We start from the raw sequence: 57398 nt of genomic DNA on the forward strand, positions 1-57398 counted from the left end.
AATGTATATTTGATAAAATTTCAATAAGGTCCTTAATCTTGCATGAAGCATGATAAAAATCATTAAAAAGTCTTTTTTTTGAATCAGCTGAAGTAAGTTTAATAAAATAATCACTTGTAAATGATATGTTTGTAAACGAAGAATGTAGTATTGCTGAATCCTCAAAGTTCATTCCTACTGATTTTATTAACGCTTTTGTTGATTGATATTTATGTACTGCACTCTTAAAAATAGTTTGATTCTTATCACGCTTAATGGTCACCAGTGATTTGGCAATCCATTCCTCAATGTGTTCGAAACTAAATTTAAATTCTTTTACTTTTTCAGAATCTAATTCATTTATTAATTTCTTAAAGGCTTCTGAATTATAGTCAAAGTTTTCTACTTCATTATAAAATACACTGTAGATTTTAAAGTCTTTAACTCTATATTTAGTTATTGAAAAACCAGGATATGATAAATATACCATCGGTTCTCCATAAGTGTTTAAAATTAAAATATTGCCATCACTAGTGAATCCATATATTTTTTCCAAATGCTTGCCAAGATTAAAAGAAATACCTAGGTCCTCTTCAAATTCGCCAAATAATTCTAATACAATTTCTCTTGAAGAATAATGTAAAATACCGCTCAAATTATTCTTACTATTGAAATTATCTGGACATTCTGAAAAATAACCTTTTATATCAAACTCTTTGTCCCAAGTATAATCTTTAAATTTCATAATGCTCCTTTTATTTTTTTAAACGTTTTTCTGAGTTTCTAAATTTAAAAAATCAAATACATAGCTTCAAGAAATTACAATACAAAAAATCTTTTATCTATCAATAATGATATTATACTCCAAGAATACTTAGTATTTCTAGAAAAAATAGTTCACCCATTCGAGGTAGAATACTAACTAATATATAGATATAATCTGGCATTAACTGAACTTCGATTATTTAAACGCCTTTATAATGATATATTTTATTCACAACGCTAGAGAAAGAATTGAACATAAAGTCACCAATAAAAAAGATGGAAGTTTTAGTTTCCATCTTTTTACTTTTAAATCAATTATTCTATTTCCCCAACAAGTCTGTTCGAACTTCCTTACGCAAGTCTTCAAGTGTTGTGATACCGTACTTGTCCATGACTTCAGGGAGGCGATCGATGATTTTAGGGCAGGCATAGGGATCTGCGAAGTTGGCTGTTCCGACACCGATGGCTGAGGCACCAGCGATGAACATTTCGATAGCTGCTTCGGCACTGTCGACTCCCCCCATACCGATGATTGGAAGGTCTGAAGCTAGAGCAACTTGGCGGATAAGTTTAAGGGCTACTGGAAAGACGGCTGGCCCAGACATACCACCTTGACCGTTGGCAATGATAGGTTTGCGAGTAGCCAAGTCATAGCGTGTTCCGACCAAGGTGTTAATCATGGTGAAACCAGTCGCACCGGCATCTTCGACTGCTTTGGCGACACTTGTGATATCAGCCACGCTCGGTGTCAGTTTGACATAGACGGGCACATCAGAGTGAGAGACGCTGGCTTTTACTGCCGCATAGGCAAGCTCTGGGACTTGTCCGATGAGTAGGCCGTTATTGCCATGGTCCACGTTTGGACACGAGATGTTGAGCTCGATCGCCTTGACGTTGCTGGCTTTGGAAATCTTATGAGACACTTCTGCATATTCTTCGTTTGAAAATCCAGCTACATTGGCAATGATTGGAAGCTCAGGATAATGCTCCTGCAACCAAGGGAGTTTTTCAGACAAGACAGCATCAACACCAGGGTTTTGCAAGCCAATGGCATTGAGCATGCCTGATGGTGTTTCCGCCACACGGGGTGTTGGATTACCAAAACGAGGGTTGGCGGTAGTAGCCTTAATCATGATTGACCCTAGTTTATCCAAATCATAATACTTGGCATACTCTTGACCAAAACCAAAGCAACCTGAGGCTGGAATAATAGGATTTTTCAAGTCGAGCCCTGGAAGGCTAATAGCTAAACGATTTTTTGAATTCATCTCTGACATAGTAACCTCCTAGACGATGACTTTTCCAGTAGGGAAAACTGGCCCTTCTTCACAAACACGAAGATTTTTGGCGTCCGACTCTCCTTTAACGTGAACCACACAGGCATAGCAAGCGCCCATACCACAAGCCATGCGGGCTTCCATAGAAACATAGGCGTGAGGGTGATTTTCAAACTTGCTATCGACATATTTAAGCATGCCTGGGGCTCCGCAACTATACACGGCATCTGGTGTCCAGTCGAAACCATCAATAACTGTCGAAACGTAACCCTTGATACCGTATGAACCGTCATCAGTCGTCACGTAGACTTCACCACAAGCTCTGAGTTTATCCTCCAAAATGACAGCATCCTTATTGGCAAAACCAATGACTGATACAACTTCCACTCCCTTAGCCTTCAACTGTTTAGCTGTCTCAACCAAAGGTGGCACACCAATACCTCCACCAACTAGGAGGGCTTTCTGCCCAGCCTCAATAACTGAAATATCAAAACCATTTCCCTGAGGGCCCATGGTATCGATGGTTTGCCCAGCTACCATCTTAGACAGAATAGCTGTTCCCTCGCGTTCCACTCGATAGACAATGGTTGCCTCTTTCTTGTCATAGTCAATCTCTGAAATGGAAATCGGACGACGAAGGAGTTTGCTTGGGTCTGGCACTTTGAGATGGACGAACTGTCCAACCTGCATATCTGCAACCATCTCTCCCTTAAGCACCATCTCGAAAATACGAGGTGCAATCTCACGCTGACTCACAATGGTTAAATCTTCAACTAAAATCATGACAACCCTTTCTAAACTGCAAAATGTCATCAAAAAAACCTCGCCACATGGCAAGGTCGCACAAAAAATCACAGGAGAGCCCTGCTGTTTCACTCTGTCCGACCTTTTAAGCCTCTCTGGACTCATTTAAAGGTTATTTTGTGATTATTATAACCGTTTTCAAGACGGATGTCAAAGGAGAAAAGAAAAACCAAAGCTCTAAAAACTAAGCTAAAGTCTCTCCAGCCTATAACTAGGCCCTCTGTTTGATACGTTCTCAATCATCTCATAGGGTAACATAAATTATCAATATTCCTAACAATAGGTGTTAAGAATATTGGATAACCGTCTTAAAATAAGATTATTGGAACAATCTGTCGTAAACCATAGTATGAGCCAACTGTTGACCATCGCCACCCAACAAATCAACCAAGGCATAGGCAAAGGCTAGGGCTGTTCCGGCACCACGGCTAGTGACAATATTGCCATCAACAACCACCAAGTCAGTTTGATGCTCGCCAGATGCAATTTGTTCTTCAACACCTGGGAAACATGTGAATTTGCGACCTTCAAGAAGACCAGCACGTTCGAGAACAATTGGTGCTGCACAAATGGCAACAACGTATTTTCCAGCTTTTGAAGCTTCTTGAAGAGAGGCAATCAAGGCTTGGTTGTCGCGTAGATTAGTTGAGCCAGGCATACCTCCAGGAAGGACCACCAAGTCATAATCCGCAAAATTACCATCAAATACACCATCCATAGCGACTTGAATTCCATGTGAGCCAGTCACTGACGTACTTTCAAGTCCTATCATGCTACAGTCAAATCCTGCTCGGCGGAAGACATCCACTGGGCTCAAGGCTTCGATTTCTTCAAATCCTTCCGCAAATACTACTGCTACTTTTGTCATGATATACCTCCAATTGACTTATCACTTGATTCTATTACGCCTTAAATTATAGCAGTTTTAGAAGCAGGAAACAAACCATAAAAATTGACTTTGAACATGAAAAAAGACAGCACAAGGACTGTCTTTGTCATTTTATCTAAACAAACTTGCTAGGATCCACAAGAGATAAATATGGGCTGGATAGAAAATATAGAAGAAATTCTTGTTACCACTACCACGTTCACCATTATAGAAATACATAGGAATTGCCGCAAAGATCATCATCCACTGAACGCCTGTCGGGTCAAAAAGATGGGCAATCACTGAAATAACAACTAAAACAATGATTTGAGCCATACGATTGGTACGGAAAATATAGAATAGCAACCCCAAAATAACCATTACAAAGCCACCCTCAACCATGATAATACTTGGCACAAGTGACAAGATAAAGGCAACAATCTGCACAACGATTGGGTTTGCATGTGGCGTTTCAAATATGCCTGCAAGAATCACAACTGGAATAGATGAAAGAATCGGCAAGAGAAAAACACCAATCCCTTGAATCAACTCCTTGTTTGATTTATCGCGAAGCCCCTTAGCCAACAAATCCCAAGAACAAATAAAAATCCCAGTAATAAAGAAGGTTGAAAAGGCATTGTTGGTTAAACTGATACTACCATTATGAAAAATACTACCAATGATGGCGTTGCCAATGATCATAAACCAACTCATGTAAAGCAGACGCCTGAGAAAAGCCATACGATCATGAGTGTAGTGAAAACTATCAGCAGCAAGAAAGAGGAAAATTGGGAAAGACAGACGTCCCAACATCGTCAACCATATAGGTGCCCCCATACTCCCGAACATCTGATAGATTTGGTCCAAAAACATAAGTGCAACAGCTAGGTATTTTAAATTAGTCGCATTGCATATCTTTTTTATATCGTTCATTTAATGCTCCTTTAATTTTCAGCATATTAAATGATACCACAAGTCAGATATAAATTCAAAGGTATTCAGGGAAATAAAAGACATAACTTTTTAACTATTTTAGCGGAACAATTTTTGTAATAAAGAATGGTTCATAATAATAACAAACTCAATTTCGACTACCCATCCAAAGCATTTTTACTCTCTTTGTGCTATAATAGTTAGGCAATATTTACGTTCATAACGTATGCAAATTATTTAAAAAAACTAACAAAGCCCATAAACTCTGCAAGTTTTTGAAATATCTTTTTTTGCGAGCAGAGCGAGCAATTAACTGAGACTTTCCGCTGTGTTAAAAGCGCCTGAAACTAGAAGGTTTCAGGCGCTCGGAATTTTTGAGACGTTAGGTAGGCTCAAAAATTAGTCATGGAACTTTGTAAAAGTTCGCTGACGTCCGCCAACACCTAAGGAAAGTCTCACAGAAAATTTTATTTTTAAAATAAAACAATTATTATCAATAACAAGAAAGGAAGTACATCATGTCTTTTGACGGCTTTTTTCTTCATCATATGACGACTGAGTTGCGTGAGCAAGTGCTTTACGGGCGTATCCAGAAGGTTAATCAGCCCTTTGAGCGTGAGTTGGTCCTGACCATTCGTAACAATCGTCAGAATTACAAGCTTCTGCTTTCGGCTCATCCTGTCTTTGGGCGTATTCAGACGACCAAGGCTGACTTGCCAAATCCGCAGAATCCAAATACCTATACCATGATTATGCGGAAATACCTTCAGGGAGCGGTTATCGAGGATATCCAGCAACTGGAAAACGACCGTGTCCTTGAGATTTCCGTCTCTAATAAAAACGAAATCGGTGACAGCGTCAAGGTTACTCTAGTTATGGAAATCATGGGGAAACACTCCAACATTATCCTGATTGACAAAAACGAGAGCAAAATCATCGAATCTATCAAGCATGTTGGTTTTTCACAAAATAGCTATCGTACGATTCTACCGGGGTCAACCTATATTGCCCCACCAAAGACGGATGCCACGAATCCTTTCGATATTCCAGACGAAAAGCTCTTTGAAATCTTGCAGACGGAGGATTTATCAGCTAGAAACCTTCAAAAACTTTTCCAAGGTTTGGGGCGTGACACGGCCAATGAATTATCAACCTTACTTGAGACTGATAAGCTCAAGAATTTCCGTGCCTTCTTCAATCGTGAAGTAGAGCCAAACTTAACGGCTAAGGCATTTTCAGCTGTAAGATTCTCTGATAGTCAGGACCAACCGGAGTTTGAAACCTTGTCAGCCCTTTTGGACTACTACTACTTGGACAAGGCGGCGCGTGACCGTGTGGCTCAACAAGCGAGTGATTTGATCCACCGAGTGCAAAATGAGCTGGAAAAAAACAAGAAGAAACTTGTCAAACAGGAAAAAGAGCTTGCGGAGACTGAAAATGCCGAGGAGTTCCGTCAAAAAGGTGAACTTTTGACCACCTACCTCAGCATGGTGCCAAACGACAAGGACAGTGTCGAGCTAGACAACTACTACACTGGTGAAAAGATTACCATTCCACTAAATGTAGCTCTAACACCTAACCAAAATGCTCAGCGTTACTTCAAGAAATACCAGAAACTCAAGGAAGCTGTTAAGCACTTGACTGGTTTGATTGAGGAAACCAAGCAGACTATTGATTATTTGGAGAGTGTGGAGTTTAGTCTTTCTCAAGCCAACATGGATGAAATCGAAGATATTCGTGAGGAGCTTGTTCAGGCTGGCTTTATGAAGCGTCGTTCAACTGACAAGCGCCACAAACGTAAGAAACCTGAACAGTATCTGGCTTCTGATGGTAAGACCATTATCATGGTTGGTCGTAACAACCTGCAAAATGAGGAGTTGACCTTCAAGATGGCTAAAAAGGGGGAGCTCTGGTTCCACGCCAAGGATATCCCAGGTAGTCACGTGGTTATCAAGGACAATCTTAACCCAACTGATGAAGTCAAAACAGATGCGGCTGAATTGGCAGCCTACTACTCTAAGGCACGTCTGTCAAACTTGGTTCAAGTCGATATGATTGATGTTAAGAAACTCAACAAACCAACAGCCGGTAAGCCTGGATTTGTAACTTATACGGGACAGAAGACCTTACGTGTCACACCGACTGAAGAAAAAATTGATAGTATGCGGATGAAATAGTCTGCTTTACAAAATCAACCTCTCTTGTTTTAGAAACGAGAGAGGTTTTCTATGTCTTCATTAGAGCAATTTCTTTCGTTGATGAATGAGATTTTCTTCTTGTTTTCATTACATTTTTCCGACGACTGTGCTAAACTATAAGGGTAATTACCTATATTAAAGGAGACTTTCAGCATGAAGGCTCTTATGTCATATACGAGTTCTGTTTTAGAATGGTTAGGGCGCTATGTTGGCCTTTTAGTCTTTGGGCTATTATTTGTGACTGCTTTGTTCATTCGCACGACCATGATGACGGGATACTTTGAATGGGCAGAGATTAGTAGCGTTCCTTGGTATGTTTATGTTTCAGGTGGGGCCATTCTGCTTTTGACCCTTCTCTGGCCTAAAATCTTAAAGGAACTGACAACAAAGCAGATTTTCATCTTTTTTTCCGTTTGCTTTGTGAGTTTTGGCCTACTTTTGATTTTTCTGACCAGTTTTGCTGGTCGAGACGATGCAGGTACTGTCTTTAAAGGGGCGGTCCAGTTCAATGCTGGCGACTTCTCCTTAATAAAACCAGGAGCCTACTTCTACCGCTATCCGCATCAGTTGGGGTTGCTCAGTTTTGAACGCTTGGTTCTCTATCTGATTCCTTTACCAGTTATCTCTGTTTTCTATGTATTGAATCTTGGCATGGTCATTGGTATGAACTATTCTACATGGAAAATCACGGATGAACTGTTTACGAGGCCTTTAGTTAGTCGTTTGGCTGTCATCATGAGCTTTGGTTTCTTGCCTCTAGTATTTAACATTATGTTTGCCTATGGACTTATGTATGGGTTGTTCTTTTCTAGTTTTGCCATTCTCTTCTTTCTACGTTACTTAAGACGTGGTAAGGCTAGGAATGCGATTATTTCGGTGGCCATGCTATCTTTAGCCTACTGGGTAAGGAGCAACAACATCATTCTCATTATTGCTCTATCTGGTATTTTGATACTATTGACTCTGAGAGAGAAACGTTACCGCTATTTGCTTTTGGTTTTGGCTTTCTTTGCATTTCCTATGAGCTTGCATAAGGCGACGACCAGTTACTATGAGATTACCACCCATCAAAAAATTCCTGGAACACCTCAGATTGCTTGGCTGGCCATGGGCTTACAGGACAAACCCGATTCTAAACGCATGCCAGGATGGTATACCGGCTATGTCCGTGACATATACGCCAAGAAAAAGGGCAATATCGAAAAGATTGAAAAAAGTGCCAATCACCTTTTTGATAAGCGTGTTCAATATCTCCTAGCACATCCTGATGAAGCCAGTTGGTTCTTCAGTACAAAGTTTATCAGTTCTTGGACAGAGGGAAGCTTCCAGTCCATCTGGAATGGCCCAAGTAAAGACAAGTTTCAGCCCTTGTGGAATAGGTTTGCGACTTCTATCTATCACGATGGGACCCTGCATCTCTTTTTTGTAACCTATATGCAAGGCTATCTCCTAGTCCTATATCTTGGTGGTGTGTTCTACTACGCTTTCACTTATAAACGAATGGGAGACGGAGCAATCCTAGGCCTCTATGCCTTCCTCTATCTCTTTGGAGGTATCCTCTTCCACCTCATATCAGAGACTAAGAGCCAGTACACTTTACCTTATATTTACTTACAGATTCCAATGATTGCGGCGGGCTACAACCATATGACACAAATACTTAGTCGCTATCTAAAAAATAGGCGAAAGTCATCCTAGGATGGCTTTTTGTCATTGTTTCACAATTACAATCTTGTTATAATAGTTCTATGAAAAATTCATCGGTTGATCTTTTACGAGGCCCTATTTTGCGGTCTCTTTTAATCTTTGCTCTACCAATTCTGATATCCAATATTTTCCAGCAACTCTACAATACAGCCGATGTCATGATTGTGGGACGCTTTCTAGGGCCAGATGCCTTGGCTGCTGTAGGAGCTTCTTCTGCTATTTTTGACTTGGTTATCGGATTTGCATTAGGTGTTGGAAATGGTATGGGCGTTGTTATCGCACGTTACTACGGTGCTCAAGACTATAGGAAACTTCGTCAGTCTGTGGCGGCCACAGTTGTCATAGGCCTGGGCTTAAGCGCCTTGGTTATGATTCTAGGACATTTCGGGCTCTATCCTTTGCTACGATTTTTAGGAACTCCTGCTTCTATCATCGGGCAATCTTACCAGTATATTTCTATGGTTGTCTCCTGTGTTGGGGTTACTTTGGGTTATAATCTGTGTGCTGGTCTCCTCAGAGCAGTTGGTGATAGTCTGACAGCCCTCTATTTTCTGATTTTTTCAGCTCTGGTCAATATCATTTTAGACCTTTTCTTTATTACACAACTCCATCTTGGTGTTCAATCAGCAGGCTTGGCAACGATTATTTCTCAAGGACTTTCGGCAATTCTCTGTCTTTACTATATTAAGAAAAAAGTGACCTTCCTTCTACCAAGCAAGTCAGACTTTGTTCTTGATTCAAGTCTTTATTTGGACCTTTTTGGACAAGGAATGGCCATGGGACTCATGAATTCCATTGTTTCTATCGGTACCGTGACCTTACAGTATGCCATTAACGGCTTTGGTCCTCTCATCATTAGTGCTCAAGTGGCGGCAAGACGGATTATGTCCTTTGCTGTTCTCCCTTTGACTTCACTTGCTGCTGGGGTGACGACCTTCACCTCTCAGAACTTCGGGGCCAAACAGTTTAAACGCATAGTAGCTGGGTTAAAGCAATCTTGTCTTGTTTCTATAACTTGGTCTGTCATTGCTTGTGCCCTCCTCTATGTAGCAAGCCCCTTCTTGGCTGGTCTTATCTCTGGTTCAGATAATGCTGTGATTATTGATAATGCCAGTCGTTACCTCCGTATCAGTTCTCTCTTTTATCCTATTTTAGGAATGCTCTTCATCTTTAGAAATAGCCTGCAGGGTCTAGGTAAGAAACTGACACCTTTAACCTCTAGTTTCATTGAGCTTTTTGGAAAAATTCTCTTTGTTCTTTTGGTCATTCCTTCTATGGGTTACCTTGGCGTTATCCTATGCGAGCCCTTGATTTGGATTCCCATGACTATTCAGCTCTATTTTGCCTTGAGAAAGCATGTTAAACGCTTGTTTGTCAGTTAAACTTTTTTTGAACATAGAAAAACGACCGTCATGGTCGTTTTTAGTTTAGTTTAATCCCCATTCATCAGAAATCTGTTTCATAATAGCTTCTTGGTAGACAATCCCAAAGCCCAGCATGTAGGTTGAGTAATCAGCATAGATGACCTTGTTATTTTGAACAGCCTTAAGGCTAGTCCAGACAGGGCTATTTTTAAGTTTGTTATCTAGGAGTTCTTGAGAATCTGCTTGAACAATCAAGAGGTCCGGATTAAGATCTTTAAGCTTATCGATATCAATAACTTGGTACATATCCTCTGGATTAAAGGTTTGAGCACGATTGAACTTGTAAGTGTCATAGAGATAACCAAAATGTCCATAAGCATAATAACGAATGTCATTGTCCGTCACGCGCAGATACATGAGTTTTTGGTCACCAAACTTAGCCTTAACATTTTCGGCAAAAACAGCTTCCTTGGCGTCCATTCTATCAAGAGCATCTTTCATTTCATCACGCTTGTCAAATATTTCGGCAACCTTGAGCGAGGTTTCATGGTAATCCCAATTTTCATCTGTGTTTATGCGATAACCAACGGTTGGGGCAATCTCAGACAAATCCTCGTAAAGGTCTTCTTGCTCTACTGTCATAAGGATAAGATCTGGCTTGAGCTCTTTGATTTTTTCCAGGTCAGGAGTCTTTTGCCAGCCGACAGAGACCACATCTGCATCCTTGTAGTGTTTCTTAAAGAGAGTGGAAAACTCTTGACTCCCTTCCTGCTCTGTTGTGGCACCTACAGGTGTGAGGTCAAGTGGTTCTAGGATTTCACCGTATAGGTTGTCAAGGATAACAATACGCTTTGGCGCTTTTTTCAACTCAGTTGTTCCAAAATCATGAACAATAGTCTTAGCCTTAAAAGTATGACTGCTCTTACTATCATGAGCACTTTGGACAAGGTTCATACTCGGCAAGTAGTATAAAAAAAGACCTGAAATAATAGCTAGAATAGCTACTAAATAGAGAAGATTTGTTTTTTTCATTTAAACTCCTTAAATGTAATCAGGACTATCAGTTACCTTTAACGTTATCTTAAAATTTCTTTAATGTCAATGGCTAATATCTTGATTTAGAAGGCTATTTTTGATTTAGCTCCACTACAGAAGTTAACAGTAAACAATTTAGGGATTTACTAGTATTAACAAGGGCAAGTTAGGTCCTGAATCTATGTTATAATAATAAGTAACACTGGAGGGAAATTATGTTACATGAGCTTTCATTTAAGGGACAATGGCGACAGTATCAAAAGCGCATTCTTGCCAAGAGTGATACTTACATGTCTGATGGCAAAATCCACTTAGTAGCTGCACCTGGATCAGGGAAGACGACTTTGGGAATTGAATTTATAAGACGTTTTTGAAATCCTAGCTTAATTCTTGTTCCGACCGTCACCATCAGGCAGCAATGGGTTGATAGTATTAAACAGGCATTTTTAAATGATGTTAGTCAATCTAACCAACTAATATCTCAGGACTTGAAGCAACCCAAGATCATTACCGTTGCAACCTACCAAGCACTGCATAGTGCTATGAATCAACTTGAGGGAGATGCCCTATCTGAAGATACGGACGATACTGCTGACCAAGAACATTATGATTTTCAAGGCTTTGACCTTATAAAGACCTTTAAGGAGTTGGCTTTAGGAACACTCTGTTTAGATGAGTGTCACCACTTACGTAATGAGTGGTGGAAGAGTTTAGAGATCTTTCGTAAGTCATTTCCAAATCTCAAAGTGGTCTCCTTGACTGCGACACCTCCCTACGAAGGGGAGCCAGCCCTTTGGGAGCGTTACATCAGCATGTGCGGTGTTATTGACGAAGAAATCACAGTCCCTGAACTGGTTAAGGAAGGAACACTCTGCCCTCATCAAGACTACGTTTATTTTGCCTTTCCAACTAGGGAAGAACAGAAACACCTAGATCAGTTTGAAAAGCAGAAACACGACTGTTTAAATAGACTCTCGGCGGATGAAAACTCCTCTAGGACCATTCAATCTAGCTTGGCACTGACAAGTCAGATTACTGACGACGACTTATTAACCAATCCCAAATACCTTTCTGCTCTACTGATTTTCTTACGTTTTAAGGGTCTGCCTCTCCCTCAATATTTTCAAGAGCTACTTGGTGCCAAGTATGTTTGAAAGACGAAAGGATGATGCAACCGCCTTTCTTGAACGTATTCAAAAGAGCGTTGGTAAGTATGATCTGATTTATATTCGAAGTGCACAAGGACGTCCTATTCTTCTTGAAGCTCGTATCAAGGCACTTGGAAATAAGCAAGAACGTACGATTACACGTAAAAAAGTCATGTCCAGCTTGGAATGACGATTAGCTCAAAACTTACTATGACATTCTATCATGATATAATAAACAAACAACATTGTATTGGAGAATCATATGACATTTACACACATTTTCTTCGACCTTGATGGTACTCTTGTAGATAGTTCCGAGGGCATCCACAATGGTTTTGTCCAAACCTTTGAAAGACTGGGCCTACCTGTTCCTAGCGACCAAAAAATTCAAAGCTTCATGGGCCCTCCTCTCGAAGTTACCTTTAAAGAAGAAATTAGCGAGGAAGGTGCTGAACAAGCTGTTCAACTATATCGTGATTACTACGGCACTAAAGGACAGTTTGAAGCTCGCCTCTACGACGGTATAAAAGATGTCCTCGAAAAGCTGAGTCAAGATCCAAATAAGAAAATCTATATCACGACTTCCAAAAATGAGCCTACCGCTCTGGAAATGTGCGAGTACCTTGGCATCACTGAGTTTTTTGACGGCATCTATGGGGCCACACCTGCTGCTTTCCACAAGGCTGACGTCTTGCAGCGTGCTATTGCTGAAAATAATGCGAATAAGGACCAGTCTGTCATTGTTGGCGACACCAAGTATGACATGATTGGCGGAAAAACGGTTGGTGTCAAGACCTTGGCTGTTACCTGGGGATTTGGGACAAACGAAACCCTCTTGGCAGAAAATCCTGATTTTGTAGCTGATACTGTCCAAGAACTCTGGGATATTTTGAAATAATAACTAATACATGAAAAGAGCATGACCATACAAGCATGCTCTTTTTGTCGCTGGTCAACAGGGACAATCTCCTGTTGAGTTTTTTAATTCCCTCACCATCGCTTATCAAACTAAATCCCTAATCGGTCGGTTATGTTAAGATAGAAGTAGCTCATAGTTTTTCCTCGGATTCTGTTTGTGTGGTTACTTACAGTTTACACCAATGAAACGCTATGAGTTTTTTATTGCACTTATATTGTATATTCAAGAGATAAAAAATCACCAACATACAATGTATGACTACCTCATTACATATAAAGGATAAGACAAAGGTGGTAAAATGAAAGCGTAATTTTATGGTGATGTACGATTTTTGTGTAAAACATTCTACAGTACAATGAGAATATTTTGGAAAATTTGAACTCAACAAGTCTGATTTTGTGTTCGAAAGGTGGCTATTGTTTTTTAATGTATAGAGTAACAGTCATTATGCACCATACTCAATCACAATTGTATCAAGGTATTGAGAGATTTTAAAAGATTTTCTTTTTTTTTACAAGAAATCTTGTGCAGAAAAGGCAGATTTCTCAAAATTTAGAATCTGTCTTTCTTTTCTTAATATACTGTTCGTGTATGGACCCGCCCGTTTGGAGCTTCAAATTCGTATTCTAAGTAATCCTGATAGGTCCCTGGTGCAATCACTCCACGCACATCTAATACAGCCGTTCCCGCCTGTCCCACAATGGAATCTGCTAACAGGCAGCAATTCGTAGACAGAACAAAGTAAGATTTAAAACGCGAAGAAGTAAATTTATATAGCTCAGCCCCTAAATCATATTTCAATTTGTAAGCGTAGGTCGGCTGACCGTCTTCCAGTAACCTACTAGGTGGATCCCAAGGTTCTAACAACTGATCAATTTCAGCTAGACGCTTCTCTACTGCCTGATTCTCTTCTTCGGTAAGGGATAGGCTGTAGCCAAACAGCGTCTTTTGACTCTCTTTTTTACATAGTTCGATGTATGGTTCCTTATCCACTTTAAACAGTACGCCATCCCCAATCGTCCCAAATAGACGCTCTGAAAAGGGATCGTAACTTCCGTAAGAAATGACCTTCCCCTGATAACAAATATCTACATGCCCAATCGCTCCAAATAAGTTGCTGTCAGAAGTATGAACCAAAATTTCTAATTCCCTTGCCTCTTCTTCTTTTTTCACCAATCGATAAGGGCCTGTGTGTCCCGCCGAGCTCCCTTTTTGAAGAAACTGGTTAAACCGTTTTAACTCCTTAGCAGGGATAAAGGCTGCAAAGATAACCGGTAGGCTAATACGAAAGCGACGTTTTAACTCTTGGCCTTGTTGGTCTTTGTCAAATAAAATACCATCTCGAATATTAGAAATCCCCAACAAGACCAGATAAGCCCCCAAGAGGATAAATTGGAAGTGCCCATCTGAACCAGGTTCCAAGACAGTTGCTAGACCAATCCCACCGTTTAAAAGCGCATCCCATAAATAGAACCAGCCTCCTTTTACCCGATTGGCCTTATAAAGCCAAAATGTGATCCCATAGACAATGGCACTCCCCAACTGATATGCCCCTAAACAAATCACAACTAAGTTTACGGGCAGACTACTCAGTCGATTCAACCAGATCAACGCAAGTGAAAGAAAAATAAACCAAATAGAGTGGCTATAGGAAATAGACTTGCGACGCAACATAAAGCGCAGAAGAAAGCTTCCTAGTCCATCGACTAAAAAATAAACAGCTAATAGATCCAAGGAAAACTTGGTGAAGCCAACACCGTTTCGAAAAATGAGAATTCCAAAAATGACAGCAAGAAACCCAAACAATAAGGTCCGCCTTCTTGCAACTTCTTCAACAGATAATTTTTTCACCATGGCACCCTCCTTCATAGATCAAAGGCCTTAGACAAATACTATTTTATCAAGTATAACAGCAGAAATCATCTACTAGAATTTTTCTCATTAGTCAATCACAATCATAGATTTAATAGACTTGCGTTCATCCATATCTTTATAGGCTTGATTAATATCTTCCAATTTATAACTTGTCGTAAAGACTCGGCCTGGATTGATGTCACCATCAAGAACAGCTTTTAACAAAACTTGTTTATCATAGGTTGTGACAGAGGCTGGTCCGCCACCAATCATTGTATTTTGTCCAAAGGTTGATCCAATGGCACGATTTTCATAGTGTGGAACACCAACAAATCCCATACGGCCACCATTATGAAGGACTCCAAGAGCTTGATCTACTGCCGCTTCTGTACCGACACATTCGAGAGCTGCATCTGCTCCTCCCCCGAGGATTTCACGGACTTTGGCAATACCTTTTTCGCCACGTTCAGCAACAACTGCTGTCGCTCCTGACTCCAAAGCCATTTTTTGACGATCTTCGTGACGACTCATAAGGACAATTTGTGAAGCACCACGCATCTTAGCCGCGATGACAGCACATTGACCAACAGCCCCATCTCCGATAACGACCACCTTGTCACCTTTTTGCACATTAGCCACACGCGCCGCATGGTAACCCGTCGGCATGACATCAGCCAGTGTCAAAAGGGACTTGAGCATGCCTTCACTATAATCTGAAGGTTGCCCAGGAATTTTGACTAGGGCCCAGTTGGCAAAGTGGAAACGGATATACTCAGCCTGCACGCCCCCAGACCAGTTATTACCTGGGTGGTTGTCACAAGAGCCGTCAAAACCAGAACGACAGGCATCACACTGTCCACAACCATGTGTGAAAGGGGCAATGACAAAGTCACCTGGTTTTACTGTAGTAACTTCCTCACCAACTTCTTCGACAATTCCGATAGCCTCATGACCGCTATTTCTATGTCCTTCTTCCATTTCCGGATTACGGTAACTCCAAAGGTCCGATCCACAAACGCAAGTACGTACTATCTTGATAATGGCATCATCTGCTGCCACGATTTGCGGGCGATTAATTTCTGCTAGACCAACCTGCCCAGCTTTGGTATAAACTGCTGATCTCATTTAATAACCTCTATTCTTTCGCTACTGATAGTATATACTTTTTAACAAGAAATCGCTCACATCAAACACTCCCTATTACGGTCATATTTAGTTACTTAATCATATTTTTTCCCATACTTCTTTTCAAGCATTTTCTTAACTAGATATGGCATCTTGACATTCTCTCGACCTTTTTTAGCAATCAATTTTTTGACGAAATCAGGCATCTGAATATCTTCTTCCTCTTCTAAAATCTGTCCTATGTTTGAAGGAGCTTCCAACTCATCAAAAGTCTCTAGTTGAGGATGATAGTAACGATAGTCACCGTCTATATGAGACTGAATGGTTGAAAGAAGGGCTTTAATCAAACGAGTATCGCTATTTGGCATAGGAGGACGGTGATAGGTCACACCAAGCTCATGACAAAGCTCCTTACACTCCACATCATTATCAAAAAGAACCTCAATATGCTCACTAATAAAAGCTATCGGGACAAAAATATAGTGGTCAGGGTGCTCCTTCTCATCATGAAGGTATTCTAAGACATCAGGTTTAATCCAAGGGATACCAATATCACTTTCACTCTGCCATGTATTGTTATACTGGTCTTCTTCAAGGCCTAAAATTTCCACAATCAAGCGAGTATTGTCATAAATCTGATCTATATAAGGATCACCAAAATCAAGGGCCAAAACTGGGACACTATGAGCTGAAAAAATCACCTTATAGCTGTCATCTCTAATTTGATCTAAAATATTTCGAATCTCATCAGCCCAATAGTAGAGTAGGTCGTGTTCACGGTACCAGTCCTTGATAATTTGAAACCTAATCTGCTCACTTTCTAAAAATTTCTCATATCCCATGACAGAATAGTAAGAATAATGAGGCTCTAAAATCAAGCACAAACATTCTTCAATTCCGTCATTCTCCATCTCTTTGATTACATCAGTGATAAAAGGGCGGGAAAATTTATTAGCAAAGTATACTGATGCGTGTTCTCCAAGAGCAGAAGCAACCAGATCCACTTCTTCTCTAGTTATCCTTTGAAGTGGAGTTCCGCCAATTCGTACGTAATTGTCATATAAAGTCTGAATTTCATGTGGTTCAGGACGAACACCACGTCGGATATTCGTGAAAAATTCCGCTACTCCTTCATAGGTAATCTCTTCTGGTGACCCAAAGGTCATCATCAACACAGCTCTCTTACTCATAAATACTCCTTGTTTCACGTTTATTCTATTTTAGCATGAAAAGGCTTACTTTAGGGAACTTAGTATCAAAATAACTCTTAAAGGTAGACTTTAAGAGTTTAAAAACAAACCTTAATGATGGTTTTGCTGCTCACTTTCTGCTTCCAGCTCTTCGATATTTCGCTTGTGGGCGCGGTGAGTTGCTAGGTCTTCATCCACTTCGATGGTGACATTTTGAAAGCCACAGTCTTTAAGCAAGGTGCGGATAGACTCTTTACAGACCTCCATATGCTTGACATGCTCCAGACAAACATGGACAATAGCATTCTTCTCTAAGCCGTCCATGGTCCAGAGATTGAGCTGATTGATACTAGCGACATTGTCCAATTCAGCCAAATCCGTCTTTATCTTCTGGATGTTCACCCCTTCTGGTACAGCATCCAGGAAAATCTTGAGCGTGCTCCAAAAACGTGGAATGGCTTTTGATAGAATAAAGAAGGAAATGGCAAGGGACAGGAGCGGATCCAGGATATACCAGTCAGTAAATCGGAGAACAATGGCCATCAAGATGACGGCCAACCAACCCAAGGTGTCTTCCAAAAAGTGCAGGCTGAGAATGGATTCATTCTTGGTTTGCCCCTTGCGAATGACCAGACTCGCCAGCACATTGACACTGATGGCAATGATTCCAAGCCAGAGAAGACCTTCTTCATTGACGGGTTGTGGGTGGAAAAGCTTGCTTACATTTTCTAAAATCACCATGCCAGACCCTGTCATCAGAATCACAGCGGTCACCATGGCACCTAAAAGGCTAAAACGCTTGTAGCCCAAGGTGTAATGGCTGTCTTCTTTCCGATTGGAAATGCTCTCTAGAAAAGCTGAGATGCCAATGGCGATTGCATCTCCAAAGTCATGGACCGAATCAGCGAGAACTGCACTAGAACCAAAAATTCCACCCGCAATAAATTCAACAATGGCAAAGCTTAGATTTAATAAAAAAGCCAACCAAACCGCATATTTTGTCTTCATTATATTACTTCCTTTGTTATAATAGATTCATGAACATCATGTTCATTATCTATTATCCAATACTATCAACAGAAAGGATAGGGGCAAACCGTTCGCTGTGTACGTTACTGAACAGTTTGTTCATAGTGTCCATATGACTGCACAAGATCGTCGCATTACCAAGACTAGAAAAGCTATCTATCAAGCTTTCTTGCACTTACTTAACCAAAACGATTATGAGGCCATCACCGTTCAGGAGATTATTGACCTGGCTGATGTAGGGCGTTCGACCTTTTACAGCCATTATGAGAGCAAAGAGTTACTACTGGATGAGCTCTGCCAAAAGCTCTTTCACCATTTGTTTGAGCGCGCTCAATACCTCTCTCCACAAGACTACTTGGCCCATATATTTCAGCATTTCAAGAAAAATCAAGACCATGTAACCAGTCTCTTGCTTTCAAAAAACGATTATTTTATCCGGCAGCTGCGAAAAGAACTGGAACATGACGTCTATCCAATGGTAGCCGACGAACTGATTCAATCACACCCCAACATTCCTCACTCCTATCTCAAGCATCTGGTCGTCAGCCATTTCATTGAAACCCTCAGCTGGTGGTTGAAAAAAGGCAAGTCCTATAGCGAGCAGGAAGTTGTCCAGTTTTATTTGGAGATACTGAAAGTTGGTTCAAACTAGAAAGAAGTTTTTTTATGACCCTCACTCAATTTTATTTTCTCTTTCCAGCCTTATTCATGCTTCACGAACTTGAGGAAATCATATGGATGCCCTCCTTTGTCAAAAAACTATCAGCACAGTTTCCAGATATTCGATTCCTTTCTTATTACACTCCTTTTACTTTCAATGCCATTGTCTTGGAGCAGTTTCTGATCCTGCTTCTATCACTTTTTCTTAGCTACCAGTTTAGCAACTATACTATTTACGCAACCATTGTAATTGCTTATATCTACCATATTTTCGGACATCTGATTCAGACAATTGTCCTTCGAAAATATGTTCCTGGCTTGTTAACGGGCATTTTTACGAGCTTGTTCTCCATCGCATTTCTAAAAATTGAAATTTCAGTCAAACTCTATGGTTACTCTTTTTTGACTTTACTGGTTATCGTTTTAAATCTTCTAGTATCATTTATGATTCTTAATAAAATCAGTCATAAAAAATAGCACTCAGACAATCATATCTTAGAAAGGAAACATCTATGTCGCTTTATCTCATCTTTAGCATCATCACAGTCTTCTTAGCCCTTGATTTTGTCCTGATTCATCTTGCTGCAGCTGTATCAGCTATTCTAAAAGGCAAAAAAGTTTAGGAACTGGATTTATCATAATTGGTGCCATTCTTGGTATCTTAGCCCTTCTCCATGTTATGGTTAATCGTACCTTAGCATTTTATATATGGCTATTTGCTAGCTCGACAATTTGCGGGGGCGCCCTCCTGAATGGTCAAAATAACAAAAATTTCAACAAATCACACCACCAAATTCGTTTTGTGATTGACTTGATTATTACTTTTTTGCTATATGTTTGGCTCTATCTATTCCAATAACATGTAATTCTCATTTCTATAATACAATACAAAAAGGCCTAGAGTACCAATCTAGGTCTTTTTAAGGATTTAGGTAAACGTACATTACTATCTTTATTCTAAATGTGATAAGCATCGTCACTAGCTTCTACATAAGAGAAATAAACTCAAAAAGAGGACCCTACTGGATCCTCTTATTAATTGATAAACATAAGTACTAAGCTTTCTTAGCTGCCTTACTCCATTGGTACCAACCAACGAGACTGTTGATAAGGTAAATGAAACCAAAGGTTAACCACCAAAGTATACTAATTGATAGGTACTTGGTCCATCCAACCGTATCCAATTTACGAGCAACAAATTCCTGCTGTTCTTTTTTGAATTGGGCTTGATAAATCCAAACCAAGAGACCAATCGGCTGCATGATGGTGAAATAGAGAGTTGTCAAAACCTCACCGTAGAAGCCTTTTTGAAGGGCAAGCACAAGATAAATGACGGAATTGATCAAACCAAAGAGATAGTTACTGGCACGACCTTCAGCTTCTCAAAGAGCAGAAAAAAGGTTAGTAAGGCTTGAGAGATGAATCATTTTAAAGGCAAACAATTCCAACAAGACGTCATCATTGTCGCTGTTGGTTATTACCTACGTTACAATCTGAGCTATCGTGAAGTTCAGGAATTGCTTTATGACCGTGGAATAAATGTTTGTCACACTACGATTTATCGGTGGGTTCAAGAATACAGTATAATCCTCTATCATCTCTGGAAAAAGAAAAATAAACAGTCCTTCTATTCGTGGAAAATGGATGAAACCTATATCAAAATTAAGGGGCGTTGGCATTATCTCTATCGAGCGATTGATGCGGACGGTTTAACATTGGATATCTGGTTACAAAAGAAACGAGATACTCAGGCGGCGTATGCTTTCTTAAAGCGACTCCATAAACAATTTGGACAACCTAGAGTCATCGTAACAGATAAAGCACCCCCTATAGGATCTGCATTTAGAAAGTTACAGAGAAACGGATTATACACCAAAACAGAAAATCGAACTGTGAAGTATCTGAACAATTTAATAGAACAAGATCATAGGCCAATTAAGCGACGGAATAAATTTTATCGAAGTCTCCGGACTGCCTCATCCACGATTAAGGGGATGGAGACCATTCGAGGAATATATAAAAAGAACCGAAGAAATGGTATATGATTATGACCATGAAACAAAGTAAAATCAAACCGAGTGATCTGAGGAAGCACCCGATGATCATGAAACGTTATTAAACACAAAAGTCACCCATGTGAGTTCTTGCCAGAAGCTGAAGTTAATCCTTCAACCTGGAAAACCCGCAGAGGTGACTTTTTCTATACATCTCGATTTTTCTGGCAATAATCATTAACCGATAAATATGTCTGTGAATCACCCAGCGACTCCGCTATGTCCATAATCCGCGGTGGTAGTAATCCCACTCGCTGGACAAGTTCGTGATCGCTGAACAATTCCCGTGGACTGCCGGCGAAGCCAAACTTCCCGTGTTCCATAACATACACCGACTCAAACTCGGCGGCGACCCAATCCATGTCATGGGTGATGGTCACAACTTGGTGGCCCGAATCAGCCAACTGATGGAAAATTGCGGTCAACTTGCGCCGGCTTTCCCAATCAAGCGACATCATCGGCTCATCAAATAAATAAATCGCCGGATCCACTGCCAAAACTGTGGCAACGCTCAACAGCTTGCGTTCCGACAATGACAGGTCATATGGACTTTCAGCTGTTTTATCATCCAAGCCAACTCTTTTTAGAGCAGCTAAAGCCCGCCTCGTAATCGTGTCGTGGTCATCCATGACCTGCGCGACACTCCACTCCACCTCTCGTTGAACGGTCGGGTTGAAAAGCTGATCGTCAGGATTCTGAAAAGTAATCCCAACCTTCAGTAACTTTTCGACTGGTTTAAGATCATTAAAATTTTCTCCATCGATCTTAATCACACCGGTTTGTGGTGTCAGCAAGCCCGTCAACAATTTGAAGAGCGTTGATTTGCCGGCACCATTTTGGCCGACAATCGCCACCATCGGATCGGCGAAGTGTTTGTCTTCAACATCCAAGCTAAAGGACCGTTCCGGATAAGTGAACGTCAGGTGGTTCAGTTCAATTGTGGGCATAAAAAACCTCCTTCAGTTCAGCGTCATTCACCGGATACCGGCCATCAGCCAAGTGCCAATCCATTTTTTGAGCAAGTTGCTGGATTGTCGGGGCTGGAATCTGCCAGTCAGCTGCCAAATGATTAAACACCTCACCCGGCCTGCCCTGGGCTACCATTTGACCCTCGTGCAGCACCCACACAACGTCGGCGACTTCGCACAAATCGTCAATTTCACTGGTGACAATGAAGACAGTCGTCTCTTTGACTTGGGCCAGCCATTGGAAAAATTGTCGGCGGCCAAGGGGATCCATCTGACTGGTCGGATCATCCATAATCAAAACAGCCGGGTTAGCCGCAATCGCCGTGGCAATTGCCAACCGCTGGCTCTGACCACCGGAAAGGCTCTCGGGACGCAAATTCAGCTGTTCAATCAGCCCCATTTGCGTGGCAACTTCTTCAACCCGTTTTTGAATCAGTCCTTCAGCCATTCCCTGATTAATCAAGTCAAAGGCGATTTCATCGGCAACCGTGTCTGCCAACCCGCTTAGTTGGCCAGCTGGATTTTGCAGTACAACTCCATTCATGGCATTATAAACGGGCCAATTGTCGGACACTCGCTGGCCAAACATGTGCCAGTCGCCCTCAATCTCAGCAGACATAATTTTGGGAATGACCCCTGCTAGCACATGGCACAAAGTCGATTTGCCGGAGTGGCTATTCCCGATAATCCCAACCACCTGGCCGGTATGAACCTCCGCGTTAATCTGACGCAGTTGTGGTTGCTCAGTACCCGGATAACGGGTAGTCAAATTTTCAATTACAATCCGTTTATCTTCGTCCATATCTTCCACCCAATCAATAAAATTGCCAATCCAGTCAGACCAATGTGCAGCGTCCGCGACAGGCGATACACGCGCTGGGAGGTTCTGACAGTCCGGTTGAGATTATCAAAACCTCTCAGTTGGAGAGAAATCGACCGCGTCATCGATTGATCCAAGGTCTTAATCACCAATGGAATTAGAACCGGCAGGACTGACTTTAATTTCTGAATCAACGTTTTTTGCGGATTGGTTCCGCGAACTTTTTGAGCCTGCTGGATTTTCCGCATATTTCGCATCATTTCCGGTAAAATATAACACACCGACATCAGAACGTAGACGGTTTTATAAGACAATCCGGACATTTCCAAATAGGCCGCGTTTTCTGAAATACTCGTGGTCACCATAAAAAAGCCACTGGTCAAAATAATCACCAATACTCGACAACCCAGAGTGGTGGCGTAAATCAGGCCTTCTTTGTAGAACGACACCCCAAGCACAGAAAACAGCACAGTTTGATTCCGACTGTAAAATAACCCTTGGATGATCAGCATGGTGCAAATCAGAAACAGGCTGAATCCCAGCGCCTTAAAGATGGTAGAACTCAATTTGGAAAATAACAATAGCAATGTTGCGACAAGAATTAATCCGGCCTGAAGCAATAAATTCATACTGGTAAAGCTCAACAACGTCATGTCCAAGATGAACAAGAGCTTAGTAATCGGATCGATCACCTGGTACCACTTGAGCTTGACCCGTGGCGCTCCAGAAATCAATGTTTGATCAGTCATCATTTATCACCACTAAAGAAGTGCACCATCCGCTTCGGCAGCTGACGATAGATGAAGAATGCCAGGTAGGCCACGCAGACTTTATCCAAAATATCCAAGACAAACTCATCGGTAAATGAGGCCAGCCACACTGGTGCATGATTGGCGACCATTACCGCAAACAATGAGTCACCCCAAGCGATACCGGTCTGACCACCCCAAAAGATGACGTTGAGTGGCGTTGAAATGACAGCTGAAACGAAGGCAATAATAATAGCAGAAACAAATACTCGTCGCGCTGACGAGAACCACCCATTGGCGTGCAAAACTCCGACAGCAATCCCAATTCCGATGCTGGTAATCGCATACACGGTTGAAATTGGCGATAAGGTAAGCCCATAGATCACGTTGTTGATGAAACCACTGATGGCACCGGCAACCGGCCCAGCCAACATGCTGGCAAGAAAGGTTCCCAAAGACCCCAGCCAAACGGGTAACTTTAACCCCTCCGCCAAGGCTTTGGCAACATAGTTAATCCCCACGGCAGCGGGAATCAAAGTCATGGTGGCAGCACTTAACTTAAATTTCCACATACTGGTACGATGAATCGGTTCTGTTTTCATAATCTTCTCCTTTTGTTTTTAAAGAGCCGTGTCAGGAATGACTTTCGGACGCAACGCTCTATATAATAGTTATTAGAACCATATAGTCACTTTACCATACCATCCGTAGTCGACATGAGTTAATATAGTAAAATTACTATTTTTAAAAGTTCATAGTCTTATAATACGCTTATTTTCAAAATTGTCAAGTCTTTTCTGAAAATTCTTCAAAAAAATTTGGAAAATTTAAAATGCCTAGCTCAGCTAGACATCTTTTGTTTCTATAATGACTTTAATCGTTATTGCTTATACTTCCTTTTTTAACAAGACAACATCTAGTCTGTCACATAAATCTCGCCACGGCTATAGAGGGCAGCTTTTCCTGCAAGGTAAATCCTGTCTCCTTCAAGACGACAAATAAGATGACCACTTCTCTTAGAGGCTTGATAAGCTCTAAATTCTGCTTGTCCTAACTTTTTAGCCCATAATGGAATGACATGACAATGCCCAGAACCACAAACTGGATCCTCCATGACTGATATTTTTGGTGCAAAACTACGTGTAACGGTATCATAGTTTTTACCTTTAGCTGTGATATTTAGGAGTAAGCCATCTAATGCTTTAACTTTATCGAAATCTGGAGTCGCAGCAATAACATCATTTTCATGAGGGAGGATACACACTAGATCTCTTCCAAGCCACGCTTCAAGAGGACGGACACCGATTGCTTCTTCCATCTCACTTGTTACTGGAACTTGGTGCATCGAGTAAACTGGGAAATTCAGCTCATATAAGTCCCCTCTTTTGGTTACCAAAAGCTCCCCACTCTGAGTTGTAAAGGTTAGACTATCAACATCCACTTCTATAAATTGAAAGAGAACGAAGGCAGTTGCTAAAGTAGCATGACCACACAAATCGATTTCTCCACCGGGAGTAAACCAACGTAAATCGTAATAGCCGTTCTTTTTAACAGTAAAAGCTGCCTCAGAGAGATTGTTTTCCTTGGCAATATTCTGTAAGGTATTATCCGACAACCATTCGTCCAGAAGACAAACAGCAGCCGGGTTTCCTTTAAAAACAGTATCTGTAAAAGCATCAACGATAAATTGTGAAATCGTATATTGACTAATTGGCATGAAGGGCTCCTTAATTTGTTATCTTTATTATATCTGAAAATAGGATAGAAAACAGACAAATAGTAACTAGAAAAGTTAATTGAAAAAGTTACTTTTTGTGCAAATTTTTCATTATTTCTTGATAACACCTTCTTTTACCAAGAAATCATGTGCGACTTGGGCAGCCGGTTTACCTTCTACTCCCACTTGGTAGTTCATCTGGCTCATTTGCTCTGCTGTGATTTTACCAGCTAACTTGTTTAGAATGCCTTCCAATTCTGGATGTTTCTTAAGAAGAGCTTCTTTCATGAGGGGAGCTCCTTGATAAGGTGGGAAGAGTTGTTTGTCATCCTCTAGGGTCACAAGGTCATAGCGAGCAAGCTCGGCATCCGTTGAGTAGGCATCTGTTATCTGGATTTCACCAGACTGGATCGCCTGGTAGCGAAGGGCTGGCTCCATGGTGGAGACTTGTAGATTAAGACCATAGACTTTCTGCAAGCCCTTGTTCCCATCCTCTCGATCATTAAACTCTAGCGTAAATCCCGCCTTGAGTTGTCCTTCCACCTTTTTCAAATCTGAAATGGTCTTAAGTCCATACTCTTTGGCAATTTTCTTAGGCACCGCGACAGCATAGGTATTCTGATAAGCCATGGGTTTGAGCAAGGCCAGGTTGTCTTGTTTCTTGATCCCATCTCGAGCCGCTTGATAGACTGCTTCTGGATCATGGTCGACTTGCGGCGCCGGCTTGAGGAGACTTTCGGTCACGGTCCCTGTAAACTCTGGATAGATCTCAATATCCCCTTTTTTCAGAGCTTCATAGAGGAAAGTGGTCTTGCCAAAATTTGGTTTAACAGTCACTGTCATGTCCGTGTTTTCTTCGATCAAAATCTTGTACATATTGGCTAGAATTTCCGGTTCAGGACCCAACTTCCCAGCGATGACCAGATTTTCTTTTTCAGGTTTAGGAAGAAGACTTGGCGTATAAGATACTCCCAATCCGATAACCATTACCGCAAAAGCTACAAAGATGGTCCGCAATTTGGCCTTTTCCATCCATTTGAGAAGAAGGTTAAAGGCGATGGCTAAGAAGGCTGAAGACAGGGCACCGATCAAAATCAGACTGGCATTATTGCGGTCAATCCCCAGAAGGATAAAGGAACCGAGTCCCCCAGCTCCAATCAAAGCAGCTAGAGTAGCCGTCCCGATAATCATCACAGCTGCTGTCCGAATCCCAGACATGATGACGGGCATGGCCAAGGGAATCTCAAACTTCTTCAAGCGCTCCCACTTGGTCATCCCAAAGGCGATTCCCGCTTCTTCAAGGCTTGGGTCAATCCCTTGTAAACCGGTGATGGTATTTTGAAGGATGGGGAAAATAGCATAGATGACGAGAGCTGTCAAGGCCGGAAGTGTTCCAATTCCCATGATGGGAATGAAGAGCCCCAAAAGGGCCATGGAAGGAATGGTCTGGAAGATCCCAGCTACCTGTAAAACCCAGTTGCTGGCTCTCTTACGTGTACTTAAATAAATAGCCAGAGGGACCGCTAGAAAAATAGCAAGGAGCAAGGTCAGTAACGACAGTTGCAAGTGTTGGCCAAGGGCTGTGAGCCAGTCTCCAAAACGCTCTTGAAAGGTTGTAAGTAGTTTAGACATGGTGAGCACCTCCAAACAAATCTGCCACAAAGTCGTTGGCTGGTTGGGCTAGAATGGTATCAGAATCCGCCACCTGCACAATCTCTCCTTCTTGCAACACTGCAATCCGGTCCCCTAATTTTAAGGCTTCGTCTGTGTCATGGGTCACGAAAATAGTCGTCATACCAAATTCTTTGTGCAAGCCTTTGGTGAGAGCCTGTAGCTGTTTGCGAGAAATGGCATCCAAGGCTGAAAAGGGCTCGTCCATCAATAGAATCTTTGGTTCTCCAATGATGGCACGCACAATTCCAATCCGTTGTTGCTCCCCACCAGATAACTCACTTGGCTTGCGATTTGCATACTCTGCAGCAGGCAGACCTACCTTGTCCAAGAGTTCTTCTGTTTTAGAGGCTATTTGGCTTTTAGTCCACCCTTTCATCTCTGGAATTAAAGCAATATTCTCAGCGACAGTTAGATTTGGAAAGAGAGCAATGGCCTGCAAAACATAACCAGTAGAAAGACGTAACTCTCGCTCATCATAGTCCTTGATGCGTTTTCCGTCCATATAAATATTGCCATCTGTCGGCTCCAAAAGACGATTGATCATCTTGAGCATGGTGGTTTTTCCAGATCCTGAAGGTCCCACAAGGACCATAAATTCTCCATCTTCAATACGGAGATTGACATCTTTTAAAATATCTGTATCCGTGTAGCGCAGGACTACATTTTTATATTCAATCATATTATTCCTCAATTTTCACAATTACTTTCCCGAAGGACTGGCTACTTTCAAGATAGGTGTGCGCTTCTTGTATCTCTTCTAGCCTATAAACCTTCTCAGGCCGGACATCCACTTGATACAATTCCACAAAATCGATCAACTCTTGGAGCTTTTCATTTGAAACATTCCCCGAATAAAAGGTCGTTAAATAAACATTCTTCGACAATTCAACAATTGGATCAAAATCAGCCAAGGTCCACTGGCCACCTAATTGACCACAAGAGCAGATAATTCCTCCTTCACTTAAGTGATGGATACTATCTTTGATATGGCGAGGTCCCACTAGATCTAGAATTTTTGTGAAAGACTCCTCACTTTGCAAGACGCCATCCTTCTCCAAAATCACCTGATCAAATCCGACCGCCTTCAATTGGTCTTCCTTAGCTAAATTTCGGCTAGTTCCTACCAAGTGAATCTCAGGAAATTTTCCTTTAAGCAGTCTAGCAAAGGCAATTCCTACACCACTAGTTGCCCCGCGAACTAACACGCAATCTTTCTCCTCAATTTTGAGATTAAGAAAAGAGCCAAAAGCTGTGTAATAGGTCTCAGGAAGGGCAATCAAGCTTTCCAAATCAAGTTCTGTCTTGATTGGATAAATTTGCTCATTTGGGAGAAGTGTATACTCTGCATAACCTCCATCAAAAGCTCGCCCCATCTCCCCCATAATAGAAATGATTTGCTGTCCAAACTTCAAATCCGGTCGTGTCGTTTCTTCCACAAGACCGACACATTCAATCCCCAAAACTCGTGGAAATTGAACTGACGTCGATAGCCCCTGACGGGTAAAAATTTCACTGTGATTGATACCAAATCCTTGAATTTTCACCAAGGTCCAACCGGCCTTCAAAATTGGTTTTTGTCGTTCGACAACTTCTAATACCTCTGGTCCACCTGGACTGCTCACAACAACTGCTTTCATAAGGTACTCCCTATTTTTTTAAAGTTCTTTCTCTTTAGCTTTTAGATTTGAGATTATACGCTCTTGATACTCCTCAAATTCTTGGATTTCGTTATCCGAAAAGCCTTGGTAGAATATCTCTCCCAGTTCCTGACTAACGCGATCTCCAATTTCTTTTTGCGCCCAACCTAATTCCGTCAAGACTACAAACTTCTTGCGCTTGTCCTGGTCACTCTGTTCAATCTTAACCAAGCCTTGCTCGACCAATTTCTTTATCATGCTGGTCAATGTGTTATTAGCTAGTCCCGTCGCTAAAGCAATATCAGTTGCAGTTGCCCTGCCTTGCTCTTTTTGCCATAAGACTGTTAAAATTTTCCCTTGTTCACTTCTGTATTGAGCATCTGGTTCCTTGCTCAAGAGTTTTTGAAAGATACGCCCGTTCAACAAACGTATCTGTAAAGCTTGGTAGCCCCCTTGCATCTTGTCCATTTTGTCTCCTTTTTATTTCTATATCGAAATATCACAGTCATTGTATCACTGTTCGTTACATCTGTCAACTATTTCGATATCGAAATAATTATAAAAACAAAAAAACTTTCCTAATCATCTAGGAAAGTTCTAACTATAATCGATTGATATCTTTAAAATCTTTTATTCAGCCTTGGTAATATCTTCACGCATCTCATCGACATTGAATTTAGCAAAGAGATACTGACGGTCTTGAACTGGGAAACGTTGATCGAGTTGGTCAACTGGTCCAACTTCGATAATACCATTTTCAATAACAAAGTCCATAACGTGACCACCGAATGTCAAGTCGTCTGAAATAAAATGAAGGTGATAACCAGCAACACTCACACCGTGAAACATTTCTGGCGTCCAAATACCAACGATGGTACCTGAAATATCATCTACCTCGTACTCAGGTTGGCGAGTGGCAACATCAGCAAACTTAATATCCGCATTTGATTTAGGAATCATGCGCACGTGCATGTGTTTAAAATGACCCTTAATTTTGATAGAACGGAAGAGATTAACCCCATCATAGTAAGATTCAATACGATCCTCAAGTTCTTTATCAGTCATTTCATAACGTTGACGGAAGATAACTTCAGCTTGGTGAGGTACGACTGCTGCATAGGGAACTTTTTCATCTGGAGAAACTTCTACCACTTCGACTTTACCTTCAGAGCCTTTAGCTTGATAGGCTTTACCATCAAGAACAATCAACTCCCCATCAATAGAATCTAATGTTCCAAGACCCAAGTCTCCATGCTCCAACAATTCACCAACTGTTAAAGTACCTCCATAAAGCCCAGCCATCAAGGCTCCCAAAGTATTATATTGAAATAATTTTATGGCTTCAGACATGTCTACACCCTCTTTTTAGTAAAATTCATCTGGCAAAATAGTTTCGCCGAGTTTAATATTATCTTTATAGTCGATTGGAACATCAATAAGGACTGGTCCATCTACAGCTTGAGCCAAGGCTTCTTGGAGTAAGCTAGAAAACTCCTCTTTACTTGTTGCACGATAACCTTTCGCTCCAAAGCTCTCAGCATATTTTACAAAATCTACAGGACCAAAGTCAACCCCAGATGATCGACCATACTTCATTTCTTCCTGGAATTCCACCATATTGTAATGGCCATCGTTCCAGATAATATGAACAATTGGCAATTTCAATCGAACTGCTGTCTCCAATTCTTGTGCTGAGAAGAGGAAACCACCGTCACCAGAAACAGAAATGACTTTTGTCTTAGGACGAACCAAAGCTGCAGAGATGGCCCACGGAAGAGCAACCCCTAAAGTTTGCATCCCATTTGAGAAAAGCAAATGACGTGGTTCATAAGATTTGAAATAACGAGCCATCCAGATATAGTGACTACCAACGTCAACGGTAACTGTCATATCATCATCTGTTTGTTCTTGTAAAACATCAATTAAATCGAGTGGATGTACGGTACCTTCTTCGGGCTGACGCTCAAATTTAACATCTTCAACGACTGTATTTTTTAACCCTTTAAGATACTCAACTGATCCTTCAGGTAATTTGTAGCCTTGAATAGCTGGCAAGAGCAAGTCTAAGGTTGCTTCTACATTGCCAATCAATTCACGTTCTGGCTGGAAGTAAGTATCCACCTCAGCAGGTTCAACATCAATTACGATAATACGTGCTGAAATTTCAGCATTCCAGTTACGTGCTTCATACTCAATTGGGTCATAACCAATGGCAATAATCAAGTCCGACTTCTTAAGCAACATGTCCCCCGGTTGGTTACGGAAAAGACCTACACGACCAAAGAAAGTATCCTCTTCAAGGTCACGTGACACGATACCAGCACCTTGGAAAGTTTCAACAACTGGTAATTTAACATGTTTCAAAATCTGGCGAATAGAGTAAGTTACAGCTTCTGATGAAGCGCCGTTCCCTAAAAGTAAGACTGGCAATACGGCATTTTTTATCGCCTGTGCGAGATAGTTAATATCAGAAACAGATGCTGAACCAAGTTTTGGATCCGTCATAGGCTTGATAGCCTTAACACTGACCGGAGCATCAGTCACGTCTTGAGGAATTGAAATAAAGCTTGCACCCGGTTTCCCTGACTTAGCATGGCGATAGGCATTAGCAACCGTTTCAGAAAGTGTATTAGCATCATGTACTTCAGCAGCATACTTGGTAATCGGTTCAAGCATAGCAACGTTATTCATTGATTGATGGGCACGTTTCAAAAGATCTGCACGCTTAACCTGACCACCAATAGCAAGAACAGGATCTCCTTCATCTGTCGCTGTTACCAAACCAGTAGCCAAATTTGAGACACCTGGACCAGATGTTACCAATACTACACCGGGTTTCCCTGTGATACGTCCAACACCTTGAGCCATAAAAGCAGCATTTTGCTCATGACGGGCAACAATCAATTCAGGTCCCTTATCTTCCAAAGTATCAAAAACCCTATCGATTTTTGCACCTGGAATCCCAAAGACATAATCAACATCATGGTTGATCAAACTATCAACCACTAAATCCGCACCATACAATTGCTTTTCTTCTGACATGAACACAGTCCTTCTGGCCCTAAAATGATAGAGCCAATTTTCCTTTCAAGTATAAGTCACAAAGTGTCAAAGTCTGCTCGTTTTTTCACAAACTTTTATCACTTCACAATTCTGTTATCATTATAGCACAGTTTTCAGACAATCTTGTGAAAAAAAGATTGTGAAATTTTGAACTTCCATTGCAAAAAGAAACACCCGATTACTATCAGATGTTCATGAATTTTTTACCTTAGCAAACTCTCGATTAAGATAATTTTGCAAGCCTTCAAAAATCTCTATTAACTGGAGATAATTAGACAAGCTTGAGCGACCAGGGATATCTACGACATCCAAAGAAATGCGTTCCAAGTCCTTTTCATAGAGAATGCGGAAGGATACCACTGCTTGATCAGAAAAATAATTCTCCTCTGCTAAAATAAAGCACTCATAGATGATGCCAACAGGATTAGCAACCTTCAATTCAATACGAACTGCGCCTAATCCCAAGGCCTCCACTTGCTGAAAACGCTCCAGAATAGCCTGTCGCTGACTGGGGACAAAACTCATGATATCCATAGTGGCCCTCCCAAGATTCCTTTTTGTCTATTATAGCCTAAAGCTGAGAAAAATGCTTGTAATGGGTTTCTTGATAAGACTAAAAGCCCATGAATCCTTATTTAGCTTCTTTATAATCTCTAAAGTCCGATTTTATAGTGTTATCGTAATCATGTTTATCTACCCACTCCTTAATATCAGCAAAAGAATGAATTTCCTTCCTAATACCAGCACCGTCCTCTACAGAAATTACAATTGCTTGCTCTCCATTTGTTCCCAACCAATGTAAAATATCATTGGTCTGCTCTTCAGGGGAAAAATAGATTTGTGATTGTTTGTCGTACTCTCTATCTCTATAGGACTCATATTGAGCCAATTTCTTTTTATAGGCATCATATTTCCTATCATAATCTTTTTGGGCTTTTTGACGTGCTTTTTCGTAAGCTCGATAGTCTTTCTGATAGTCTTGTTCTGCCTTTTGCTTAAGAATCTCACTGAAACTTAAAGTTTTAACAGGAAAAATAGAATCAGGAAAAACATTAAATTCTGGAACTTTCTTTGGTTCGCTTGGTTTATCAGGTTCTTTCCTTTTCACTGGCTCAGTTGGACCGACCGGAAAATCTCCCTCCTTACCTTGACGGGTCAATAGTTTAAATTTCTTTAAGGTATTACTGTTTGTTGTTGTCTGATTAACAGCCTCTTCGTAAATAGGCTTAACTTCAGAATTTTCTTTAAATAGATTAATTTGATTCTCTTGTTTTGAAGTATCTACATTATCAATCTCTAGGATCACATTTAGATGAGCTGATAAATGATTGTTTGTTTGAGCAGGAGACATTCTTAAAAGCTCATCCAAGTTTCCTTCTCTCTTTAAATATCCCCACATGTTGCTATCATTCACCTGATTACGAGCAGAACTCTTATCACCAAAATAAAGCATTTCATCCTTACTGTAAGAATAATCTGGTAGGTCTCTAGTTAAAAATTGATTCGTATCTAAATTGTAAGCAAATTGCTTATCGTTTTGAGAATTCTCCAAGAAAACATAATCGTAACCATCAATCGCTCTTAAAGACACAACCAACTCCTTAATATCTTTAAAATCTTTTATTTTCTTCAAATATGGGGTCAAATTAATAATTTTCTTTTTAAAATCTTTGTTAATATCATAAACTACCAAATGAGCTTGATGCAGACTACTCATGGTATCGTAATAGCGAACAAAATGATTTCTACCAATCAACTCAGTCGCTACGTTATCTTCAGAATTATAGTAAGTAGGTTCTTCCTGACTAATGGCAACATACTGATGGCGGCTGCCAAAAATCTCATTGTCAGTTACCTTATCCGCTTTTAAAGCAATCTGTAATTCCTCTACAGCTTTTTCGTGAAATTTATGTTTGACATAAGCATTTCCTAAAAAGAAAAGTGTGAGTAGAGTCGCAGTATAAATCCTTCCACGCTTCGAGAAAGGAAATCTTAAAATCTTCTTTATCATAACTTTTTTACAAAAATAGCCAGAACATCACATTCTGACTATTACTCTTATTTCTCATCTTCGTCCATTGAAAGTACTGACAAGAAGGCTTCTTGTGGGACTTCAACCGAACCGATGGCTTTCATACGTTTCTTACCAGCTTTTTGTTTTTCGAGAAGTTTACGTTTACGTGAAACGTCACCACCGTAACACTTAGCCAAGACGTTTTTACGAAGGGCTTTGATATCTGTGCGGGCAACGATTTTTTGACCGATAGCCGCTTGGATAGGCACCTCGAATTGTTGACGTGGAATAATTTTCTTAAGCTTATCAACGATAAGTTTTCCACGCTCATAGGCAAATTCCTTGTGGACGATGAAGCTAAGGGCATCGACCTTGTCACCATTAAGGAGAATATCCATTTTCACCAATTGTGAACGACGGTATTCTGACAATTCATAGTCAAAGCTTGCATAACCACGTGTAGATGATTTCAATTTATCAAAGAAATCAAAGACGATTTCAGCAAGTGGAATTTGATAGATAACGTTCACACGATTATCATCAATGTATTCCATGGTTTCAAAATCACCACGTTTACGTTGTGCCAACTCCATAACCGCACCAACATATTCTTGAGGAACCATGATTTGAGCTTTAACATAAGGCTCTTCAATAGCATCAATACGTGTAGGATCTGGGAACTCTGAAGGGTTAGACACTTCAAGCATCTCACCGTCAGTAGTATTAACATGGTAAACTACCGATGGTGCTGTCATGATGAGGTCGATGTTAAACTCACGTTCCAAGCGCTCTTGGATAACATCCATGTGAAGAAGACCCAAGAAACCACAGCGGAAACCGAAACCAAGGGCTTGAGACGTTTCAGGCTCAAACTGAAGACTGGCATCGTTCAACTGGAGTTTTTCAAGGGCTTCACGCAAGTCGTTATACTTATTTGATTCAATTGGGTAAAGACCTGCAAACACCATTGGGTTCATTTGCTTATAGCCATGGAGTGGCTCTGCAGCTGGATTATCTGCAAGTGTCACGGTATCACCGACACGGGTATCCGCAACAGTCTTAATTGAGGCTGCGATATAACCAACATCTCCTGTCGCAAGGTAATCACGACCAACAGCTTTAGGTGTGAAGATACCAACCTCAGTAACATCAAAGGTCTTACCATTAGACATCATTTGAATCTTATCGCCTGGTTTAACCATTCCGTTAACCACACGCACTTGGAGGATAACCCCACGGTAAGCATCGTAAACAGAGTCAAAGATAAGGGCTTGGAGAGGCGCTTCAACTTCACCTTGAGGTGCAGGAACTTTCTCAACGATTTGTTCGAGAATCTCCTCGATACCGATACCAGCTTTAGCTGATGCAAGCACGGCTTCAGAAGCATCTAGTCCGATAACATCTTCAACCTCTGTACGCACACGTTCAGGATCTGCAGCTGGAAGGTCGATTTTATTGATAACTGGTAAGATTTCCAAGTCATTATCTAGGGCCAAGTAAACATTGGCAAGTGTTTGCGCTTCAATTCCTTGAGCTGCATCCACCACCAAGATTGCACCCTCACAGGCAGCAAGAGAACGTGACACTTCATAAGTAAAGTCCACGTGTCCTGGTGTGTCGATAAGGTGGAAAATATATGTTTCGCCATCTTTAGCTGTATAGTTAAGCTCAATGGCATTTAGTTTGATAGTGATACCACGTTCACGCTCGAGGTCCATACTATCAAGGAGTTGCGCCTGCATCTCACGACTTGATACTGTCTCAGTCTTTTCCAAAATACGGTCAGCAAGGGTTGATTTACCGTGGTCAATATGGGCAATAATAGAGAAGTTACGAATCTTCTCCTGTCGTTGTTTTAATTCTTCAATATTTGGCATTTTTATCTTTCCTAGTTCTTACTTGTGATTATAAAAAAACTAATCGTTACCTTCTATTATACAAAAAAGACAGGCTTTTGCCTATCTCTAATATCTGCTTTCTGACCGCATTTAGTCCTTCTTACTTCTTAAAATTATCGTTGTAGTGCTTATTAATAATTGCCGAGCGCTTGTTTTCTGTAGAACTACTTGAAAATGGAGCTAAACCGAAGGCTAGTACAACAATTCCCAATAGAATGAGACTAAAAAATGGGTGCTCTATAATATAGTGTAAAATATCTGACATAGAAAGGCTCCTTTTAAAGCATAATTAATTACGATTATATTATCAGAAATATTATGTTTTATCAAGCAAAAAAAGAGAGCCTTCCGCTCTCCTTTTATTTTAATGGAATTGCATTCCACCATCCACGATGATGGTTTGACCTGTGATGTAGTTTGAGTCAGGTCCAGCCAAGAAGCTAACTGCTGCTGCCACATCTTCAGGTTCTGACAAACGTTTGAGAGTAATATCTTTAGCAAAAGTTTGCATACCCCATTCATCATCTTTACCAGCGTTCTTACCAACTTCATGAGCAATGTCAAACATCATTGGAGTCTTAACGATACCTGGTGCATAAGCATTGACAGTGATGCCTGATTCAGCCAAGTCACGCGCCAAAGTTTGAGTGATACCACGCACTGCAAATTTAGTACCACCATAGACAGTCAAGTTAGGGTTACCAACGACACCAGCTTGAGATGTTGCATTGATGATTTTACCACCATGACCAAGTGCTTTGAATTGTGCTTGTGCAGCTTGAGCACCCCAGATAACACCACCGACATTGATGTTAAATGTACGTTGGAACTGTTCTTCAGTAATAGTATCAAGTGGTGTTGTTGGTGCCACACCGGCATTATTAACAACAACATTCAAATCACCAAAGTGATCAACAACTTTTTGGAAAGCAGCTGCTACTTCAGCTTGTTTAGATACATCAGCTACAACCGCAAATGCTTTGTCTGCTGACAATTCAGCAACCGCTTTTTCTGCAGTTTCAGCGTTGTAGTCCAATACTCCGACTTTAAAACCATCTTCAACCAAACGTTTTGCAATCGCAAAACCAATACCTTGACCTGCACCTGTAACAATAGCAACTTTTGACATACGAAATCCTCCTCTACCAATTAGAGTCACTGGCTTAATACCGAGCCTTATCTCAATTGGAATACGCTAAGTTAGTCAAGTTCTGGCAAAGTCATTTTCATAGGCTTTGTCTTAACTCAATTAAAATTCTACTCCTTTATGAAAACGTAGTCAAGTAATTATCAAACTTTTCTGAAAACAAATAAGACCACCCTTGGGTGACCTTATTCCTATTATTCTTCAAATTCAAAACCTAGTGCTTCCATATCGTCCAAGCCACCTAGATTAGTCACCTTAGTATATCCTCGCTCTTTAAGAACTGATGCAGCGAATTCTGCACGAGGCCCCATTTTACAATAGAGGTAAATTGAAGCGTCTTTTTCAGCTGGAATCTCAGCAGAAAAAAATTGTGTATGAGGAATCAAGAGGGCATTCTTAACATGACCTTCTGAATACTCTTCTGGAGTTCTGACATCAATTAACAGTCCACCCTTAGCTAAATCAGATTGAATCTGTACTAAATCCATCTTACTCACCAAACCAAATCTGAATTTCTCGAGCCGCAGATTCTTCTGAATCAGAACCATGAACAATATTTGGAATCATGTCCCCATCTGGTGCTGTTGCAAAGTCTCCACGAATCGTTCCTGGAGTAGCATCCCCAGGATTAGTTGCTCCCATCATATCACGCCATGACTTGATAACACTTGGGCCAGACATAATACCAATAACTGCCGGGCCACTCATCATGAATTCTGCAATACTAGGAAAAAAAGGTTTATCAACCAATTGGGCATAATGTTCTTTAAGACGTTCTTCGTCAAGCATCAGCATCTCCATACGCTCAATAACGAAGCCACGTCGCTCAATTCGATCAAGCACTTGACCAATTAGATGGCGTTTAACAGCATCTGGTTTAATAATAAAGAATGTTTTTTGCATGTTCCCAACCTTCATTGTTTTCTTTTCATTTTACCATAGGAAGTATCATTTTGCAGGGTAAAACCTTATATAGTCTTAAACTATGCCCTCAGAAAGAAATTAACTATTTTTCATTAATGCAAATAAAAAGTATCATGGAAATAAAATGATATTTTGAGGGTAATTTTATGACAAAATCTAAATTCCAATTAGTAGGTTCTCTTCTTCGTCCTGCGGATCTCCGTAAATATAAGGACGAAATCGAGCACCGTGACGACATCCAGTATCCTTTCTATGATGCCCTTCCTGGTTATCAAGAAACTGAAACTGCAGATATTAAGCAAATTGTGACTGACCAAAAAGCTAACGGTATTGACATCCTTACTGATGGTGAGTTTGGACGTTCTATGTGGCATTTAGACTTTGTCTGGGGATTTAAAGGAATTGAACGCTACATTGCTGAGCATGGCTACACTTTTAAAGACCATGATGGTGGTCAATATGAAACACGTAAAGATATCGGTATTCGCATCACTGAGCCGCTCTCAGGTAAAAACCACCATTACCTAGATATCTATAAATTGGTTAAGGCTGAAGCTGGTGATGAAGATACCAAACAAACTATCTGGGGACCTGCCCATGCCTACACTGAACTTGCTATCTTTGACCGTTTGGCTGGTCCAGGACAAGTCTATGAAACAAATGAAGACCTCAAAAAAGGTTTGATTAACGCCTATAAAGAATTCTTGGAAGAATACAAGGCAGTTGGTGGAAAAATCGTTCAATTTGACGACTGTCTCTGGGAACTCTTTGACCCATCAAACCCTGCAAGTTTCTTTGCGGAAGGTAATTCTGATTTGGCAGAATTGGCTGATGAGTTTGTAGCAATCAATAACGAGGTTGTAGATTATGCTCACGAACTTGGTTTAACGGTTTGGACGCACAACTGTCGTGGTAACTATGAAAGCCGTTCTGCTGCCGAAGGAACTTACGAAGCCATTGCTAAGAAGTTCTTGGCAGAGCAACACTATGATCGCTTCTTCCTTGAATGGGACAGCGATACTGCTGGCGACATCAAGGCTCTCGAAGCCCTCAAAGACAGCAAGGCTGAAGTTGTACTAGGACTTTTGTCTTCTAAAACTACTGACCTTGATGACGAAGAACGTGTCCTCGATTTGCTTGAAAAAGCGAGTCAAATCCTTCCAAAAGAACGTCTCTTCCTCTCTCACCAATGTGGTTTCGCCTCATGTGACTCAGGTAATGAGTTGGCAACACCACAACAATGGACTAAAATAAAACAAGGTCAAGAAATCGCTAAGAAATTCTTTGGTTAATTGAATACTTTTAAACATTAAAATCCCTTGCCGTATTCGGTAAGGGATTTTAATGTTGTCTATGCTTGAATAAAAGGTTGTAAATCTTTAAGAGCTCGCTCAGCAATTTTTTCATAGCGCTCTTTCTTGTCACGAATACGTGGCCCTTCCAACTCTTTGATAATACCAAAGTTAACATTCATTGGTTGGAAATGTTTACTTTCAGCATGTGTCACATAATATGGCAGACTCCCGATAGCTGTTGTGTGAGGGAAGATAACCTCATCTTCACCCATAAAGAGACGGGCAGCATTGATGCCGGCAACCAAACCTGAAGCAGCCGATTCAACATAACCTTCAACACCAGTCATTTGTCCCGCAAAGAACAAGTTAGGGTTTGATTTTGATTGGAAGGTCTGTTTAAGCAAGTTTGGCGAATCCATGTAAGAGTTGCGGTGCATTACCCCGTATCGCACAAATTCAGCGTTTTCAAGACCTGGAATCATTTGGAAGACACGCTTTTGCTCTCCCCATTTGAGGTGGGTTTGGAAACCAACAATATTATAGAGACTACCAGCCGCATTGTCCTGACGAAGCTGAACAACCGCATAAGGTGTCTTGAAGTCACCATCACGTGGACCCTTATAATCCTCAGGATACTCCAAACCAACTGGTTTCATAGGACCATAGAGCATTGTCTTGATACCACGTTTAGCCATAACCTCGATAGGCATACAGCCCTCGAAATACTTTTCTTTTTCAAAAGAATTCAAAGGAGCTTCTTCAGCTGTTGTCAAGGCCTCGTGGAATGCCATGAACTCTTCCTTGGTCATTGGACAGTTTAGATAAGCTGCTTCACCCTTGTCATAGCGTGACTTAAGGTAAACCTTGTTCATATCGATAGTCGATTTATCAACGATTGGTGCAGCGGCATCATAGAAATAGAAGCCATCTCCACCGTTAAGCTCATGAATTTTTTCAGCTAGAGCATCAGAAGTCAATGGTCCTGAAGCAATAACTGTAATGGCATCATCAGGAATTTCTGTGATTTCTTCACGGATAACTTCAATTAATGGATGATTTTCAATTTCCGCTGTAACAGCTTCTGCATAGCCTTCACGGTCCACCGCCATAGCACCACCTGCTGGCACACGGTGAGCTTCTCCATTTCGCATAATGATAGAGTCCAAACGACGCATTTCTTCTTTAAGAAGCCCTACAGCGTTGGTCAAGCTATCTCCACGGAAAGAGTTAGAGCAAACCAATTCTGCAAAATTTGTTGTCTTATGCTGCGGTGTTGCTTTGACCCCACGCATTTCATAAAGTTTTACCGGAATACCACGTTTGGCAATCTGATAAGCCGCCTCGGAGCCGGCCAAACCAGCTCCAATCACGTTAATATAATCTGCTTTTGATTGAGACATGACACTAATACCTCTTTGGAAACAAGATTAAATCCTATCTCCACAAATCTTTCTTCATTTTTACTCTTAGTAGTATAGCAAAAAACTCCTCGTCTGGCGACTAGGAGTCATCTGAGTTTAAAGAGGTAAAATGATAGTTACTTTAGCACCACACGTTGTATGGTCATTTGAAAGAGAAAGGCTACCATGGTGTAACCGAACTATATCATTGGCAATAGTCAGACCAAGTCCGCTGTGATTGCGACTCTGTCTACTTTTATCTTCCTGATAAAAGAGCTGAGTCGCCTTTTCAAGAGATTCAAGGGAAAATCCAGGTCCAGAATCAAGGCAGATAAACTTGAATTCATCAGATGCGATTTTGGTGAACAAGGTTAACTGACTGCCACTAGGTGTATGCTCCACCGCATTCGAAACGATATTCATAATAGCTCGATTCAACAAGGGCCTATCCCAATGGCCTATGATTTCTTTCTCAATTTCTTTCTTGTCAAATACTACATTAATTTGTTTCGTTTGTGCTAGTGACAAGGTTTGATCGTAAATGTCTTCAACAAATTCCCTAACCGAAATGTCTTCAAGCTTCAAGGTTTTCTTCAAACTCGTTTTGTTGAGTTCGGACAACTCTTGAACATAGGAATCAACCTGTGCAATCCCTTTTTGAAAATGTTCTAACAAGTCCGTTTGTTCTTCATCTAAGGTCGTCATAGCTAAGAGTTCTGCATTGCCCCGAGCAACTGTCAATGGTGTCTTCAGGTCATGAGTTAAGGCTGAAATCTGATTTTGCTTATCCTTTTCTGCCTTCCAATTTTCCATCAAAGAGTCACGGAGTGCTACCCTCATATGATCCAAACCATTTAAAACCTGGTTAAACTCAGTAATTTTAGATTTGGACGTTTGAAAATCCAAGTCTTGCTCTGCTATTTTCTCTGTTGCCTTCAATATTGGTCTCAACTCTCGACTCAATTTACTAGCATAGTAAAAAGTTAAAGTAATAAATATGAGTAGGATAGACACAATCATTGAGCCAATCATCAATAGGTTAGCATTGGGAAAGTGCTGGTTCATCCACTCATTACGATACCGAGGTGATAGTTGATAATTGACAATGACGATGCCATCTGACCGTTCAAATGACTGAAAATAGCCATATTTGCCACCATGAGCATTCTTGAATTGGTAATCTAGCAAGGATTCTTCTTGCAAGTTAACTGGCATGTTAGACTTTTTAAGTTTAAAATCTCTAGTCAAGAAGACATAGCTTGTACCATCAGGCAAAACATTTGGATTAAAGACCTTAGAAGTTTCAATATCATTCCTGACGACAGACAAATCACTTTCTACCTGATTTGCTGGAAACACAACGCCAAAACGATAAGACAAGCTGAACAAAGACAAAATAAGCAGGCTACTGATTGCTGATAGAACTGTAAGACTGACGACATAAGATATCAAGATTGTTCTTAGAGAGTGTTCTCTTTTTTTAATTAGTGCCACTTGTAACCAATCCCCCAGACTGTTTCAATAGGATTTTGCCCAACATCTTTGAGCTTTGCACGGATATTTTTGATATGTTCGGCCACTGCTGTCGGACTCCCTTTATCCTCATAGCCGTACAAATGCGTGTAGATTTGTTCTTTGGAAAAGACTTGGCCCTTATTTTCAGCCAGAAACTGACAAATACCATATTCTGACTTAGTCAAATCTAACAACTGATTCTCAACATAAAGCTCCTGAGCAGACAAATCAAACTGAATATTTCCAATTAATAGCTTATGGTGGCGCTCACGATGTTCACGTCTCAAGTGTGCAGCCACACGCGCTTGAAGTTCTTTAACCCCAAATGGCTTGCAAATATAATCATCAGCACCATAAGTCAAGCCTTGAACAATATCAGCCTCTTGCGTTTTGGCTGTAATAAAGAGTATAGGACAATCCACCTGATCACGAATCTCATGACAAAACTGGAGACCGTCAACATCAGGCATCATGATATCCAGTAAAATCAAGTCAAACTGTGGCAACGAGTTCTTATCCAAATCTAAAACACTTGTAAGTCCCGTCACCTTATGATTTTGGAGCTCTAAAGCCTTTACAACCAATTGAACAATATCTTCCTGATCATCAACAACAAGTATCTGAGCCATAATCTTTCCTTTCGTACAAAGTTACCCTTATCATATCATCTATAGAAGATAACTGACAAGGCGTAGAGTAGATAAATCTATTAATAAGATTTTGAATTTATTGGCAAAAAACAAATAAATAACAAAGTCACCCCAACAATCCATAAAGGTAGGGAATTGAGTTGGCTCCAATCATTAAGGATAAGGCTATTGATAGGTAAAACAATAGGAAGCCAATGAGTAGACAAGAAAACTTTATTACTAGCAAAAATAATAAAAATAATTTCAACCATAGAGATAATAATATTACTAACACTGTTCAGACTCACTTGTATAAAGTAGTGAAAATGATTAAGAAAGACTATTAACATCCAACTTGATAGACTTACTACAAATCCATTCACACTATTCATAAGAAGGAGGTTTATGATAAGCCAACTAAATAAAGAAGGTAGGCTAAGGGTTAGGTCTACTATCAAAAGTTTAGCCAACCATAAACGTCTTTGCTTAGGGTAACTCGATATTTCTTGATAATGATTAGCGTATTTTTCTTGTTCAATCCCTAAAATTGACAAAAATGATGTCATTAGCGGATAGCATAAAAAAGATAATATGGCTAAATTAGTTAGAGAAAAACCATTAGGAACGAAGCTCACATACATTGGAATTGTAATGATCTCTAAGACAGCAAAACTGAGAATAAGATAAAGACCGAAAGTATTCTTTAATTTAAGTAACTCACTCCTTAGCATTTAATTGTCTCCTTTGCAGTGAAAAAGATAAAAGCAATGTCACTACTATTGATAGCATCATCGTAAGTAACACCTGAAAAATGCTAGTATGATTCGTATTTACAATAATATCCCCGGATGGTTTAAGGTTTAATAAAAATTGAGCTATTTTATAGTGATAGGTATAGGGGAAAACAAACCAGAGTGGACTCTGAGCAATAAAGGGTGCTATTAAAAGACAAACCAATGTATTAAGAGCTAATAGGATGAATTGACTCATGTATTTAGACATCAGATAAAGTAAAGGAATGTTCCATAAAGTTGTCAACCAAATTAAGATTAAGGAAATAGCTGTTTTAGGAATATTTATTGGAATAAAATCTGTGTAAATAAATGCAACGAGACTGAGGAAAGCTAGTAAGAATAAACTAGCAATCAATGTTCTCATTCCTATAAGCACCATTTTCATCAAGATAATTTTCCAAGTGAAATATACATTTGTAACATTTTGAAAATGCCCAGCCTGGTCTTCTAAACGTCTATCAACTATAAACAAAACACCATTTACAAGATATAAAAAGATAGCTTCCCACCAATAAACCGAGAAAGGAACAAAAATCTGTAACCCTCCCATTAAAAAGGCTATAAGAACGGTTAAAAATGGTATGATGATTAAGAATTTAGTCGTTCCTAAATGTTGTAATTTAAGCAATTCCGAATAGAATATCTTTTGCATATCACTAACCCCCATGAACAATTTTAAAGAAGAGTCTCTCAAGACTATCTACATTTTTGTTTTCACCATCATATTGAATTTTACCTTTGTCGAGAATAAGAATATGATCAGCAACCTTACTAATTTCTATAAGTTGATGACTGGAAACCAGAATTGTCATTCCTTTTGCTTTCAAGGAACGAATAAGGTTTAGCAATTCATTTATACCGTCAGGATCAAGTCCATTAGTAGGCTCATCTAGAATTAAAAATTGGGGATTAGTTAAAATAGCCATACCAATCCCAAGTCGTTGCTTCATACCTAATGAAAATTTACCGGCTTTTTTCTTTCCAGTATTTGAAAGACCAATTATTTCTAAGGTTTCATAAATTTTGGAATCAGGAATATCATATAACAACGCTTTTGTTTTTAGATTATCAAAAGCCGAAAGATTGTGATAAATTGCAGGTGTTTCGATTAATGCACCTAATAAATGTTTGTTTTTGGATGATCCATCAAATCGAATTTCTCCACTACTTTTTTGGACTAAGCCAAAAAGAATTTTCATCAGAGTTGACTTACCAGCACCATTTACTCCTAATAGACCAGAAACTGTTCCAGATTCAATTGTAATTGTGATGTTGTCTAAAATAGTCTTATCTTTGTAGGATTTTGAAAGTTGTTTAACAGTTATTTCCATTTGCACACCTCTTTTAGAATAGTTGTGTTTTCAATATAAGCTTATATTTATCTAATATCAGAAAATCACTTACTCTCCTTTCTTTTCATGCTTAGTATAAAAAACAAATTTAAGGAAAGTTTCAGTTTTTCTGATAAAATACAAAAAAACTATCCCAAGTTTTAACTTGAGATAGCTTTCTTTATTTAACAATAGATTCTTTGTAGTCACACTCTTCGTTGCTACAGATAACTTGCTTGCCGCCACCACGGACTTTCTTCTCGACAAGATAATCGCCTGATTTAGGACAGTTACGTCCAACAGGGATATCCCACGACGTAAATTCACAGTCAGGATAGCGATCACATCCATAAAAGACACGATTTCGTTTTGTCTTACGTTCGATGACCTGACCTTTACCACAGGTTGGACAAGTAACGCCAATTTCTTTGGTAATGGCTTTAGTATTGTGACAGTCGGGGAAGTTACTACATGCGTAGAACTTACCGTATCGACCAAGTTTGATGACCATTGGGTGACCACAGAGGTCACAATCAAAACCGGCAGGCTCATCCTTGATTTGGATTTTTTCAATACCTTCTTCAGCTTTTTCCAATTCTTTTTGGAATGGTTTGAAGAATTCATCAATAACCTTTTGCCATTGTTCCTTACCGATTTCAACTTTATCGAGTTTTCCTTCCATCTCGGCCGTGAATTTAACATCCACGATGTCAGGGAAGAATTCGACGATTAAGCTATTAACGATTTCACCAAGCTCTGTTGGTTCAAAACGTTTAGCTACCAATTTGACGTAGTAACGACGTTGAATAACATCAAGTGTCGGTGCATAAGTTGACGGACGACCAACACCATTTTCTTCCAGCGTCTTAATCAGAGTCGCTTCAGAATAGCGAGCAGGTGGTTGCGTGAAGTGTTGTTCAGGCGTTGTCACAACCTTCTTAACCGTATCACCTTCAGCCATATCAGGAAGCATCTTGTTCTTATCAGAATCGTTGTAAACGGCCATATAACCATCGAACTTGATTTGGCTACCATTTGCAGTGAAAATGACTCCGTTTTGAGACAAGGTCACCTTCATCGTATCAAATACTGCAGCTGTCATTTGACTCGCTACAAAACGATTCCAAATAAGAGTATAAAGCTTGAGTTGGTCCTTATCCAAATACTTAGCGATGCTTTCTGGTGTTTGGAAAACATTTGACGGACGAATAGCCTCATGGGCATCTTGTGCTCCCGAACTATTTTTCACCTTGCTGCCATGTTTTGAATACTTAGAACCAAAGCGTTCTGTAATAAATTCAGCAGCCTGGTTTTGAGCCACTGGACTGATACGTGTTGAGTCTGTACGCATATAGGTAATCAAACCTTGAGCGCCTGAACCAAGATTAATCCCTTCATACAACTGTTGGGCAACCATCATGGTCTTACGTGTACGGAAGTTAATCTTATTTGCAGCATCCTGTTGGAGAGATGAAGTTGTATATGGCAATGGCGCATTACGACGACGTTCTTTTTTCTCCACTTTATCAACGTTAAAGTCATCACTTGTGATACGAGAGAGAACGGCTTGAACATCGTCATTATTGTTGAGCTTAAGCTTTTTACCATCCAAGCCATAGAAGCTAGCCTGAAACTTCTTAGCACCCTTCTTAAAAGCACCATCAATAGTCCAGTATTCTTCTGGTTTAAAGGCCTTAATTTCATTTTCACGGTCAATAATAAGCTTAAGCGCTACTGATTGTACACGACCTGCAGAAAGACCTTTCTTAACCTTCTTCCATAGAAGCGGTGAAATAGAGTAACCCACAATACGGTCCAAGACACGACGAGCTTGTTGGGCATCTACCAAGTCCATGTCAATGGCGCGTGGCTCTACAAAGGCATTTTTTACCGCATCTTTAGTGATTTCGTTAAAAACGACACGATTCTTATCATCTGGCTCTAATCCAAGAATATGTGACAAATGCCATGAAATGGCTTCCCCTTCACGGTCCGGGTCACTTGCGAGAAAGACTTGCTTGGCTTTTTTAGCTTCTTTCTTCAATTCATTGATAAGAGGTCCCTTACCTCGAATATTAATGTACTGAGGTTCGTAGTTGTTTTCAAAATCAATCGACATACTTGATTTTTTCAAATCACGGATATGCCCAACAGAGGCTACAACTTTATAATTGCGGCCAAGATACTTCTCAATCGTTTTCGCTTTAGCAGGAGACTCCACGATGACCAAATTTTTCTTTGGTGTCGCTCTCTTTTTAGTCGCCTTTTTGGCTGTCGTTTTCTTTGTTGTTTTAGTTTTCGTTTTTGTTGTCGTTGCTGTCGCCATAGACTATTTCCTTATAATGTTATAAACTGGCTGCGCCACTCATCTGTCTAAAATCTAGTCACAAGACATTAAAAAATGAAACATCTTGGACCGAGCAACTAACATGATACCTTCCTTTTCTTTAACTGTCAATTAAAAACTTTTTCTCTATAGGAGAACTTTGATTTTTAAGAAAACTCTGAAAGGATGTCAAACCCTGTCGTAATGCACTTTGCGCCCTCTTGAATTAAGTGATGGCATCCGTCTGATTTTCCATCTAAAATATTTCCTGGAATAGCAAAAACATCTCTACCTTCTTCCATGGCACGCTCACAAGTAATCAGACTTCCTGAGCGAAGTTTTGCTTCTACGACCATAACTCCTTGACACAATCCAGAAATAATCCGATTGCGTTCAGGAAAGTGGTACTTGAGAGGCTGTTCACCCGGTCCATATTCTGTAAGAACTAAATGATTTTTGGCCATATAGTCCTGCAAAGCTTTATTTTCTTTAGGATAATAAACATCAAGTCCGGTCCCGATAACTGCAATGGTGTTCCCCTTATTTTTCAAGGCCTCCATATGCGCACAAGTATCAATCCCACGCGCCAATCCACTCACAATAGTAAAATGATTCCCAAGTTCACTAACAATTTTGCGAACGGACTGTTTGCCTGTTTCAGAACACTTTCTTGCCCCAACAACAGCTAGCTTTGGTTTACTCAGTAAATCAAGATTCCCCTGATAATAAAGGAGGACAGGAGGATTATAGGTATGCTTCAGCTCAATGGGATATTCTTTATCAAAAATCGATAACGTAGAAAAACGTTCAAACTGTTCTTTGAGTTGCTTAATATCTAAACTCTTATACTTTTCCATAAAAAGAACGGCATTTTTAGACTTGGATACCACTGCCATATCACGTAAACTCAATTTTCTATCTTGAGTCTTTTGATAGTCCAAAATATTTAAGATATTCAAATTCGTCAACCCAGCGGCTTTAAGTTTAAAAAGTTCAAAATTATTCATATAGATACCTCCTTTTCATTATTCGTAACAGAAAAGAAAAAAGCTCCATTATGGAACTTTCCGTGATTACAAATCATTTTCAGAAGCAAAATAAGACGCCGCTCCCAGTAGGTTACTATCGTTATGGAATTGACAGGCTTGAATAGTTATGGGCTCAAGACCTAATTCAGACTTATCCTTAAATAACTCCTCATAGGCATCGCTTATTCCTTCTATTAAAGTACCTTGCCTACTGATACCACCACCGATAACAACTTTCTCCAGCCTAAAGAAGCTCTGTAAATTTAGCACAAGAACAGCAATTTCATGACAATAGTCTTTAAATAAAAGATTTAGGTCTTCCGACTGATTTCCCTCTATAGCTGAGAATACGGCTGGACCATCGTCTTGATTTAACCTAAGTAATTGACTGGCTTCATGAACAAAGCCTACTGCAGACCCCTTATTATCGACAAGACTTACTAAGCCATGCATAAACAATTCCCACTGGAAAGGTAGAGAGGTTTGACTCATGCTTTGGGGACTTGGAGCTCGCAGATATTGGGTGACTGACAGAGGTGATAACAAGACCTCCTGTGAGACAAGTCCTAAACCAACACCCGTACCTAAAACCAAGGCTGCCCCACAATCTAAATCTTGTAGACTTCCATATCTGGCTTCAGCCAAAGCTGCCGCATCAGCATCATTGATAACCTTTACAGGCAGTTGAAATGTTTTAGTCAATCGTGACCCAAGAGGAATAGCCGTTAAATATGGGATAAGACCTCCCTTGAAAATGAAGCCACGTTTACTATTTATTTCTCCTGGGCACGCAATGGCAATCCCAGAAATGATATCCTTGTGAGACGAGACAATATGCTCTAAAGTCAACCAAAAGTCGTCTAACGTTGGTGGTGTTGGAACTTTAGATTGATTGCTTATCTTAAAATCATCATCAACTAACCCAAACTTGATAAAGGTTCCTCCAATATCAATAGCTAAAATCACGCCACTTCACCTACTTTTTATTATTGACTTTATGGGTTCAAAGCTTCTTCTATGAATTGGAGTAACACCAAAGTTATCTATGCCAGACAGATGATCCTTAGTACCATAGCCTGCATTTTTGGCAAATGCGTAACCAGGAAACTCCTGATCATAATCAGCCATCATCTTATCCCGGGTTACCTTTGCTACGATAGATGCTGCCGCAATTGATAAAGAATTAGCATCCCCTTTTATAATTGATGTTTGTCCTATTGGTAAGTCCAAAGTCATGGCATCAATTAACAAATGTTCTGGTTTGGGACTAAGTTTTTCAATAGCTTCAGCCATAGCAAGCTTGGTTGCTTCATAAATATTAACATCGTCAATCACATGATTGTCCTTTATACCAATCCCGACAGCTACCGCTTCCTTCATGACCTGCTTATAAATAGCTTCATGTTTTGATTTTGGTATTTTTTTACTATCATTAAGACCTTTTATTTTGCAAAGCTTTGGTAAAATAACCGCTGCAGCTACCACTGGCCCAGCCAAAGGGCCACGTCCAACTTCATCAACACCTGCAATGAGTTCAACTCCCTGAGCATAAAGCGATTTTTCATAACTGAGCATCATCTCTAAGCGTTCTTCCTCAGCAATCTCAGCTAGGATAGCTTTACGGCGTTGCTTAATGGCAGTCTGTACACCAGCTCGACTGTCTTCCTCAAAACTTGCCCATCGATGATCGTCAAGGTCTGTCAAAGTGGCCAATTGCTCTTTGACTTCTTTAATTGTCGCCATCAGTATCGACCCCAACAATATCAAGTGTGTAACGTCCTAGTTTTCCATCACGAACTTCTTTGACAAATAGATTATAGAAACGGTCATAATCTTCACGGAAGCCAAGTTTTCGAGTCATTTCCATAATGATTTCTGGTGCCTCTTCTTCAAGGTCAATCCCTTTAAAGCGTTCCTCTAAACGTTCAGGATAGTAAGTTTTAAAATAGTTGAGTCCAAATATCGTCACTTCATCCATTGGCAATAGCTGGTCCTTGATGGCACCAGTCAAAGCGAGTTTCAATCCAACCAATTCATCTTCAAACTTAGGCCACAAAATACCTGGAGTATCAAGAATTTCCAAGTCTTTATTAGACTTCAACCACTGTTGACCTTTTGTAACGCCGGGTTTATTTCCTACAACAGCAATCTTTTTACCAGCTAAGCGGTTCATTAAGGTAGATTTCCCTGCATTTGGAATCCCAATAATCATGGTTCGTAAGGTCTCTTTCTGAATACCGCGTTCACGTAGCCGTTGAATCTTGTCAGCCATAAGACTCTTAGCAGCGTCTGTTACCAATTTAACTGTAGATTGTTCCTTGGAATTGATGGCCAAGGTTTTAATCCCTTGACTCTTAAAATAGGTACGCCATTCTTTCGTACGATTACTGTCAGCCAGGTCAGCCTTATTGAGAATTAGAAGCTTTGGTTTATCGCCAACAATTTTGGTCAGCATAGGGTTCTGACTCGAAAGTGGCAAACGTGCATCCACTAAAATTGTAACAAAATCAACATGTTTAAGGTTCTCCTGAACCTGTCGACGGGCCTTAGACATGTGACCTGGAAACCATTGAATAGTAGCCATATATGTTTCTCCTTTTGTATTCTTAGCAAAATATCATTTAAAATCTTTAAAAAAAGCCAAATCATTGGCTTTGCTTTACTTAGTATTATAACAGATTTAATTTGAGATGCCCAATTGATAAAAGTTGCCTACCCCTCAACAGGCATAAAGTTACCAACAATCTTACCAATGATTCGAGGATCTTCGTCATAGGGTGCAAACTTATCACCATAACGTTTATTGAGAGAAACTAAACGAAGGCCCTCTTCCTCACGATAGACCTTTTTGATATAGGTTTGACCATCCCAGTCTACAGCATAAACAGCTCCATCATAATCAAAGCCTGTTTGTTTGATTAGCACTACTTCTCCATTTAGGTAGGTAGGTTCCATAGAGTCTCCAAATACCCATGACGCAAAATCATGATCTAATTCTTCATCATAGAAAACTTCATCGTAATTGCCATCACCAAAGTAGGTATAACCCGTTCCGGCTGACAAACGCTCGAAAACTTTGTAAGAATATAACGGAATAACAGGTGCCTTCTGCTTTTCTGCTTCTTGCTCCTCCAAGAGAGCCTTAGTGAGTCGCAAAGCTTCCTGACGATTTTCCTCATTTAATTCCAAGTACACTTCTACAATCTCATGTTCAGATAGAAAATATGTCTCAGCTACACCAAAAAGTTCAGCCAATACTGATAGATTCTTTTGATTTGGTTTCGTCTTACCATTTTCCCAGTTAAAATAAGAGGAGCGAGAAATTCCTAGATGCTTAGCCACTGCTGCCTGACTCATTCCTTGTGCTTCTCGAATTTCCTTAAGTCGTTGTCCTGAAAACATAGCTACCTCCGTAAGTTAATAAACTAACATAAGTTTATCAAAAAAAGCAGTTAACTTCAAGTGAAACTAACTACTTTTACAATTCTCTTTTGTATTATTCTTTAACTAAAAATCCTAGATGGTTTAGTGCCTCTTCTATATAAGCCATATCCTGTTCACTATCTGCTTCGACAAGATGGTAATGAACACCATTTGTTAAATCAGATAAGGGACGAAAGTCATTTGACGATGATTGATCTAAAAAATGACTAACATCTCGACGACAAGTCAATTTCAACAAAGTCTGAATTTCTCCGTAAACTGGATGATCTATCATGATATTTTGAATACGTCCTCCATTATCAACAATAGCCAAAAGCTCATCTTTCATATCTAACACAGTATGATTCACCTTAAACAGCCTACGTATATAACAATTGTCATCGCTACTTTTATAGATATAGCCCCTATTAGTTGAAATAATCTGGGCACCATCTGCACGTAAGAGGGCAATATCTTGAACAATGATTTGACGTGTCACACCAAAATGCTCCGCCAAACTTTGTCCATTCATTGCTTCTTTAGCTCCCTTTAAGAGTGCCAATAATTCTTCTTTTCGATTTGAAGCCATAGACAAACCCTCCCTCTTTCAACTAGCGTATTTTTCGAATACTTTTGAAAATCGTTAATGCTATTACATAGTCTATCATACTATGGATAATAGTGCCAAAACCAACTAAAACAAAAAGAACATAGAACAGTTTTTGGAAATCCTCACCAGTTACAGAATAAAAAATCACGCAAGCAAGAACTTCACCTAAGGCATGGATAAGTCCTAAAACAAAGTTGAAAAGTAATGATGATTTATGGTTTTCTATCGTTTGTGGAAATTTTTTCAAATAGAGTGCGCCTAAAAAACCAAATATAATATGAGAAAAGGCTCTAAAAACAACCACAATCGGATAGCCCGCCATAAAGTATCCCAAACTAGAAGCTAAGATAACAAAAGCTGCTACCCAGGGCGATATAAACATAGCTAGAAATATTGGAACATGACTCCCCAAAGTATACGAAGCCGGTGGGATGATTAGTTTAATTGGCATAATACTTGGGATAAGGATAGCAATTGCAGTTAATAAAGCTGCAAAGGTCATTTCTTGAATTCTCTTTTTAGGTTTCATTATTTACTCCTTTTACTGTATATACATTAGTATATTACAGTGTATAGTTATATAAGTCAATAATTTTCAGAAAAAAACACTAGAGCAAAGTGCCCTAGCGTTCTAAGTTTCTTATTTACGTTTTTTCTTAGCTTTCTTCATCTTGTTGGCTTGACGCTTCATCGCATGTTTCATGGCAAAGGAACCGACCTTACCTTTAAGACCACCACCAAGCATTTGACTAAGGTCCATATCACCAAGGTCTGGCATACCTGCGCCACCCATCATGCCTTCAAGAGCAGACATGTCCATATTACCCATATCAGGCATATTGGGCATGTTTTTTGGAAGATTATTTGGGTTAAGACCCATTTGACGCATCATTTGCTCCATATCACCAGACATAACACCTTGCATCATTTGTTTGGCTTGGTTGAAGTCTTTAATAAACTTGTTTACTTCAATAAAGGTATTCCCTGAACCATTTGCAATACGGCGACGACGACTTGGTGTCAAAAGATCTGGATTTTCACGCTCTTCTGGTGTCATTGATGATACAATGGCACGCTTGCGTGCAATCTGTTTCTCGTCTACTTTAACATTAGCCAAGGCTGGATTGTTAGCCATACCTGGCAACATCTTAAGCAAATCCTCCATAGGACCCATATTTTGCACTTGGTCTAATTGGTCGATGAAGTCATTGAAGTCAAAGGTGTTTTCACGCATCTTTTCAGCCAACTCAAGAGATTTTTTCTCGTCGTACTCTTGAGAAGCTTTTTCAATAAGGGTAAGAAGGTCACCCATACCTAAGATACGGCTTGACATACGGTCTGGGTGGAAAGTCTCAATATCTGTGATTTTCTCACCAGTACCTGTGAATTTAATTGGCTTACCAGTAATCTCACGAATAGAAAGAGCCGCACCACCACGTGTGTCACCGTCAATTTTAGTAAGAACGACACCTGTGATATCTAGTTGTTCATTGAACTCCTTGGCAACGTTAGCAGCTTCCTGACCAATCATGCTATCTACAACCAAGAGAATTTCGTTTGGATGAGCAAAATCTTTAATATCATGCAATTCTTGCATGAGAGTCTCGTCAATCTGCAAACGACCAGCCGTATCAATCAAGACATAGTCATTCTTATTGGCACGCGCTTGTTCCAAACCATTTTTGACAATCTCAACCGCCGGTGTCTCTGTACCCATATCAAAAACAGGAACATTGATTTGTTGTCCCAAAGTCTTCAACTGGTCAATGGCTGCAGGACGATAGATATCCGCCGCAATCATCATTGGACGGGCTTCTTGTTCTTTAATCAGCTTATTAGCCAATTTACCAGCAAAGGTTGTTTTACCAGCCCCTTGGAGACCAACCATCATTATGATAGTTGGAATCTTTGGAGATTTCTCAATTTCAGATGTTTCAGACCCAAGAATATCTGTCAATTCTTCATTAACAATCTTGATGATTTGTTGCGAAGCATCAAGAGTATCAATGATTTCGTGACCTACAGCACGTTCACGAACACGTTTAATGAATGTCTTAACAACTGGTAGGGCTACGTCTGCTTCAAGAAGTGCCAAACGAATCTCTTTAGTGACTTCTTGAACTTCTTTCTCTGAAAGTTTTCCTTTACGTCTTAAATTTTTGAAAACGCCTTGCAAGCGTTCCGTTAAGCTTTCAAAAGCCATATGTCATTTCCTCTCTTACTTTCTGCTTGGGTCTAATCTCTATTATCGATACTGCTGAGCACAGCAATTTGTTCCTGAAGATAGCTATCGTCTGGGTATTTTTCCATGATATCATCAAATATTTGGCTACGAACAATGTAATCTGAATACATATGTAGTTTCATCTCGTAAGCTTCTAAAATCTTCTCAGTACGCTTGATGTTATCATATACAGCCTGACGACTCACACCAAATTCCTCGGCAATTTCTGCCAAACTATAATCATCCGCATAATATAGCTCAATATAGTTCATCTGCTTATCTGTTAACAAGGCTGCATAGAACTCAAACAAGGCATTCATGCGATTGGTTTTTTCAATTTCCATAAGCTCCATTTTACCATAAAATCATGGTGTTAGCACGATTCTTGTGCAGAAAAAAGCCGTGACTGTTAATTGTTCTCCAAATAAAATTCAAAACGGTCGCCAACATAGTAACTTCGTACATATTCGAAAGCCTGCCCGTCTTGGAGGAAGGAAATCTGTGTCAAACTCAAGAGAGCATCACCAATCTTAACCTTTAGGTGCTTGGCTAGACTACTATTGGCCAAACTGGCTGATATGGTCTGCTGACTTTTCCCTATTTCATAGCCATTATCAGTTAAGGTTTTGAAGAAGTGTTCGGTAATTTCTGATTCCTTAAAACCTCGGATAATTTTCTCAGGGATACTAGCAATCTCATAGGCAACTGGAATGTCATCGGCAAAGCGAACACGTTCCATACGAATGACATAGGACTGCGGTAAAACACCTAAATTCTTGATTTCAAACTCATTTGGATGTACACGTTGATAAGAAATAAGCTCACTAGATGGTTTCTTGCCTTGGGATTTGACAATCTCCGTAAAACTCGTAGTTCCACGCATCTTTTCCTTAACTCGACTACTAGCCACAAAAGTTCCACTGCCTGGTTTACGCTCTAAAATCCCCTCGTCTACTAAAAGTGTTATGGCCTGACGCACAGTCATCCGACTCACATCAAAAGTCTCGCAAAGATCTCGCTCGCTAGGGAGACGTTGCCCGATTTTCCAAGTGCCATCATCAACATCTTCCTTAATCTTATCATGTATGCGAATGTACGCTGGTAACATCTAATACCCCCTTCTGTACCCCTATTTTACAAAAAAAGTAACAGAATTGTAAAGATGAGTATGATACTTACAGTTTCTCGTATAAATCTAGGTGCTAAGTCCATAAATTTGTGATACAATGATTGCATAAGAAAGAGTCCATGTGTGACGTAAAAAGAAAGGGTAATAATGACTGACATTTCTACTTTGAATGATGTGCAGAAAATCATTGTTCTAGACTATGGTAGCCAATACAATCAGCTGATTGCACGTCGTATTCGTGAATTTGGTGTTTTCTCTGAATTGAAGAGCCATAAAATTACCGCTGATGAAGTCCGTGCCATCAATCCTATCGGTATCGTACTTTCTGGTGGTCCTAACTCTGTTTATGCCGAAGATGCATTTGGTATTGACGAAGAAATTTTCGAGCTAGGTATCCCAATTCTTGGTATCTGTTACGGAATGCAACTTTTGACCCACAAACTCGGTGGTAAAGTTGTTCCAGCTGGTGAAGCAGGTAACCGTGAGTATGGCCAATCAACACTTCGCCTTCGTGCCCAATCACAGCTCTTTGCTGAAACTCCTGAAGAACAAGTCGTTCTAATGAGCCACGGTGATGCTGTTACAGAAATTCCAGAAGGTTTCCATCTTGTTGGTGACTCAGTGGATTGCCCATTCGCTGCGATGGAAGATACCGAGAAAAACTTCTATGGTATCCAATTCCACCCAGAAGTTCGTCACTCTGTATATGGTAACGACATTTTGAAAAACTTTGCTTTTGGTATCTGTGGTGCCAAAGGTGACTGGTCAATGGCTAACTTCGTAGATATGCAAATTGCACAAATCCGTGAAACAGTTGGTGACCGTAAAGTCCTTCTTGGACTCTCAGGTGGGGTTGACTCATCTGTTGTTGGTGTCCTTTTGCAAAAAGCTATCGGTGATCAATTGACATGTATCTTCGTTGACCACGGTCTTCTCCGTAAAGGTGAAGGTGACCAAGTTATGGAGATGCTTGGAGGTAAATTTGGCCTCAACATTATCCGTGTTGATGCTTCTAAACGCTTCCTAGACCTCTTGGCTGGTGTTGATGATCCTGAGAAAAAACGTAAAATCATTGGTAACGAGTTTGTTTACGTCTTTGATGACGAAGCAAGCAAACTTAAAGGTGTAGACTTCCTAGCTCAAGGAACGCTCTATACTGATATTATTGAATCAGGTACTGAGACAGCTCAAACAATCAAATCTCACCACAACGTTGGTGGTCTTCCAGAAGACATGCAATTTGAATTGATTGAACCACTTAATACCCTCTTTAAAGACGAAGTTCGTGCCCTTGGTACTGAAATGGGAATGCCTGATGAAGTCGTTTGGCGTCAACCTTTCCCAGGACCAGGACTTGCCATCCGCGTTATGGGTGAAATCACTGAAGAGAAACTTGAAACCGTTCGTGAGTCTGATGCTATCCTTCGTGAAGAAATTGCCAAAGCTGGTCTTGATCGTGATGTATGGCAATACTTCACTGTTAACACAGGCGTTCGTTCTGTCGGTGTTATGGGTGATGGCCGTACTTACGACTACACTATCGCTATCCGTGCTATCACTTCAATCGACGGTATGACAGCTGACTTTGCGAAACTTCCATGGGAAGTTCTTCAAAAGATTTCTGTTCGAATCGTTAACGAAGTTGACCACGTTAACCGTATTGTCTACGATATTACAAGTAAACCACCTGCAACTGTAGAGTGGGAATAAAATATAAACCTAATTTAAAGTGACTTGATTGATTTAACAGCATTTTGAATTGTTTTAAAACGCTAAAATCTAATTAATTATATTTGGTTCCCCACCAAATACCCCACCAGAATTTCTTTCTGGTGGGGATTTTTTATATCTTAATTACAAAAATAAATCAATAAGCAATGTTATGGGGTCAGAAAAATTTTTGCTTTTCTGATGTTCAATACTAACTCTTACATCATACCTAGATAATGGGGTAAAATCAAAACTCTCTGATAGTTATTTATTTGTAAAAAAATTCACTTTAATCATTTGCTATATTTCCTTCATTCACATTTAGCCCATAAATTTCAAAATCATGGTAGGATCCATTATAGAACTCGAATTGGGAAATTTCGCTTTCCTTTTTAAAACCTAAACTGATTGGTATAAACTTACTTTTAACATTCTCAACATCTATATAAATCAAAAGCTTATCA

The 57398-nt window shown here is 40.1% G+C and carries 53 protein-coding genes and 3 pseudogenes; 11 read left to right on the top strand and 45 right to left on the bottom strand.

Features of this window, described 5'->3' with window-relative positions; all coding sequences use genetic code 11:
- The 5 genes and pseudogenes from H7T98_RS08410 to H7T98_RS08430 all read right to left on the bottom strand — a co-directional run.
- Positions 1 to 724 (bottom strand): annotated as a pseudogene (locus tag H7T98_RS08410) (hypothetical protein); the annotation flags it as partial.
- 340 nt (positions 725 to 1064) lie between these two features.
- Complete coding sequence (locus tag H7T98_RS08415) at positions 1065 to 2021, bottom strand: dihydroorotate dehydrogenase (RefSeq protein ID WP_173014508.1); 957 nt, start codon at positions 2019 to 2021, stop codon at positions 1065 to 1067.
- A 9-nt stretch (positions 2022 to 2030) separates the two neighbouring features.
- The gene (locus tag H7T98_RS08420; RefSeq protein ID WP_238799541.1) at positions 2031 to 2804 is read right to left on the bottom strand and encodes a dihydroorotate dehydrogenase electron transfer subunit; all 774 of its coding nucleotides are present in this window, start codon (positions 2802 to 2804) and stop codon (positions 2031 to 2033) included.
- Positions 2805 to 3144: 340 nt separating this feature from the next.
- Complete coding sequence (locus tag H7T98_RS08425) at positions 3145 to 3693, bottom strand: DJ-1 family glyoxalase III (protein ID WP_048790285.1); 549 nt, start codon at positions 3691 to 3693, stop codon at positions 3145 to 3147.
- A gap of 132 nt (positions 3694 to 3825) precedes the next feature.
- Positions 3826 to 4626: a TraX family protein gene (locus H7T98_RS08430; protein ID WP_048790284.1), complete on the bottom strand. Its 801-nt coding sequence runs from the start codon at positions 4624 to 4626 to the stop codon at positions 3826 to 3828.
- 518 nt (positions 4627 to 5144) lie between these two features.
- Here H7T98_RS08430 and H7T98_RS08435 point away from each other — a divergent pair.
- From H7T98_RS08435 to H7T98_RS08445, 3 genes are all read left to right on the top strand, one after another.
- Positions 5145 to 6803: an NFACT family protein gene (locus H7T98_RS08435; protein ID WP_048790283.1), complete on the top strand. Its 1659-nt coding sequence runs from the start codon at positions 5145 to 5147 to the stop codon at positions 6801 to 6803.
- A gap of 174 nt (positions 6804 to 6977) precedes the next feature.
- Positions 6978 to 8522 (top strand): membrane protein, encoded by a 1545-nt coding sequence (locus H7T98_RS08440; protein ID WP_048790282.1) that lies wholly within the window; start codon positions 6978 to 6980, stop codon positions 8520 to 8522.
- A gap of 50 nt (positions 8523 to 8572) precedes the next feature.
- The gene (locus tag H7T98_RS08445; RefSeq protein WP_048790281.1) at positions 8573 to 9913 is read left to right on the top strand and encodes an MATE family efflux transporter; all 1341 of its coding nucleotides are present in this window, start codon (positions 8573 to 8575) and stop codon (positions 9911 to 9913) included.
- A gap of 45 nt (positions 9914 to 9958) precedes the next feature.
- Here the strand turns inward: H7T98_RS08445 and H7T98_RS08450 are convergent, their stop codons facing one another.
- Entirely contained in the window at positions 9959 to 10927 is a 969-nt protein-coding gene (locus tag H7T98_RS08450) for an ABC transporter substrate-binding protein (RefSeq protein WP_201061664.1), read from the bottom strand.
- Between the two features lie 218 nt (positions 10928 to 11145).
- Here H7T98_RS08450 and H7T98_RS08455 point away from each other — a divergent pair.
- The 3 genes and pseudogenes from H7T98_RS08455 to H7T98_RS08465 all read left to right on the top strand — a co-directional run.
- A pseudogene (locus H7T98_RS08455) lies at positions 11146 to 12075 on the top strand (DEAD/DEAH box helicase); the annotation flags it as partial.
- Between the two features lies 1 nt (position 12076).
- Complete coding sequence (locus H7T98_RS08460) at positions 12077 to 12268, top strand: hypothetical protein (protein WP_048790279.1); 192 nt, start codon at positions 12077 to 12079, stop codon at positions 12266 to 12268.
- Positions 12269 to 12340: 72 nt separating this feature from the next.
- Complete coding sequence (locus tag H7T98_RS08465) at positions 12341 to 12976, top strand: HAD-IA family hydrolase (RefSeq protein ID WP_048790278.1); 636 nt, start codon at positions 12341 to 12343, stop codon at positions 12974 to 12976.
- A gap of 594 nt (positions 12977 to 13570) precedes the next feature.
- Here H7T98_RS08465 and H7T98_RS08470 read toward each other — a convergent pair.
- From H7T98_RS08470 to H7T98_RS08485, 4 genes are all read right to left on the bottom strand, one after another.
- Complete coding sequence (locus H7T98_RS08470) at positions 13571 to 14851, bottom strand: DUF308 domain-containing protein (RefSeq protein ID WP_183137201.1); 1281 nt, start codon at positions 14849 to 14851, stop codon at positions 13571 to 13573.
- Positions 14852 to 14938: 87 nt separating this feature from the next.
- On the bottom strand, positions 14939 to 15976 hold the full coding sequence (locus H7T98_RS08475) for an alcohol dehydrogenase catalytic domain-containing protein (RefSeq protein WP_201061666.1): 1038 nt from the start codon (positions 15974 to 15976) through the stop codon (positions 14939 to 14941).
- 95 nt (positions 15977 to 16071) lie between these two features.
- Positions 16072 to 17166 carry a ferrochelatase gene (gene hemH / locus H7T98_RS08480; protein ID WP_073689356.1) on the bottom strand — a complete coding sequence of 365 codons (1095 nt, stop codon included), beginning with the start codon at positions 17164 to 17166 and terminating at the stop codon, positions 16072 to 16074.
- 111 nt (positions 17167 to 17277) lie between these two features.
- Complete coding sequence (locus H7T98_RS08485; protein ID WP_073689357.1) at positions 17278 to 18174, bottom strand: cation diffusion facilitator family transporter; 897 nt, start codon at positions 18172 to 18174, stop codon at positions 17278 to 17280.
- Positions 18175 to 18307: 133 nt separating this feature from the next.
- Between H7T98_RS08485 and H7T98_RS08490 the strand changes: the two genes are divergently transcribed.
- Positions 18308 to 18847 carry a TetR/AcrR family transcriptional regulator gene (locus H7T98_RS08490; RefSeq protein WP_155197869.1) on the top strand — a complete coding sequence of 180 codons (540 nt, stop codon included), beginning with the start codon at positions 18308 to 18310 and terminating at the stop codon, positions 18845 to 18847.
- A 14-nt stretch (positions 18848 to 18861) separates the two neighbouring features.
- Positions 18862 to 19332, top strand: a complete 471-nt coding sequence (locus tag H7T98_RS08495; protein WP_073689359.1) for an HXXEE domain-containing protein — start codon at positions 18862 to 18864, stop codon at positions 19330 to 19332.
- A gap of 578 nt (positions 19333 to 19910) precedes the next feature.
- Here the strand turns inward: H7T98_RS08495 and pnuC are convergent.
- Positions 19911 to 20234: pseudogene (gene pnuC / locus H7T98_RS08505) on the bottom strand (nicotinamide riboside transporter PnuC); the annotation flags it as partial.
- 39 nt (positions 20235 to 20273) lie between these two features.
- On the opposite strand from pnuC, the gene H7T98_RS08510 reads away from it, so the two are divergent.
- Complete coding sequence (locus H7T98_RS08510) at positions 20274 to 20900, top strand: IS6 family transposase (RefSeq protein ID WP_049554290.1); 627 nt, start codon at positions 20274 to 20276, stop codon at positions 20898 to 20900.
- Positions 20901 to 21055: 155 nt separating this feature from the next.
- Here the strand turns inward: H7T98_RS08510 and H7T98_RS08515 are convergent, their stop codons facing one another.
- The 17 genes from H7T98_RS08515 to ndk form a co-directional block, all read right to left on the bottom strand.
- On the bottom strand, positions 21056 to 21856 hold the full coding sequence (locus tag H7T98_RS08515) for an energy-coupling factor ABC transporter ATP-binding protein (RefSeq protein WP_049527185.1): 801 nt from the start codon (positions 21854 to 21856) through the stop codon (positions 21056 to 21058).
- Positions 21843 to 22679, bottom strand: a complete 837-nt coding sequence (locus H7T98_RS08520; RefSeq protein ID WP_201042868.1) for an ABC transporter ATP-binding protein — start codon at positions 22677 to 22679, stop codon at positions 21843 to 21845. The genes H7T98_RS08515 and H7T98_RS08520 overlap by 14 nt, the downstream gene beginning before the upstream one ends.
- The gene (locus H7T98_RS08525; RefSeq protein ID WP_002885125.1) at positions 22655 to 23446 is read right to left on the bottom strand and encodes an energy-coupling factor transporter transmembrane component T; all 792 of its coding nucleotides are present in this window, start codon (positions 23444 to 23446) and stop codon (positions 22655 to 22657) included. The genes H7T98_RS08520 and H7T98_RS08525 overlap by 25 nt, the downstream gene beginning before the upstream one ends.
- Entirely contained in the window at positions 23446 to 24048 is a 603-nt protein-coding gene (locus H7T98_RS08530) for a membrane protein (protein ID WP_002884905.1), read from the bottom strand. The genes H7T98_RS08525 and H7T98_RS08530 overlap by 1 nt, the downstream gene beginning before the upstream one ends.
- A 314-nt stretch (positions 24049 to 24362) precedes the next feature.
- Positions 24363 to 25163: a PhzF family phenazine biosynthesis protein gene (locus H7T98_RS08535; protein WP_155213091.1), complete on the bottom strand. Its 801-nt coding sequence runs from the start codon at positions 25161 to 25163 to the stop codon at positions 24363 to 24365.
- Between the two features lie 111 nt (positions 25164 to 25274).
- A complete protein-coding gene (locus H7T98_RS08540; RefSeq protein ID WP_201061669.1) occupies positions 25275 to 26795 on the bottom strand; it encodes an ABC transporter permease/substrate-binding protein in 1521 nt (506 codons plus the stop codon).
- Positions 26788 to 27516 (bottom strand): ABC transporter ATP-binding protein, encoded by a 729-nt coding sequence (locus tag H7T98_RS08545; protein WP_201061671.1) that lies wholly within the window; start codon positions 27514 to 27516, stop codon positions 26788 to 26790. Before H7T98_RS08545 ends, H7T98_RS08540 begins: the two co-directional genes overlap by 8 nt.
- Before the next feature lies 1 nt (position 27517).
- Positions 27518 to 28474 carry a zinc-binding dehydrogenase gene (locus tag H7T98_RS08550; RefSeq protein ID WP_201061673.1) on the bottom strand — a complete coding sequence of 319 codons (957 nt, stop codon included), beginning with the start codon at positions 28472 to 28474 and terminating at the stop codon, positions 27518 to 27520.
- A gap of 18 nt (positions 28475 to 28492) precedes the next feature.
- The gene (locus H7T98_RS08555) at positions 28493 to 28942 is read right to left on the bottom strand and encodes a MarR family winged helix-turn-helix transcriptional regulator (RefSeq protein WP_175062914.1); all 450 of its coding nucleotides are present in this window, start codon (positions 28940 to 28942) and stop codon (positions 28493 to 28495) included.
- A 162-nt stretch (positions 28943 to 29104) separates the two neighbouring features.
- Complete coding sequence (gene budA, locus H7T98_RS08560; RefSeq protein ID WP_002891043.1) at positions 29105 to 29824, bottom strand: acetolactate decarboxylase; 720 nt, start codon at positions 29822 to 29824, stop codon at positions 29105 to 29107.
- Between the two features lie 15 nt (positions 29825 to 29839).
- Positions 29840 to 31516 (bottom strand): acetolactate synthase AlsS, encoded by a 1677-nt coding sequence (alsS, locus tag H7T98_RS08565; protein WP_201061674.1) that lies wholly within the window; start codon positions 31514 to 31516, stop codon positions 29840 to 29842.
- A 213-nt stretch (positions 31517 to 31729) separates the two neighbouring features.
- Positions 31730 to 32071, bottom strand: a complete 342-nt coding sequence (locus H7T98_RS08570) for a hypothetical protein (RefSeq protein WP_201061676.1) — start codon at positions 32069 to 32071, stop codon at positions 31730 to 31732.
- A gap of 97 nt (positions 32072 to 32168) precedes the next feature.
- Positions 32169 to 33548 carry a hypothetical protein gene (locus H7T98_RS08575; protein ID WP_201061678.1) on the bottom strand — a complete coding sequence of 460 codons (1380 nt, stop codon included), beginning with the start codon at positions 33546 to 33548 and terminating at the stop codon, positions 32169 to 32171.
- Positions 33549 to 33595: 47 nt separating this feature from the next.
- Complete coding sequence (gene lepA / locus H7T98_RS08580) at positions 33596 to 35428, bottom strand: translation elongation factor 4 (RefSeq protein ID WP_002891049.1); 1833 nt, start codon at positions 35426 to 35428, stop codon at positions 33596 to 33598.
- A 385-nt stretch (positions 35429 to 35813) separates the two neighbouring features.
- Entirely contained in the window at positions 35814 to 36578 is a 765-nt protein-coding gene (locus tag H7T98_RS08585; RefSeq protein WP_060972977.1) for a (S)-acetoin forming diacetyl reductase, read from the bottom strand.
- Positions 36579 to 36790: 212 nt separating this feature from the next.
- Positions 36791 to 37084: a rhodanese-like domain-containing protein gene (locus H7T98_RS08590; RefSeq protein WP_175062915.1), complete on the bottom strand. Its 294-nt coding sequence runs from the start codon at positions 37082 to 37084 to the stop codon at positions 36791 to 36793.
- Position 37085: 1 nt separating this feature from the next.
- Positions 37086 to 37499: a nucleoside-diphosphate kinase gene (gene ndk, locus H7T98_RS08595; RefSeq protein WP_201061680.1), complete on the bottom strand. Its 414-nt coding sequence runs from the start codon at positions 37497 to 37499 to the stop codon at positions 37086 to 37088.
- Positions 37500 to 37666: 167 nt separating this feature from the next.
- On the opposite strand from ndk, the gene H7T98_RS08600 reads away from it, so the two are divergent.
- Positions 37667 to 38812 carry a cobalamin-independent methionine synthase II family protein gene (locus H7T98_RS08600; RefSeq protein WP_201061682.1) on the top strand — a complete coding sequence of 382 codons (1146 nt, stop codon included), beginning with the start codon at positions 37667 to 37669 and terminating at the stop codon, positions 38810 to 38812.
- A 59-nt stretch (positions 38813 to 38871) separates the two neighbouring features.
- Here the strand turns inward: H7T98_RS08600 and trmFO are convergent, their stop codons facing one another.
- The 17 genes from trmFO to H7T98_RS08685 all read right to left on the bottom strand — a co-directional run bounded on the left by trmFO (position 38872) and on the right by H7T98_RS08685 (position 55203).
- The gene (gene trmFO, locus H7T98_RS08605; protein WP_175057610.1) at positions 38872 to 40215 is read right to left on the bottom strand and encodes a methylenetetrahydrofolate--tRNA-(uracil(54)-C(5))-methyltransferase (FADH(2)-oxidizing) TrmFO; all 1344 of its coding nucleotides are present in this window, start codon (positions 40213 to 40215) and stop codon (positions 38872 to 38874) included.
- 117 nt (positions 40216 to 40332) lie between these two features.
- Complete coding sequence (locus H7T98_RS08610) at positions 40333 to 41709, bottom strand: sensor histidine kinase (RefSeq protein ID WP_105291375.1); 1377 nt, start codon at positions 41707 to 41709, stop codon at positions 40333 to 40335.
- Positions 41700 to 42359, bottom strand: a complete 660-nt coding sequence (locus H7T98_RS08615; protein WP_080610559.1) for a response regulator transcription factor — start codon at positions 42357 to 42359, stop codon at positions 41700 to 41702. The genes H7T98_RS08610 and H7T98_RS08615 overlap by 10 nt, the downstream gene beginning before the upstream one ends.
- 80 nt (positions 42360 to 42439) lie before the next feature.
- Positions 42440 to 43090 carry a nisG gene (locus tag H7T98_RS08620; protein WP_080610560.1) on the bottom strand — a complete coding sequence of 217 codons (651 nt, stop codon included), beginning with the start codon at positions 43088 to 43090 and terminating at the stop codon, positions 42440 to 42442.
- On the bottom strand, positions 43077 to 43805 hold the full coding sequence (locus H7T98_RS08625; protein ID WP_225791580.1) for a lantibiotic ABC transporter permease: 729 nt from the start codon (positions 43803 to 43805) through the stop codon (positions 43077 to 43079). Before H7T98_RS08625 ends, H7T98_RS08620 begins: the two co-directional genes overlap by 14 nt.
- A 4-nt stretch (positions 43806 to 43809) precedes the next feature.
- Complete coding sequence (locus H7T98_RS08630; protein ID WP_175057611.1) at positions 43810 to 44484, bottom strand: ATP-binding cassette domain-containing protein; 675 nt, start codon at positions 44482 to 44484, stop codon at positions 43810 to 43812.
- Positions 44485 to 44665: 181 nt separating this feature from the next.
- Positions 44666 to 46810, bottom strand: a complete 2145-nt coding sequence (gene topA / locus H7T98_RS08635) for a type I DNA topoisomerase (protein WP_014633069.1) — start codon at positions 46808 to 46810, stop codon at positions 44666 to 44668.
- Between the two features lie 167 nt (positions 46811 to 46977).
- Positions 46978 to 47817 (bottom strand): DNA-processing protein DprA, encoded by an 840-nt coding sequence (dprA, locus tag H7T98_RS08640; protein WP_049545391.1) that lies wholly within the window; start codon positions 47815 to 47817, stop codon positions 46978 to 46980.
- A 66-nt stretch (positions 47818 to 47883) separates the two neighbouring features.
- Positions 47884 to 48804, bottom strand: coding sequence for an ROK family protein (locus H7T98_RS08645; RefSeq protein ID WP_175057612.1), 921 nt, complete (start codon positions 48802 to 48804; stop codon positions 47884 to 47886).
- Positions 48805 to 48810: 6 nt separating this feature from the next.
- Complete coding sequence (locus tag H7T98_RS08650) at positions 48811 to 49581, bottom strand: ribonuclease HII (protein WP_155211957.1); 771 nt, start codon at positions 49579 to 49581, stop codon at positions 48811 to 48813.
- Positions 49568 to 50422: a ribosome biogenesis GTPase YlqF gene (gene ylqF / locus H7T98_RS08655; RefSeq protein WP_021144074.1), complete on the bottom strand. Its 855-nt coding sequence runs from the start codon at positions 50420 to 50422 to the stop codon at positions 49568 to 49570. The genes H7T98_RS08650 and ylqF overlap by 14 nt, the downstream gene beginning before the upstream one ends.
- A gap of 128 nt (positions 50423 to 50550) precedes the next feature.
- Positions 50551 to 51240 carry an XRE family transcriptional regulator gene (locus H7T98_RS08660; RefSeq protein WP_002891070.1) on the bottom strand — a complete coding sequence of 230 codons (690 nt, stop codon included), beginning with the start codon at positions 51238 to 51240 and terminating at the stop codon, positions 50551 to 50553.
- A gap of 94 nt (positions 51241 to 51334) precedes the next feature.
- On the bottom strand, positions 51335 to 51850 hold the full coding sequence (locus H7T98_RS08665) for a transcription repressor NadR (protein ID WP_008534751.1): 516 nt from the start codon (positions 51848 to 51850) through the stop codon (positions 51335 to 51337).
- A gap of 22 nt (positions 51851 to 51872) precedes the next feature.
- Positions 51873 to 52400 (bottom strand): ECF transporter S component, encoded by a 528-nt coding sequence (locus H7T98_RS08670; protein WP_008534752.1) that lies wholly within the window; start codon positions 52398 to 52400, stop codon positions 51873 to 51875.
- 111 nt (positions 52401 to 52511) lie between these two features.
- Positions 52512 to 54074, bottom strand: a complete 1563-nt coding sequence (gene ffh / locus H7T98_RS08675) for a signal recognition particle protein (protein ID WP_155211959.1) — start codon at positions 54072 to 54074, stop codon at positions 52512 to 52514.
- 32 nt (positions 54075 to 54106) lie between these two features.
- Positions 54107 to 54439 carry a putative DNA-binding protein gene (locus H7T98_RS08680; protein WP_002883908.1) on the bottom strand — a complete coding sequence of 111 codons (333 nt, stop codon included), beginning with the start codon at positions 54437 to 54439 and terminating at the stop codon, positions 54107 to 54109.
- A 65-nt stretch (positions 54440 to 54504) separates the two neighbouring features.
- Positions 54505 to 55203 (bottom strand): GntR family transcriptional regulator, encoded by a 699-nt coding sequence (locus tag H7T98_RS08685; protein ID WP_008534754.1) that lies wholly within the window; start codon positions 55201 to 55203, stop codon positions 54505 to 54507.
- A 168-nt stretch (positions 55204 to 55371) separates the two neighbouring features.
- Between H7T98_RS08685 and guaA the strand changes: the two genes are divergently transcribed.
- The gene (gene guaA, locus H7T98_RS08690; protein ID WP_155211961.1) at positions 55372 to 56934 is read left to right on the top strand and encodes a glutamine-hydrolyzing GMP synthase; all 1563 of its coding nucleotides are present in this window, start codon (positions 55372 to 55374) and stop codon (positions 56932 to 56934) included.
- Positions 56935 to 57398 lie beyond the last annotated feature (464 nt).

The sequence above is a fragment of the Streptococcus sp. 23.2 genome, assembly GCF_016648665.1.
Lineage (GTDB): Bacteria > Bacillota > Bacilli > Lactobacillales > Streptococcaceae > Streptococcus > Streptococcus salivarius_E.

Excerpts from the sequence above, each read along its gene's own strand:
- H7T98_RS08415 (WP_173014508.1), bottom strand. The coding sequence starts at position 2,021 with ATGTCAGAGATGAATTCAAAAAATCGTTTAGCTATTAGCCTTCCAGGG.
- H7T98_RS08420 (WP_238799541.1), bottom strand. The coding sequence starts at position 2,804 with ATGATTTTAGTTGAAGATTTAACCATTGTGAGTCAGCGTGAGATTGCA.
- H7T98_RS08425 (WP_048790285.1), bottom strand. The coding sequence starts at position 3,693 with ATGACAAAAGTAGCAGTAGTATTTGCGGAAGGATTTGAAGAAATCGAA.
- H7T98_RS08430 (WP_048790284.1), bottom strand. The coding sequence starts at position 4,626 with ATGAACGATATAAAAAAGATATGCAATGCGACTAATTTAAAATACCTA.
- H7T98_RS08435 (WP_048790283.1), top strand. The coding sequence starts at position 5,145 with ATGTCTTTTGACGGCTTTTTTCTTCATCATATGACGACTGAGTTGCGT.
- H7T98_RS08440 (WP_048790282.1), top strand. The coding sequence starts at position 6,978 with ATGAAGGCTCTTATGTCATATACGAGTTCTGTTTTAGAATGGTTAGGG.
- H7T98_RS08445 (WP_048790281.1), top strand. The coding sequence starts at position 8,573 with ATGAAAAATTCATCGGTTGATCTTTTACGAGGCCCTATTTTGCGGTCT.
- H7T98_RS08450 (WP_201061664.1), bottom strand. The coding sequence starts at position 10,927 with ATGAAAAAAACAAATCTTCTCTATTTAGTAGCTATTCTAGCTATTATT.
- H7T98_RS08460 (WP_048790279.1), top strand. The coding sequence starts at position 12,077 with ATGTTTGAAAGACGAAAGGATGATGCAACCGCCTTTCTTGAACGTATT.
- H7T98_RS08465 (WP_048790278.1), top strand. The coding sequence starts at position 12,341 with ATGACATTTACACACATTTTCTTCGACCTTGATGGTACTCTTGTAGAT.
- H7T98_RS08470 (WP_183137201.1), bottom strand. The coding sequence starts at position 14,851 with ATGGTGAAAAAATTATCTGTTGAAGAAGTTGCAAGAAGGCGGACCTTA.
- H7T98_RS08475 (WP_201061666.1), bottom strand. The coding sequence starts at position 15,976 with ATGAGATCAGCAGTTTATACCAAAGCTGGGCAGGTTGGTCTAGCAGAA.
- hemH (WP_073689356.1), bottom strand. The coding sequence starts at position 17,166 with ATGAGTAAGAGAGCTGTGTTGATGATGACCTTTGGGTCACCAGAAGAG.
- H7T98_RS08485 (WP_073689357.1), bottom strand. The coding sequence starts at position 18,174 with ATGAAGACAAAATATGCGGTTTGGTTGGCTTTTTTATTAAATCTAAGC.
- H7T98_RS08490 (WP_155197869.1), top strand. The coding sequence starts at position 18,308 with ATGACTGCACAAGATCGTCGCATTACCAAGACTAGAAAAGCTATCTAT.
- H7T98_RS08495 (WP_073689359.1), top strand. The coding sequence starts at position 18,862 with ATGACCCTCACTCAATTTTATTTTCTCTTTCCAGCCTTATTCATGCTT.
- H7T98_RS08510 (WP_049554290.1), top strand. The coding sequence starts at position 20,274 with ATGAATCATTTTAAAGGCAAACAATTCCAACAAGACGTCATCATTGTC.
- H7T98_RS08515 (WP_049527185.1), bottom strand. The coding sequence starts at position 21,856 with ATGCCCACAATTGAACTGAACCACCTGACGTTCACTTATCCGGAACGG.
- H7T98_RS08520 (WP_201042868.1), bottom strand. The coding sequence starts at position 22,679 with ATGGACGAAGATAAACGGATTGTAATTGAAAATTTGACTACCCGTTAT.
- H7T98_RS08525 (WP_002885125.1), bottom strand. The coding sequence starts at position 23,446 with ATGACTGATCAAACATTGATTTCTGGAGCGCCACGGGTCAAGCTCAAG.
- H7T98_RS08530 (WP_002884905.1), bottom strand. The coding sequence starts at position 24,048 with ATGAAAACAGAACCGATTCATCGTACCAGTATGTGGAAATTTAAGTTA.
- H7T98_RS08535 (WP_155213091.1), bottom strand. The coding sequence starts at position 25,163 with ATGCCAATTAGTCAATATACGATTTCACAATTTATCGTTGATGCTTTT.
- H7T98_RS08540 (WP_201061669.1), bottom strand. The coding sequence starts at position 26,795 with ATGTCTAAACTACTTACAACCTTTCAAGAGCGTTTTGGAGACTGGCTC.
- H7T98_RS08545 (WP_201061671.1), bottom strand. The coding sequence starts at position 27,516 with ATGATTGAATATAAAAATGTAGTCCTGCGCTACACGGATACAGATATT.
- H7T98_RS08550 (WP_201061673.1), bottom strand. The coding sequence starts at position 28,474 with ATGAAAGCAGTTGTTGTGAGCAGTCCAGGTGGACCAGAGGTATTAGAA.
- H7T98_RS08555 (WP_175062914.1), bottom strand. The coding sequence starts at position 28,942 with ATGGACAAGATGCAAGGGGGCTACCAAGCTTTACAGATACGTTTGTTG.
- budA (WP_002891043.1), bottom strand. The coding sequence starts at position 29,824 with ATGTCTGAAGCCATAAAATTATTTCAATATAATACTTTGGGAGCCTTG.
- alsS (WP_201061674.1), bottom strand. The coding sequence starts at position 31,516 with ATGTCAGAAGAAAAGCAATTGTATGGTGCGGATTTAGTGGTTGATAGT.
- H7T98_RS08570 (WP_201061676.1), bottom strand. The coding sequence starts at position 32,071 with ATGGATATCATGAGTTTTGTCCCCAGTCAGCGACAGGCTATTCTGGAG.
- H7T98_RS08575 (WP_201061678.1), bottom strand. The coding sequence starts at position 33,548 with ATGATAAAGAAGATTTTAAGATTTCCTTTCTCGAAGCGTGGAAGGATT.
- lepA (WP_002891049.1), bottom strand. The coding sequence starts at position 35,428 with ATGCCAAATATTGAAGAATTAAAACAACGACAGGAGAAGATTCGTAAC.
- H7T98_RS08585 (WP_060972977.1), bottom strand. The coding sequence starts at position 36,578 with ATGTCAAAAGTTGCTATTGTTACAGGTGCAGGTCAAGGTATTGGTTTT.
- H7T98_RS08590 (WP_175062915.1), bottom strand. The coding sequence starts at position 37,084 with ATGGATTTAGTACAGATTCAATCTGATTTAGCTAAGGGTGGACTGTTA.
- ndk (WP_201061680.1), bottom strand. The coding sequence starts at position 37,499 with ATGCAAAAAACATTCTTTATTATTAAACCAGATGCTGTTAAACGCCAT.
- H7T98_RS08600 (WP_201061682.1), top strand. The coding sequence starts at position 37,667 with ATGACAAAATCTAAATTCCAATTAGTAGGTTCTCTTCTTCGTCCTGCG.
- trmFO (WP_175057610.1), bottom strand. The coding sequence starts at position 40,215 with ATGTCTCAATCAAAAGCAGATTATATTAACGTGATTGGAGCTGGTTTG.
- H7T98_RS08615 (WP_080610559.1), bottom strand. The coding sequence starts at position 42,359 with ATGGCTCAGATACTTGTTGTTGATGATCAGGAAGATATTGTTCAATTG.
- H7T98_RS08620 (WP_080610560.1), bottom strand. The coding sequence starts at position 43,090 with ATGCTAAGGAGTGAGTTACTTAAATTAAAGAATACTTTCGGTCTTTAT.
- H7T98_RS08625 (WP_225791580.1), bottom strand. The coding sequence starts at position 43,805 with ATGCAAAAGATATTCTATTCGGAATTGCTTAAATTACAACATTTAGGA.
- H7T98_RS08630 (WP_175057611.1), bottom strand. The coding sequence starts at position 44,484 with ATGGAAATAACTGTTAAACAACTTTCAAAATCCTACAAAGATAAGACT.
- topA (WP_014633069.1), bottom strand. The coding sequence starts at position 46,810 with ATGGCGACAGCAACGACAACAAAAACGAAAACTAAAACAACAAAGAAA.
- dprA (WP_049545391.1), bottom strand. The coding sequence starts at position 47,817 with ATGAATAATTTTGAACTTTTTAAACTTAAAGCCGCTGGGTTGACGAAT.
- H7T98_RS08650 (WP_155211957.1), bottom strand. The coding sequence starts at position 49,581 with ATGGCGACAATTAAAGAAGTCAAAGAGCAATTGGCCACTTTGACAGAC.
- ylqF (WP_021144074.1), bottom strand. The coding sequence starts at position 50,422 with ATGGCTACTATTCAATGGTTTCCAGGTCACATGTCTAAGGCCCGTCGA.
- H7T98_RS08660 (WP_002891070.1), bottom strand. The coding sequence starts at position 51,240 with ATGTTTTCAGGACAACGACTTAAGGAAATTCGAGAAGCACAAGGAATG.
- H7T98_RS08665 (WP_008534751.1), bottom strand. The coding sequence starts at position 51,850 with ATGGCTTCAAATCGAAAAGAAGAATTATTGGCACTCTTAAAGGGAGCT.
- H7T98_RS08670 (WP_008534752.1), bottom strand. The coding sequence starts at position 52,400 with ATGAAACCTAAAAAGAGAATTCAAGAAATGACCTTTGCAGCTTTATTA.
- ffh (WP_155211959.1), bottom strand. The coding sequence starts at position 54,074 with ATGGCTTTTGAAAGCTTAACGGAACGCTTGCAAGGCGTTTTCAAAAAT.
- H7T98_RS08680 (WP_002883908.1), bottom strand. The coding sequence starts at position 54,439 with ATGGAAATTGAAAAAACCAATCGCATGAATGCCTTGTTTGAGTTCTAT.
- H7T98_RS08685 (WP_008534754.1), bottom strand. The coding sequence starts at position 55,203 with ATGTTACCAGCGTACATTCGCATACATGATAAGATTAAGGAAGATGTT.
- guaA (WP_155211961.1), top strand. The coding sequence starts at position 55,372 with ATGACTGACATTTCTACTTTGAATGATGTGCAGAAAATCATTGTTCTA.